56 protein-coding genes (2 of these 56 running past the window's edge) are annotated in these 55947 nt (G+C 63.5%); 25 read left to right on the top strand and 31 right to left on the bottom strand.

Annotation, left to right across the window (positions count from 1 at the left end):
- Positions 1-977, top strand: the end of a protein-coding gene (locus GH663_RS05150; RefSeq protein WP_153130607.1) for a bifunctional acetate--CoA ligase family protein/GNAT family N-acetyltransferase. It extends 1714 nt beyond the left edge of the window; only the last 977 of its 2691 coding nucleotides appear in the window; its start codon lies off the left edge, out of view; the stop codon is at positions 975-977.
- 95 nt (positions 978-1072) lie between these two features.
- Here the strand turns inward: GH663_RS05150 and GH663_RS05145 are convergent, their stop codons facing one another.
- Together GH663_RS05145 and GH663_RS05140 are read right to left on the bottom strand one after the other, a co-directional pair.
- Positions 1073-1282 (bottom strand): DUF3460 family protein, encoded by a 210-nt coding sequence (locus GH663_RS05145; RefSeq protein ID WP_153130606.1) that lies wholly within the window; start codon positions 1280-1282, stop codon positions 1073-1075.
- Between the two features lie 49 nt (positions 1283-1331).
- Positions 1332-1565 (bottom strand): DUF3567 family protein, encoded by a 234-nt coding sequence (locus GH663_RS05140; RefSeq protein ID WP_066879663.1) that lies wholly within the window; start codon positions 1563-1565, stop codon positions 1332-1334.
- 179 nt (positions 1566-1744) lie between these two features.
- Between GH663_RS05140 and rquA the strand changes: the two genes are divergently transcribed.
- The gene (rquA, locus tag GH663_RS05135; RefSeq protein WP_153130605.1) at positions 1745-2485 is read left to right on the top strand and encodes a rhodoquinone biosynthesis methyltransferase RquA; all 741 of its coding nucleotides are present in this window, start codon (positions 1745-1747) and stop codon (positions 2483-2485) included.
- A gap of 59 nt (positions 2486-2544) precedes the next feature.
- On the opposite strand, the gene GH663_RS05130 is transcribed toward rquA, so the two are convergent.
- From GH663_RS05130 to GH663_RS05105, 6 genes are all read right to left on the bottom strand, one after another.
- Positions 2545-4173: a methyl-accepting chemotaxis protein gene (locus GH663_RS05130; RefSeq protein WP_153130604.1), complete on the bottom strand. Its 1629-nt coding sequence runs from the start codon at positions 4171-4173 to the stop codon at positions 2545-2547.
- A 167-nt stretch (positions 4174-4340) separates the two neighbouring features.
- The gene (putA, locus tag GH663_RS05125; protein ID WP_153130603.1) at positions 4341-7961 is read right to left on the bottom strand and encodes a bifunctional proline dehydrogenase/L-glutamate gamma-semialdehyde dehydrogenase PutA; all 3621 of its coding nucleotides are present in this window, start codon (positions 7959-7961) and stop codon (positions 4341-4343) included.
- Positions 7958-8446 carry an Lrp/AsnC ligand binding domain-containing protein gene (locus GH663_RS05120; protein WP_153130602.1) on the bottom strand — a complete coding sequence of 163 codons (489 nt, stop codon included), beginning with the start codon at positions 8444-8446 and terminating at the stop codon, positions 7958-7960. Before GH663_RS05120 ends, putA begins: the two co-directional genes overlap by 4 nt.
- A gap of 19 nt (positions 8447-8465) precedes the next feature.
- Positions 8466-9281 (bottom strand): pyrroline-5-carboxylate reductase, encoded by an 816-nt coding sequence (proC, locus tag GH663_RS05115; protein WP_153130601.1) that lies wholly within the window; start codon positions 9279-9281, stop codon positions 8466-8468.
- A gap of 193 nt (positions 9282-9474) precedes the next feature.
- Complete coding sequence (locus GH663_RS05110; RefSeq protein WP_153130600.1) at positions 9475-9876, bottom strand: flagellar basal body-associated FliL family protein; 402 nt, start codon at positions 9874-9876, stop codon at positions 9475-9477.
- A gap of 103 nt (positions 9877-9979) precedes the next feature.
- The gene (locus tag GH663_RS05105) at positions 9980-10762 is read right to left on the bottom strand and encodes a DUF1684 domain-containing protein (RefSeq protein WP_246181500.1); all 783 of its coding nucleotides are present in this window, start codon (positions 10760-10762) and stop codon (positions 9980-9982) included.
- Between the two features lie 93 nt (positions 10763-10855).
- Between GH663_RS05105 and GH663_RS05100 the strand changes: the two genes are divergently transcribed.
- The gene (locus GH663_RS05100) at positions 10856-11140 is read left to right on the top strand and encodes a DUF2502 domain-containing protein (RefSeq protein WP_153130598.1); all 285 of its coding nucleotides are present in this window, start codon (positions 10856-10858) and stop codon (positions 11138-11140) included.
- Between the two features lie 68 nt (positions 11141-11208).
- Here the strand turns inward: GH663_RS05100 and clpB are convergent, their stop codons facing one another.
- A complete protein-coding gene (gene clpB, locus GH663_RS05095) occupies positions 11209-13791 on the bottom strand; it encodes an ATP-dependent chaperone ClpB (RefSeq protein WP_153130597.1) in 2583 nt (860 codons plus the stop codon).
- Between the two features lie 169 nt (positions 13792-13960).
- Here clpB and GH663_RS05090 point away from each other — a divergent pair, with 169 nt between their 5' ends.
- Complete coding sequence (locus tag GH663_RS05090; RefSeq protein ID WP_153130596.1) at positions 13961-15595, top strand: methyl-accepting chemotaxis protein; 1635 nt, start codon at positions 13961-13963, stop codon at positions 15593-15595.
- Positions 15596-15604: 9 nt separating this feature from the next.
- Here the strand turns inward: GH663_RS05090 and GH663_RS05085 are convergent, their stop codons facing one another.
- Positions 15605-16543, bottom strand: a complete 939-nt coding sequence (locus GH663_RS05085) for a LysR family transcriptional regulator (RefSeq protein WP_153130595.1) — start codon at positions 16541-16543, stop codon at positions 15605-15607.
- An 85-nt stretch (positions 16544-16628) separates the two neighbouring features.
- Here GH663_RS05085 and GH663_RS05080 point away from each other — a divergent pair, with 85 nt between their 5' ends.
- Positions 16629-18083, top strand: a complete 1455-nt coding sequence (locus GH663_RS05080; protein WP_170291340.1) for an MFS transporter — start codon at positions 16629-16631, stop codon at positions 18081-18083.
- Positions 18084-18218: 135 nt separating this feature from the next.
- Here the strand turns inward: GH663_RS05080 and moaE are convergent, their stop codons facing one another.
- The 3 genes from moaE to GH663_RS05065 all read right to left on the bottom strand — a co-directional run bounded on the left by moaE (position 18219) and on the right by GH663_RS05065 (position 21594).
- Positions 18219-18680: a molybdopterin synthase catalytic subunit MoaE gene (moaE, locus tag GH663_RS05075; protein WP_153130593.1), complete on the bottom strand. Its 462-nt coding sequence runs from the start codon at positions 18678-18680 to the stop codon at positions 18219-18221.
- Between the two features lies 1 nt (position 18681).
- Positions 18682-20256: a peptide chain release factor 3 gene (locus tag GH663_RS05070; RefSeq protein ID WP_153130592.1), complete on the bottom strand. Its 1575-nt coding sequence runs from the start codon at positions 20254-20256 to the stop codon at positions 18682-18684.
- Positions 20257-20421: 165 nt separating this feature from the next.
- The gene (locus GH663_RS05065) at positions 20422-21594 is read right to left on the bottom strand and encodes an MFS transporter (RefSeq protein ID WP_153130591.1); all 1173 of its coding nucleotides are present in this window, start codon (positions 21592-21594) and stop codon (positions 20422-20424) included.
- Between the two features lie 103 nt (positions 21595-21697).
- Here GH663_RS05065 and GH663_RS05060 point away from each other — a divergent pair, with 103 nt between their 5' ends.
- A complete protein-coding gene (locus GH663_RS05060; protein ID WP_153130590.1) occupies positions 21698-22591 on the top strand; it encodes a LysR family transcriptional regulator in 894 nt (297 codons plus the stop codon).
- 29 nt (positions 22592-22620) lie between these two features.
- On the opposite strand, the gene GH663_RS05055 is transcribed toward GH663_RS05060, so the two are convergent.
- Positions 22621-23349 carry a DUF2189 domain-containing protein gene (locus GH663_RS05055; protein ID WP_153130589.1) on the bottom strand — a complete coding sequence of 243 codons (729 nt, stop codon included), beginning with the start codon at positions 23347-23349 and terminating at the stop codon, positions 22621-22623.
- 162 nt (positions 23350-23511) lie between these two features.
- Here GH663_RS05055 and GH663_RS05050 point away from each other — a divergent pair, with 162 nt between their 5' ends.
- Entirely contained in the window at positions 23512-25269 is a 1758-nt protein-coding gene (locus GH663_RS05050; protein WP_153130588.1) for a sensor domain-containing diguanylate cyclase, read from the top strand.
- A 36-nt stretch (positions 25270-25305) separates the two neighbouring features.
- Here GH663_RS05050 and GH663_RS05045 read toward each other — a convergent pair whose 3' ends face one another.
- The 7 genes from GH663_RS05045 to GH663_RS05015 form a co-directional block, all read right to left on the bottom strand.
- Entirely contained in the window at positions 25306-25785 is a 480-nt protein-coding gene (locus tag GH663_RS05045; RefSeq protein WP_153130587.1) for a DUF411 domain-containing protein, read from the bottom strand.
- A gap of 18 nt (positions 25786-25803) precedes the next feature.
- Positions 25804-26175, bottom strand: coding sequence for a hypothetical protein (locus GH663_RS05040; protein WP_153130586.1), 372 nt, complete (start codon positions 26173-26175; stop codon positions 25804-25806).
- 25 nt (positions 26176-26200) lie between these two features.
- Positions 26201-29305 (bottom strand): efflux RND transporter permease subunit, encoded by a 3105-nt coding sequence (locus GH663_RS05035; protein WP_153130585.1) that lies wholly within the window; start codon positions 29303-29305, stop codon positions 26201-26203.
- A gap of 8 nt (positions 29306-29313) precedes the next feature.
- Complete coding sequence (locus GH663_RS05030; protein ID WP_153130584.1) at positions 29314-30426, bottom strand: efflux RND transporter periplasmic adaptor subunit; 1113 nt, start codon at positions 30424-30426, stop codon at positions 29314-29316.
- Positions 30423-30926, bottom strand: a complete 504-nt coding sequence (locus GH663_RS05025; RefSeq protein ID WP_153130583.1) for a hypothetical protein — start codon at positions 30924-30926, stop codon at positions 30423-30425. Before GH663_RS05025 ends, GH663_RS05030 begins: the two co-directional genes overlap by 4 nt.
- A gap of 14 nt (positions 30927-30940) precedes the next feature.
- Complete coding sequence (locus GH663_RS05020; RefSeq protein ID WP_153130582.1) at positions 30941-32158, bottom strand: TolC family protein; 1218 nt, start codon at positions 32156-32158, stop codon at positions 30941-30943.
- 101 nt (positions 32159-32259) lie between these two features.
- Complete coding sequence (locus GH663_RS05015; RefSeq protein ID WP_153130581.1) at positions 32260-32643, bottom strand: hypothetical protein; 384 nt, start codon at positions 32641-32643, stop codon at positions 32260-32262.
- A 145-nt stretch (positions 32644-32788) separates the two neighbouring features.
- Between GH663_RS05015 and GH663_RS05010 the strand changes: the two genes are divergently transcribed.
- The 6 genes from GH663_RS05010 to GH663_RS04985 all read left to right on the top strand — a co-directional run bounded on the left by GH663_RS05010 (position 32789) and on the right by GH663_RS04985 (position 36756).
- Positions 32789-33073, top strand: a complete 285-nt coding sequence (locus tag GH663_RS05010) for an integration host factor subunit beta (RefSeq protein ID WP_066880312.1) — start codon at positions 32789-32791, stop codon at positions 33071-33073.
- 48 nt (positions 33074-33121) lie between these two features.
- Positions 33122-33400: a DnaJ domain-containing protein gene (locus GH663_RS05005; RefSeq protein WP_153130580.1), complete on the top strand. Its 279-nt coding sequence runs from the start codon at positions 33122-33124 to the stop codon at positions 33398-33400.
- A complete protein-coding gene (locus GH663_RS05000) occupies positions 33397-33936 on the top strand; it encodes a hypothetical protein (protein WP_153130579.1) in 540 nt (179 codons plus the stop codon). Before GH663_RS05005 ends, GH663_RS05000 begins: the two co-directional genes overlap by 4 nt.
- A gap of 58 nt (positions 33937-33994) precedes the next feature.
- Positions 33995-34750, top strand: coding sequence for a hypothetical protein (locus GH663_RS04995; RefSeq protein WP_153130578.1), 756 nt, complete (start codon positions 33995-33997; stop codon positions 34748-34750).
- Positions 34751-34762: 12 nt separating this feature from the next.
- Entirely contained in the window at positions 34763-36004 is a 1242-nt protein-coding gene (locus tag GH663_RS04990; RefSeq protein WP_153130577.1) for a hypothetical protein, read from the top strand.
- Positions 36005-36108: 104 nt separating this feature from the next.
- Positions 36109-36756, top strand: a complete 648-nt coding sequence (locus GH663_RS04985) for a lipid-binding SYLF domain-containing protein (protein WP_153130576.1) — start codon at positions 36109-36111, stop codon at positions 36754-36756.
- A gap of 15 nt (positions 36757-36771) precedes the next feature.
- On the opposite strand, the gene cowN is transcribed toward GH663_RS04985, so the two are convergent.
- The 4 genes from cowN to GH663_RS04965 form a co-directional block, all read right to left on the bottom strand.
- Entirely contained in the window at positions 36772-37089 is a 318-nt protein-coding gene (gene cowN / locus GH663_RS04980) for a N(2)-fixation sustaining protein CowN (protein WP_153130575.1), read from the bottom strand.
- Between the two features lie 82 nt (positions 37090-37171).
- Positions 37172-37828, bottom strand: a complete 657-nt coding sequence (locus GH663_RS04975) for a Crp/Fnr family transcriptional regulator (protein ID WP_153130574.1) — start codon at positions 37826-37828, stop codon at positions 37172-37174.
- Positions 37829-37939: 111 nt separating this feature from the next.
- Positions 37940-38788 carry a D-hexose-6-phosphate mutarotase gene (locus GH663_RS04970; RefSeq protein ID WP_153130573.1) on the bottom strand — a complete coding sequence of 283 codons (849 nt, stop codon included), beginning with the start codon at positions 38786-38788 and terminating at the stop codon, positions 37940-37942.
- On the bottom strand, positions 38772-39131 hold the full coding sequence (locus tag GH663_RS04965; protein WP_153130572.1) for a DUF3301 domain-containing protein: 360 nt from the start codon (positions 39129-39131) through the stop codon (positions 38772-38774). The genes GH663_RS04970 and GH663_RS04965 overlap by 17 nt, the downstream gene beginning before the upstream one ends.
- Positions 39132-39286: 155 nt before the next feature.
- On the opposite strand from GH663_RS04965, the gene GH663_RS04960 reads away from it, so the two are divergent.
- Positions 39287-40132, top strand: a complete 846-nt coding sequence (locus GH663_RS04960) for a 23S rRNA (adenine(2030)-N(6))-methyltransferase RlmJ (RefSeq protein WP_153130571.1) — start codon at positions 39287-39289, stop codon at positions 40130-40132.
- Positions 40133-40167: 35 nt separating this feature from the next.
- Here GH663_RS04960 and GH663_RS04955 read toward each other — a convergent pair whose 3' ends face one another.
- Together GH663_RS04955 and GH663_RS04950 are read right to left on the bottom strand one after the other, a co-directional pair.
- Complete coding sequence (locus GH663_RS04955; RefSeq protein ID WP_153130570.1) at positions 40168-41910, bottom strand: sensor domain-containing diguanylate cyclase; 1743 nt, start codon at positions 41908-41910, stop codon at positions 40168-40170.
- Positions 41911-42132: 222 nt separating this feature from the next.
- On the bottom strand, positions 42133-42507 hold the full coding sequence (locus GH663_RS04950; protein ID WP_153130569.1) for a nucleotide pyrophosphohydrolase: 375 nt from the start codon (positions 42505-42507) through the stop codon (positions 42133-42135).
- Between the two features lie 107 nt (positions 42508-42614).
- On the opposite strand from GH663_RS04950, the gene GH663_RS04945 reads away from it, so the two are divergent.
- Complete coding sequence (locus GH663_RS04945; protein ID WP_153130568.1) at positions 42615-43859, top strand: dicarboxylate/amino acid:cation symporter; 1245 nt, start codon at positions 42615-42617, stop codon at positions 43857-43859.
- A gap of 4 nt (positions 43860-43863) precedes the next feature.
- On the opposite strand, the gene GH663_RS04940 is transcribed toward GH663_RS04945, so the two are convergent.
- From GH663_RS04940 to GH663_RS21055, 3 genes are all read right to left on the bottom strand, one after another.
- Positions 43864-44316: a phage tail protein gene (locus GH663_RS04940; RefSeq protein ID WP_170291339.1), complete on the bottom strand. Its 453-nt coding sequence runs from the start codon at positions 44314-44316 to the stop codon at positions 43864-43866.
- A gap of 95 nt (positions 44317-44411) precedes the next feature.
- The gene (locus GH663_RS04935) at positions 44412-45047 is read right to left on the bottom strand and encodes a glycoside hydrolase family 19 protein (protein WP_153130566.1); all 636 of its coding nucleotides are present in this window, start codon (positions 45045-45047) and stop codon (positions 44412-44414) included.
- Between the two features lie 26 nt (positions 45048-45073).
- A complete protein-coding gene (locus GH663_RS21055) occupies positions 45074-45472 on the bottom strand; it encodes a hypothetical protein (protein ID WP_066880343.1) in 399 nt (132 codons plus the stop codon).
- 219 nt (positions 45473-45691) lie between these two features.
- Here GH663_RS21055 and GH663_RS04925 point away from each other — a divergent pair, with 219 nt between their 5' ends.
- Positions 45692-46213: a gamma carbonic anhydrase family protein gene (locus GH663_RS04925; protein WP_153130565.1), complete on the top strand. Its 522-nt coding sequence runs from the start codon at positions 45692-45694 to the stop codon at positions 46211-46213.
- 47 nt (positions 46214-46260) lie between these two features.
- Here GH663_RS04925 and fliW read toward each other — a convergent pair whose 3' ends face one another.
- The gene (gene fliW, locus GH663_RS04920; RefSeq protein ID WP_066880347.1) at positions 46261-46704 is read right to left on the bottom strand and encodes a flagellar assembly protein FliW; all 444 of its coding nucleotides are present in this window, start codon (positions 46702-46704) and stop codon (positions 46261-46263) included.
- A gap of 120 nt (positions 46705-46824) precedes the next feature.
- On the opposite strand from fliW, the gene GH663_RS04915 reads away from it, so the two are divergent.
- The 9 genes from GH663_RS04915 to GH663_RS04875 all read left to right on the top strand — a co-directional run.
- Positions 46825-49143 carry a Tex family protein gene (locus GH663_RS04915; RefSeq protein ID WP_153130564.1) on the top strand — a complete coding sequence of 773 codons (2319 nt, stop codon included), beginning with the start codon at positions 46825-46827 and terminating at the stop codon, positions 49141-49143.
- Between the two features lie 810 nt (positions 49144-49953).
- On the top strand, positions 49954-50229 hold the full coding sequence (locus tag GH663_RS04910) for a hypothetical protein (protein ID WP_153130563.1): 276 nt from the start codon (positions 49954-49956) through the stop codon (positions 50227-50229).
- 498 nt (positions 50230-50727) lie between these two features.
- On the top strand, positions 50728-52050 hold the full coding sequence (locus GH663_RS04905; protein ID WP_170291338.1) for a ferredoxin reductase family protein: 1323 nt from the start codon (positions 50728-50730) through the stop codon (positions 52048-52050).
- A gap of 78 nt (positions 52051-52128) precedes the next feature.
- Complete coding sequence (locus GH663_RS04900; RefSeq protein WP_153130561.1) at positions 52129-52473, top strand: ArsC family reductase; 345 nt, start codon at positions 52129-52131, stop codon at positions 52471-52473.
- Positions 52470-53339 carry an Hsp33 family molecular chaperone HslO gene (hslO, locus tag GH663_RS04895; protein WP_153130560.1) on the top strand — a complete coding sequence of 290 codons (870 nt, stop codon included), beginning with the start codon at positions 52470-52472 and terminating at the stop codon, positions 53337-53339. Before GH663_RS04900 ends, hslO begins: the two co-directional genes overlap by 4 nt.
- Positions 53336-54685, top strand: coding sequence for a sensor histidine kinase (locus GH663_RS04890; protein WP_153130559.1), 1350 nt, complete (start codon positions 53336-53338; stop codon positions 54683-54685). Before hslO ends, GH663_RS04890 begins: the two co-directional genes overlap by 4 nt.
- A 45-nt stretch (positions 54686-54730) precedes the next feature.
- Positions 54731-55414 carry an alpha/beta hydrolase gene (locus GH663_RS04885; RefSeq protein WP_153130558.1) on the top strand — a complete coding sequence of 228 codons (684 nt, stop codon included), beginning with the start codon at positions 54731-54733 and terminating at the stop codon, positions 55412-55414.
- A gap of 124 nt (positions 55415-55538) precedes the next feature.
- Entirely contained in the window at positions 55539-55868 is a 330-nt protein-coding gene (locus GH663_RS04880; RefSeq protein ID WP_153130557.1) for a (2Fe-2S) ferredoxin domain-containing protein, read from the top strand.
- A gap of 4 nt (positions 55869-55872) precedes the next feature.
- On the top strand, positions 55873-55947 hold the start of the coding sequence (locus GH663_RS04875; protein ID WP_153130556.1) for a nitrogen fixation protein NifZ. Its footprint extends 195 nt past the window's final position; only the first 75 of its 270 coding nucleotides appear in the window; it begins with the start codon at positions 55873-55875; the stop codon falls past the right edge of the window.

Raw genomic sequence — 55947 nt, 5'->3', positions numbered from 1 at the left:
ACCCAACCGCCAAGATCAACGGGGTCTCGATCGAACCGTTCCTGTCGCGCCCGAATGGTCGGGAGCTGATGATCGGCGTCTTCCGCGACCCGATTTTCGGGCCGGTCATCACCTTCGGCGCCGGCGGTTTCGACGTCGAGATCTTCAGCGACCGCTCGGTCGCCCTGCCGCCGCTCAACAAGTTCCTGGCCAAGGATCTGATCGATTCGACGCGCGCCTCGAAGATTCTCGACCAGTTCCACAACATGCCGCCGGTCGACCGCGAAGCGATCAAGGAAGTGCTGCTCTGCATCTCCGAAATGGTCTGCGAACTGCCGTGGATCGTCGAACTCGACCTCAACCCGCTGATCGTCGATGAAGAAGGCGCCATCGCCGCCGATGCCCGCATCGTCATCGACCATGCGACCGGCGCCAGCGGCGACCGCTACGCCCACATGGCGATCTACCCCTACCCGGTGCATCTGGTGCAGGAATGGCAGATGAACGACGGCAAGGTCGTCACCATCCGCCCGATCCGCCCGGAAGATGCAGAGCTGGAGCAGGAGTTCGTCAAGAACATGTCGGACGAATCGCGCTACTACCGCTTCATGGACACCCTGCGCGAGCTGACCCAGACCATGCTGGTCCGTTTCACGCAAATCGACTACGACCGCGAAATGGCCCTGGTGGCAACGATCAACGACGACGAAGGCAAGGAATCGCAGATCGGTGTTTCGCGCTACGTGGTCAATCCGGATGGCGAATCGGTCGAGTTCGCGCTGGCCGTCGGCGACGGCTGGCAGAAATGCGGTGTCGGCCGCAAGCTGATGACGGCGCTGATCGACTGTGCCCGCTCCAAGGGCTACCGCGCGGTGGTCGGCGACGTGTTGTCGACCAATACCAAGATGTTCCGCCTGATGACCAGCCTCGGCTTCACCATCCATCCGCACCCGGACGACACCGCCGTCAAGCGCGTCGTCAAGCCGCTGACGGGCTAGGCGCCCAACGCTTGTCGCTCCTGCCCCGGCGGGAGCGACGGCAACAAAAAAGCCGGTCGAAAGACCGGCTTTTCATTTCGACGTCCGACGGCGAATTATTCGCCGAAGAAATTCACGTCGTAGGGGTAAGGCTTCTGCGCTACCTTGGAGGTCGCATTGCGCGTCGAGGTATCGACATCCTGCTTCTTGTCCCACCACAGGGCGCGGCCGGCCTTTTGGTCTTCGCCCCAGGCCGGGTTCTTTTCCAGCTGTTCGTTCATCCACTTCGTGTGATCAGACACGTAGCTCGTATTTACGTCACCCATTTGGCTGCTTTCCTCAAGCTAATCAAGACAATGCCGCGATTCTAGCACGTCAGTGGAAGACGATGGGACGAGCGCTACCGGCACAGTAGTCTTCGAGAAAGGCATCGATGGTTTCCTCGTCACGCTCGGCTTCCGGAATCTCTTCCATCGCGTGCTGGAAATGCCAGGCCGACGGCCCGCGCAGGAAAAGTGTGCTCAGCGCATCCTTGTCGAACAACTCCAGCCCCTGTTCGGCCGGGTAAGCCAGAATCCAGAAGTGCTCACTGCTGTAGATGACATTCATCGCACACCTCCAATCAACGAAGCCTCAAGTCTGTTAACGGCTGATCCGGCCATCCCTGTAGCCCAAGTTTAAGCGACGGCCAGAAATAGCAGGTGGAGGAATGGGAAAAATATGACACCCTAGCGTGCGTCGGCTTGCGTCTAGTTCGCTCTCCTGGCAGCCGCGCCCCAGAGATCTTCATGAAAAACAACGCCCAAGGCCTTCCTTCCCCCTTCGTTCCTGTCGCCAATTCAAAGGTGGCCCAGATCGCCCCGGACATCCCCGACTATCTGCAAAAAGTCTATTGGTGGGCCTACCTGCATCCAAATGCGGTCCGCTTCTTCGAGCGCGAATGGCTGGTCAACCTGATTCTATGGGGCAATTTCAGTCGCCTGCGCGATGCCGCACTGGGCGAACTCGGCGACACGATCGAGCATCGCCTGCTACAGGTGGCCTGTGTCTATGGCGACTTTAGCCAGCGTATCGCCGCCCGGCTCGGTACAGCCGGCCGGCTGGACGTCGTCGACGTCGCGCCCATCCAGCTCGCCAACCTGCGCCGCAAACTGGCTGACGACACGCGCATCCACCTGCACCGGCAGGATGCCAGCGCCCTGCATTTCGCCGATGCCAGCTTCGACGCCAGCCTGCTCTTCTTTCTGCTACACGAGCAGCCGGAGGCAGTCCGCCGGGCAACGCTGGCCGAAGCGCTGCGGGTGACCCGGCCGGGCGGCAAAGTCGTCATCGTCGATTATCACAAGCCGAAACGCAGCAATCCGCTGCGTTACGTGATGAAAGCCGTGCTCAGTATGCTCGAGCCTTTTGCCGACGACCTCTGGCGGCAGGAAATCACCAGTTACCTGCCGACCACATTCAGTTCAGCTGGCGTGAGCAAGAGCACCTGCTTCGGCGACCTTTACCAGAAGGTCGTGATTACCGTTTGAGCCAGCCGGCGCCGGAATTTACCCTTTTCCGGCGGTCGACCGCAGCCATCGATCGAAAATCAGATCTTGAAGCGCCCGACGATGGCCTGCATCTCGTGCGCCGTCCGGTCCATCGACTCGGCGGCCTGCGAGGTTTCGTGGGCGATGGCGCTGGCCTCCTCGGACTGCGTCGCGATCTGCTCGATGCGCACGGCAACATCGGTTGATGCCGCCGACTGTTCGCGCAGGCCATTATTGACCTCGCGCACGACATCGGCCACCTGCTGCGCCATTTCGCGCAGGTGGGCAATCGACTGCCCGGCCTGCTGCGCCAGCACGACACTGCTGTCGGCCAGTTCCACCCCTTGCGCGACACCGCTCACCACCTGTCCGGTCGATTGCTGGATAGCATTGACCATGCCGGTGATTTCGCCGGTCGACACAGCCGTCCGTTCGGCCAGCTTGCGTACTTCGTCGGCCACCACCGCAAAACCGCGCCCGGCTTCACCGGCCCGTGCCGCCTCGATCGCGGCATTGAGGGCAAGCAGGTTGGTCTGGTCGGCAATGTCGCGAATAACCGCGACGATGCTCGAAATCTTCTCGGACTCCTGCTTCAGTTCGTTGATCTGGCCGGCCGCGTTGCGCACCACATTGGCCACCTTGTTGATCTGGCCGACCAGTTCCTCGATCGCCAGATTGCCCTGATGCGCCTGCTCGTCGGAGGCATTGGCCAGCCGCGACGCTTCGTTGGTATTGTCCGAAACGTGGTTGATCGAGACAGTCAGTTCCTCGACATTGGCCGCGATGGCCGAGGCCGCACTACTCTGCACCGAGGACGACTGGTCGATCAGTTGCACCGCATGGTTCAGGGAATTGGACGCGGTCAGAATCTGTTCGGCGCTGGTCAAGGTTTCGCCCATCGCGCTGCGCAGCGATTGCTGCACGTCGCCGACGGCACCGACCAGTTTGCCGACCTCGTCGCTACTCGCCCGTGGCAGCTCGCCACGCAAGTCGCCCTGGGCGATCAGGCGAGCGGCAGCAACCGCGGCATCGAGCTGACTGCCCATGCGGCGGGCGATCAGGTAGGAGACCAGCAAGGCCAGCACGATACCGAGCGCCAGCGCGCTAAAGCCACCAACCAGGGCAGAATTGACGTGCGCCTCGGCACTGCTTGAGGCCGCTTCGGAACCGGTGCGGTTGAGCTTGACCAGTTCGTCGGTCTTGTCACGCATGCGATTGGCGGCCGCGACCCACTCCGCCTTGCGCAACTGCTGCGCCTGCTCTTCGTTGCCAGCCTTGGCCAGGGCAATGGCCTTGTCGACGACAATCCGATAATCGGTCGCCGCCTGGACGACCGATTGATAGATCAGCCGCTCCTGCTCGGAAGCGATCAACTTTTCATAGCCTTTCAGGGCTTCGCGCACCGACTCGTCGAGCTTGCCCAGGCTGCTTTCGATCTTCGCCTTCTCATCGGCACTGCCCGGCAGCATGTATTCCAGGCTGCGGACCCGATAGCGCAGGCGCAGCTGGCTGATTTCACCGACCGCCTGCATCGAGGGCAGCCAGTTCTTGGCAATTTCCTCGGTATCCTTGCCGACCGACCGGATCTGCATGACACAGAACACCACGGCGACGATCAGCACGCCGCCGCTCGCGAGAAAGTTGAGCAGCAGCTTGTAACGCAACGAAAGATTGTCGAACCAGGCCATTTTTTGTCCCTCCTTGAATGTTCTTATATTGGATATTCCGCGCCATCTTGTTGGGTGGCAGGTCATGCAACGATGCTAAACCCCGGTAGATTGCATTTCAAGTAAAAACAACAAATTCATCAATGATTAAAACCAAGCCGCCCGGCGCTCTGCCAGGCCACCCTGGCTCAGGCCCCGAGGGTCATCAGTGTCGTGTTGCCGCCTGCAGCGGTGGTATTCACCGTCAACACCCGCTCGACCAGCATCCGGTACAAAGGGTAGCGACCGCTACCCGTCGGCTGCAAAAGCTGGATCAACGCGCCCGGTTCGCAGGCCAGACGCAGACGCAAACGGGCCGCCTCCGCCGGCGGACCGACAAACAGCACGCCGGCCAGGCCGGCAAAGCCGGGCGCAGCCCGGATGGCGATCCCGGCCGCCAGATTCGTCGGCAGCTTGCCGAGCACGGCCCGGCTGAGCGGCGTATCCGGCAATGCCGCCTGATTGCCGGTGGCGAAAACCGCCGCCAACTGACGCAGCACGCCGTCTTCATCGGCAGCCAGGCAAAGCATCAAGCCGCGTGCAGCAAAGCGCAGGGTATTGCGCTCACCGGTCGGCCCCGGCAGATCGATGCGGGCGCGCCAGGGTGAAAGTTCGGCATATTCGGTACACAGCTGAGCCAGTTCGCGCCGGCCGGCAACAAAAGCCCATTCGGCCAGTTGCCGGAAAGCGGAGTCGACCGCCAGCGGCGCATCGCCCGGCAGGCAACCGATCGCGGCCGGCAGGACACGCTCGCTGTCGACCAGCCGATGCAGGTAGAGCGGCCCGCCCGCCTTCGGCCCGGTGCCGGACAAGCCTTCGCCGCCAAAGGGCTGGACCCCGACCACGGCGCCGACCATGTTGCGATTGACGTAGATGTTGCCGACATGGGCGCTGCTGCTGACCAACTGCACGGTCTCGTCGATCCGGCTGTGCAGGCCGAGCGTCAGCCCGTAGCCGGTGCCATTGATGGCGTCGAGCAGGCGCGGCAGTTTGTCGCCAGCGAAGCGCAGGACGTGGATGACCGGGCCGAAGACCTCGCGCTGCAGGTCGGCCAGCGAATCGATCTCGATCAGCGTCGGCGGCACGAAGCTGCCTTCGGCACACGCCGCCGGCAGCGGCAACTGGAAGACTGCCCTGCCCTTGGCCCGCATGCGTTCGATATGGGCGAGCAGGCCGGCCTGCGCCTCGCTGTCGATGACCGGGCCGATGTCGGTGGCCAGTTGCGCCGGGTTGCCGAGCTGCAGTTCCTGCATCGCCGCCTTCAGCATTTCCAGGACGTGATTGGCAATATCGGTTTGCAGGCAGAGCACGCGCAGGGCCGAACAACGCTGGCCGGCGCTGTCGAAACCGGATGCCAGAATGTCGAGCACGACCTGCTCGGGCAACGCCGAGGAATCGACGATCATCGCGTTCTGACCGCCGGTTTCGGCGATCAGCCGGACGCCGTCGCGGCCGGCGATGCTCTGGTTGATCAGTTGCGCCACCTCAGTCGAGCCGGTGAACACGACACCGCGTACCCGTGCATCGGCGGTCAGCGCGGAACCCACCGTCTCGCCCGGTCCGGGCAGGAACTGCAGGACCGCACGCGGAATGCCGGCGGCGTGCAGCAGTTCGACGGCGAACGCGGCGATCAGCGGCGTCTGCTCGGCCGGCTTGGCGATTATCGGGCTACCGGCAGCAAGTGCGGCGCTGACTTCGCCGATGAAGATGGCGAGCGGGAAATTCCACGGGCTGATGCAGACGACGACGCCGGGGGCCGCGGCGGCCGGTTGAAAATGGCCGTTTACAAGCTGTTGACCGTAGTAACGGCAGAAATCGACCGCCTCGCGCACTTCGGCCAGCGCGTTAGCCCAGGTTTTGCCGGCTTCGCGGATGCACAGGCTGAGCAGTTCCGGCCGCCGGGCTTCGAGCAGATCGGCCGCCCGCGACAGCGCCGCGGCGCGTTCGGCCGGCGGCGTCTGGTGCCAGGATTCGACGCAGGCCTGGGCACTGGCCAGCGCACTTTCGATCTGCGCCGGCCCGGCGTCGCGCACTGTCCCGACCTGCTCCAGCCGATTGGCCGGGTTGAGCACCGGACGCGGTGGCGCATCGGTATTGGCCGGCGCGCCAGCCGCCAGCAAGGGTCCGGCCTGCCAATGGCGATTGGCCAGACTCGCCAATTCATTTTCCAGCGAAGCCAGCGTCGGCTCATCCGTGAGGTCGAGGCCACTCGAATTGAGGCGTCCGCTGCCATACAGTTGGCGCGGCAAGTGGATCGCCGGGTGCCGCCCGCCGCCTTCGCGGCGGACCTGGGTCAGCGGCTCTTCGATCAGTTCGTCGATCGAGACCGCAGGATCGACAATGCGATTGACGAAAGAGCTGTTTGCCCCGTTTTCCAGCAGGCGGCGCACCAGGTAGGGCAGCAGCGTTTCATGGGTGCCGACCGGCGCGTAGATGCGGCAGGGCTTGCCGAGGTTCTCCGGACCGACGACATTGTCGTAGAGCGGCTCGCCCATGCCATGCAGGCACTGGAACTCGTAGTCGTCGATGCCGGCCGCCTTGGCCATCTGGAAGACCGCCGACAGCGTATGTGCGTTGTGCGTCGCGAACTGCGGGTAGATGGCGTCGGGCGCGGCGAGCAGGCGGCGGGCGCAGACCAGATAGGCGAGGTCGGAATGCGACTTGCGGGTATAGACCGGGTAATCTGCCAGGCCATCGACCTGGGCGCGCTTGATTTCGCTGTCCCAATAGGCCCCCTTGACCAGGCGGACCATCAGCCGGCGCTGGCTGCGCCGGGCTAGATCGACCAACAGGTCGATGACGAAGGGACAACGTTTCTGGTAGGCCTGGATGACGAAGCCGAGGCCATGCCAGCCGGCCAGGTCGGGGTCGCCGGCCAGCTCTTCGAGCAGGTCGAGCGACAGTTCGAGGCGATCCGCCTCCTCAGCATCGATATTGAGGCCGATGTCGTAGTGCCGGGCGAGTTGCAGCAGGCGCTTCAGGCGCGGCCCCAGCTCGGCCATCACCCGCGCCCGCTGGCTGCGGGCATAGCGCGGGTGCAGCGCCGACAGCTTGACCGAAATGCCCGGCCCGGCCTTGATGCCGCGCCCGGCACTGGCCTGGCCGATGGCGTGGATGGCCGCTTCGTAGGCCTGGAAATAGCGCTCGGCATCGGCCGCGGTCAGCGCCGCTTCGCCGAGCATGTCGAAGGAGTGCGTATAGCCGCGCGCCTCGTTGTGCTGGCTGCGACTGAGCGCCGCCGCGATGTTCTCGCCCATGACGAATTGCTGGCCGAGCAGGCGCATCGCAAAATCGACGCCCTTGCGGATCAACGGCTCGCCGCCCTTGCTCAGCAGCCGGCTCAGCGCATTGCCGAGTGCCCCATGGTTGTGGGTGGCGACCAGCTTGCCGGTCAGCATCAGGCCCCAGGTCGCGGCATTGACGAACAACGACGGGCTGCCGCCGAGGTGCGATTTCCAGTCGCCGTGGCTGATTTTGTCGCGAATCAGGCGGTCGACCGTAGCACTGTCCGGAATCCGCAGCAGGGCTTCGGCCAGGCACATCAGGGCAACGCCTTCCTGGCTGGACAGCGAGAATTCGTGCATCAGGTGATCGACGCCGCTGGCATGGCTGCGCTGCCGGCGCACCGCCTCGACCAGCCCCCGGGCACGCTGCCCGACCGCCGCCGGATCGCCGGGCCAGCCTTCCAGTTCAGTGACCAGCGCCCGCACGCAAGCCGCTTCGTCGCGCCGGCAGGCCTCGCGTATTGCATCGCGCAACAGGCGGCTCATCGGGCGACTCCCTGATCGAGATGACCGAGGGAGATGGCAGCCGAATCCTTGAGTTCTTCCATCACCGGATAGCTGTGCGTTTCACGAATGCCGGGAACACCCGACAGCACGACGCCGAGGAAATTGCGGTAGGCCAGCATGTCCGGCACCCGAACCTTGAGCAGATAATCGTAGCCGCCGGCCACCATGTGGCATTCCTGGATTTCCGGAATGGCCTGTACCGCGGTGCGAAAATCCGTGAACACTTGCTGTGAGGTGCGTTCGATGCTGATCTGGACGAATACGGTCAGCCCGAGACCGAGCGCCGCCGGCGCCAGGCGGGCCGAGTAGCCGGCGATGAAACCTTCCGCCTCGAGCGACTTGACGCGCTCCAGACAAGGCGTCGGACTCAGCCCGACCTGCTTGGCCAGCGCCACGTTGGTGGTCCGGCCGTCGGCCTGCAAGGCGGCCAGGATATCAAGATCGATTTGATCGAGTTTATGCATGTTGGTCTCCGAGATTTGATCAGGCACCGGCCAGTTCGACGGCGCGTTGGTGGGCGGCACGAACACTGGCTGCGACGGCCCGCGGCAGGGCATCTGGCTGTTCCAGTGCGCCCAGGCCGGCTTCGGTCGTGCCGCGCGGGCTGCAAACCGCTGCCTTCAGAGCAGCCGCCGGCCGACCATCCTGCTGCAACAGGCTGGCCGCGCCGATGAAAGTCTGGCTGGCCAGATGCAGCGCCAGTTCGGCCGGCAGCCCCTCGGCCTCGCCGGCCTTGGCCAGTTGCTCGACCAGCGCGAAAAAATAGGCCGGGCCGCTGCCGGCAATCGCCGTCGCCGCATCGATCAGCCCCTCGCTGGCGACCCAGGCGGCTTGGCCGACTGCATTGAAGACCGCCGCGCAGGCAGCGACATCGACTGCCGCAGGGGAATCGGCATAGAGCGTGGTCATGCCCTGGCCGACGACAACCGGTAAATTGGGCATGGCACGGACCAGGCGGCGATGCCCATCGAGCAGTTGGGACAAACGGGCCAGCCCGACACCGGCGGCTACCGAGATGACCAGCGCACTGCGCAGCAAGGGAATGAGTTCAGCGAGCGCCGAGCCGAGCACCTGCGGCTTCAGGGCGAGAATGACGAGATCCGGCTGCCAGCCGGCCAGTTCAGCCTGCGTCCGGCGGACCGCGACAGGACTGCCGGGCGGCAGCAAGGAGTGGGCGCGCTCCGGGTCGCGATCAAGGGCGAAAACTTCGGCCGCCGGATGAGCGGCCGCAAAACCCGCCGCCAGCGCCGCCCCCATGTTGCCGCAGCCGACGACCAGTAGTTTTTGAACTATCTCCACGCTTGCACTCCTTTAGTCAAATCGACGCCATAACAGCGCCATTGACAGAAGTCTATGCTGCGATTTTTTAAATTACAAGTTTTTTAAACTTAACTTAAACAATAATTCAGACAACAGAACTAAGCGATATTCACAGTCCAGCACAAAAAACTTTTTCCAGGATTCTTTTCAGTGAAATCGACTGAAAGGAGGCTTACTGGATAATAAAGCTGGTGAAAAAAACATCTTTCACCCCGGTCTTTTCAGTCTCGTGCAGCAAATGATTGACTGTGTCGATAATCTCGATCATCAGATCCTTCTTCCCCTTCAAGGTAAGCAAGACATCGGGATTCGCGCTGGACAGCAACAGGATCAGCGCATGCTGGATCTTCGGCTTGTTGATGGCGACATCGTGATCGACCTCGGGCTTGGCACCTTCGAAAACCATCTGGACCTGCAGATACTTGCCCCCATTCGAAGGATCGCCCAGATTGACCACAAATTTGTAAGGCTCGGGACCGGAGGGGCCGGCATCGCTGGCCAGTACGGCAGGCATCAGCCAGACGGACAACAAAAGGCAGGCAAGGGTCTTGAACAGGGCGGAAAAATGTTTCATCGGGAGGTCATCTGGTTGGCGGGTCGGCCTGCACTATCCAGCCCCCCGGGAGTCATCGAATCGTCGTACCCGGCGATGATACCCCGGTCCGATGACAAGCGGCTCAGCCCTGCGTCGCGGCAGGCTTCTTTTCACCGGCCGCCACGGCAAACGGCAACCAGTTTTCCGGCGGCGGCAGCGGGCAAGTCGCGAAAGGGGTGAAGGCGCACGGCGGATTGTAGGCCCGGTTGAAATCGAGGCTGATTTTGCCGTCGACCGGCGGATTCGCCTTCAGGAAGCGCCCGGCACCATAGGTCTGCCCGCCGCTGCTCCGGTCGCGAAAAACGAAGAAGACCTCATGCTCGCCTACCGCCATAGGCAACAACGCAACCTCCTGTCCGGCCACATCGAACACTGCCCGATGGGCGACTTCGACACTCTTCAGATCGCCGCTCGCATTGGGCACTTCCATCTGCAGCGGCGGCGAGATTGCCTGCCAGTCGGCGACGATGCGCCAGGCCGGATCATCGTCGAAATAGCTGAGGCCGGCGAAGGGCTTGTTCATTGCCCAGTCGCGGTCGCGCACACGCACGGCCAGGCGACCCTCGCGGTCGACAATGAAAAAGGACAGGTTTTCACAGTCCACCACCGATGGTCGGCCGAGGCGGTCGGTTTGCAACTCTCGCTCCTCACCTGCCGCCGGTTGCCAGAAAATGCGATCGCCCGCCCAGCGCAGATCGCCCAGATGCAGCGGCCCCGCCGGAAGGCAGACGACACAATCACCGCCATTGCCCACCCGGTTGATTCCCGGCTCCGGCCAGAACAGGCCAACCAGCCCCAACCAGCTATCCGGCGAACTCAACTCGGCATGGCGCCGGGCCTGCCAATGTTTCAGATCATCTTGCATTTCTTTACATTCCATTTGTTATCCAATCGGCCGATAATTCGTTAACTGCCTGAGCGGCTATCCGCCCCGAGTATCTTTTAGAGGAAATGGCATATGAAAAAATTCATTCTGGCCGCGGCCATCGCGGCAACACCCCTGCTGGCCGGCGCCACCGACGTAAATGTCAATCTCGGCAACGTCCGCATCCAGGCACCGGGCGTCACCGTGACCTTTGGCGCCCGCGACAACCGCGGCTACTACTGGGACGGCTACGAATACCGCGACCCGGGCTACTGGAAACAGCATAACGGCCCGCGCGGCGAAAAGTACTACACCGGCCACCCCGGCAAGGGCAATGGCGGCTGCCCGCCAGGACAGGCGAAGAAAGGCCGCTGTTAAATAATCACACGTCTCATAAAAAACAAGGGCGCCGCGCGGCGCCCTTGTTTTTTTGGCCAATTCAGCAATCAAGCTTTGGCGAAACGCATGATGCCGTTTTCGCAACTGACGCGAATCGTATCCTTGGCGGCGAACTTCCCTTCCAGGATGGCCCGCGCCAGCGGATTCTCGATCTGCTGCTGGATCGCCCGCTTGAGCGGCCGGGCGCCGAAGACCGGGTCGAAGCCGGCCTGCGCCAGTTCGGCCAAGGCGCTGTCGTCGACGACGATGGCCATTTCGAGCTGGGCCAGCCGCTTTTCGAGGTAGCCGAGCTGGATCTTGGCGATGCCGGCGATGTGCTTCTCGTCGAGCGCGTGGAAGACCACCACCTCGTCGATCCGGTTGATGAACTCCGGCCGGAAGTAGGTCTTGACCTCAGCCATCACCGCCATCTTGATCACCCCGTAGTCGTCACCGGCCATCTGCTGGATCATCTGGCTGCCTAGATTCGAGGTCATGACGATCACCGTGTTCTTGAAATCCACGGTACGTCCCTGGCCATCGGTCATCCGGCCGTCGTCCAGAACCTGTAGCAGCACGTTGAAGACATCCGGGTGCGCCTTCTCGACTTCGTCGAGCAGGATCACCGAATAAGGCTTGCGGCGCACCGCTTCGGTCAGGTAGCCGCCTTCCTCGTAACCGACGTAACCCGGGGGGGCGCCGATCAGGCGGGCGACCGAATGTTTCTCCATGAACTCGCTCATGTCGATGCGGATCAGGTGATCCTCGGCATCGAACATGAACTCGGCCAGCGCCTTGCACAGCTCGGTCTTGCCGACGCCGGTCGGGCCGAGGAAGAGGAAGGAACCATAGGGCCGGTTCGGATCGGAGAGGCCGGCCCGCGAGCGACGGATCGCATCGCCAACCAAGCGCACCGCCTCGTCCTGCCCGACGACGCGCTTGTGCAGCCGCTCTTCCATCTTGAGCAGCTTTTCGCGCTCGCCCTGCATCATCTTGCTGACCGGGATGCCGGTCGCCCGGCTGACCACTTCGGCGATTTCCTCGGCCCCAACCTGGGTGCGCAGCAATTTGTTTTTGGCCTGTTTTTCAGGGTCGACCGCATCGGCCGCCTTCAACTGGGCTTCCAGCGCCGGTAACTTGCCGTATTGCAGCTCGGCCACCTTGTCCAACTTGCCTTCGCGTTGCAGGCGGGCGATGTCGGCCCGCAGGTGGTCGATTTCTTCCTTGATCTGGGCCGAACCGAGCACCGCCGACTTCTCGGCCTTCCAGATTTCTTCCAGGTCGGAATATTCCTTGGTCAGCTTGGTGATTTCTTCCTCGATCAGGGCCAGGCGCTTCTTCGAGGCTTCGTCCTTCTCGCGCTTGACCGCCTCGCGCTCGATCTTCAACTGGATGATGCGGCGGTCGAGCTTGTCCATCACCTCCGGCTTGGAGTCGATTTCCATCTTGATGCGGGCCGCTGCTTCGTCGATCAGGTCGATCGCCTTGTCGGGCAGGAAGCGGTCGGTGATGTAACGGTGGCTCAACTCGGCGGCGGCGACGATGGCCGGGTCGGTGATATCGACGCCGTGGTGCAGCTCGTACTTTTCCTGCAGGCCGCGCAGGATGGCGATGGTCGATTCGACGCTCGGCTCCTCGACCAGCACTTTCTGGAAGCGGCGCTCCAGAGCGGCATCCTTCTCGATGTACTTGCGGTATTCGTTGAGCGTGGTGGCGCCGATGCAGTGCAGTTCGCCGCGCGCCAGCGCCGGCTTCAGCATGTTGCCGGCGTCGATGGCCCCTTCGGCCTTGCCGGCGCCGACCATGGTGTGCAGCTCGTCGATGAACAGGATGATCCGCCCTTCGTCCTGCGCCACTTCCTTCAACACCGCCTTCAGACGCTCCTCGAACTCGCCGCGATACTTGGCGCCGGCGAGCAGGCCGGCCATGTCGAGGACCAGGACCTTCTTGCCTTTCAGGGTTTCCGGCACCTCCTCATTGACGATGCGCTGGGCCAGGCCTTCGACGATAGCCGTCTTGCCGACGCCCGGCTCGCCGATCAACACCGGGTTATTCTTGGTCCGGCGCTGCAGGATCTGGATGGCGCGGCGGATTTCGTCGTCGCGGCCGATCACCGGGTCGAGCTTGCCCTGGGCGGCGCGTTCGGTGAGATCGATGCAGTACTTTTTCAGCGACTCACGCTGCCCTTCGGCCTCCTGCGAATCGACGCCCTGCCCGCCGCGCACGGCCATGATCGCGGCTTCGATCGACTTGCGGCTCAGGCCGTGTTGCTTGGCGATGCGGCCGGTTTCGTTCTTGTCGTCACAAAGGGCGAGCAGGAACATTTCGCTGGCGATGAACTGGTCGCCGCGCTTCTGCGCTTCCTTGTCGGTCAGGTTGAGCAGGTTGGTGAGGTCACGGCCGAGCGAAACGTCGCCGCCGTGCCCTTCCACCTGCGGCAGGCGGGTCAGCGCCTGTTCGAGATCGCGCTTCAGGCCCGGCACATTGACGCCGGCCCGCGACAGCAGCGAGGTCGTGCCACCGTCATCCTGCTGCAGCAAAGCGAGCAGCAGGTGCTGCGGTTCGATGAACTGCTGGTCGCCACCGATGGCCAGGCTTTGGGCATCGGCTAAAGCTTCCTGGAATTTGGTCGTAAACTTGTCGAGTCGCATGGCTATCCTCTGGCGGAAATATTTTGATATCCGGTAGATGAGGGCAAGGCTGGGGATTTCAACTGGCGTTCATGGACGCCATGAACAAGAGTATCCTTCGGCCCCACTGTGCAAAATTTGAACGAACATTTTCGGCATAGATAATTATTAATATCCTGGGAGGGAATCCATGACCGGACACGGCATGACCTTGCGCGGCAAACTGGCCGCAATGACCATCGGCACCATCGCGGCACTGATCGTGTTGTTTGCCTTCCTGCTGATCAACGGCAAAAGCCAGATGCTCGGCGACCGCCAGGCCAAGGTACGCAACCTGGTCGAGGTCGCCCACGCCACCGTCGCCCATTTCGAGAAGGCGGCCCGCGAGGGCAAGATGTCCGTCGAGGATGCCCAGAAGGCGGCCGCTGCCGCCGTGCGCGACCTGCGTTATGACAAGACCGAATATTTCTGGATCAACGACCTGAACGACCTGATGGTCATGCATCCGATCAAGCCGGCAATGGAAGGCAACAAACTCGACCAGCTCAAGGACACCAACGGCAAGCTGCTGTTCGCCGAGTTCAATCGGGTGGTCAAATCGCAGGGTTCCGGCTTCGTGGACTACGTCTGGCCGAAGCCCGGCTCCGAGTCGAGCGTCCCGAAAATCTCCTTTGTCATGGGCTTCCAGCCCTGGGGCTGGGTCATCGGCTCCGGCATCTACATCGACGACGTCGAAGCCAAGTTCCGTAGCAACGCCATCGAACTGCTGCTCTGGGGTCTCGGCATCGGCGGCTTTGTTGGCATCTCGCTGCTGCTGCTGTCGCGCAACATCATCGGCACGCTGGGCGGCGACCCGACCGTCGCCTCGGCCGTCACCCGCCGCATCGCCGCCGGCGACCTGGCGACGCCGGTCGACACCGCGCCCGGCGACAACGACAGCCTGCTGGCCAACATCCGGACCATGCAGGAAACGCTGCGCAGCATGATCAGCAGCATTCTCGGCAATGCCGAGCAGGTTTCCAGCGCCGCCGATCAATTGCTGCGCGCCTCGGAAGAAGTGGCCGACCGGGCCCGTCAGCAGAGCGATGCCGCCGCCTCGATGGCAGCCTCGGTCGAGGAAATGGCGGTCAGCATCGACCAGGTCAAGGAAAACGCCGCCGAAGCGCACGGCATTTCCCAGGAAGCCGGGAAGATTTCGGAAGAAGGTGCGGCGGTCATTCACAACGCGGCGACCGAAATGCGCAAGATTTCCGAAGCGGTGCAGTCGTCCTCGACCATCGTTGAAGATCTCGGCCGGCAGTCCGACCAGATCACCTCGATCGTCAACACCATCAAGGAAATCGCCGACCAGACCAACCTGCTGGCGCTGAACGCCGCCATCGAAGCGGCACGGGCCGGCGAACAGGGCCGCGGCTTCGCCGTCGTCGCCGACGAAGTGCGCAAGCTGGCCGAACGGACCAGCCTGTCGACCACCGAAATCGGTGGCATGGTCGCCAAAATCCAGAACGGCACGCGCAGCGCGGTCAGCAGCATGCAGGCCGGCGTCGTCCAGGTCAGCAATGGCGTCGAACTGGCCAACCAGGCCGGCGACTCGATCAACCGCATTCGCGATGGCGCCGAGCGCGTCACCCATGTGGTCAACGGCATTTCCGACTCGATTTCCGAACAGAGCTCAGCCGGCAACCAGATTGCCCACCAGCTCGAAACCATCGCCCAGATGTCGGAAGAAAGCGCCATCGCCGTCGGCCACACGGCCACTGCGGCACGCCATCTGCACTCGCTGTCCGCCTCGCTGCACAAGACGGTGGCGCAGTTCAAGACCTGATACGGTCGTTCAGGCCGCGCTGGCAAACAAGGCCAGCGCGGCACTTTCGACCTGCTCGGCAACAAAGCGGGTCAAGGGGTCCGACCGGTCCCGCCGGTGCATGACCCGGGAAATCGGCAAATCCAGCCCGTCCACCGCCAGTGTCTTGATCGCCAGATCGGCATGGGCGGCAAACAGGCGGGCGACCAGATCAGGCACCACGGCAAGCAGCGGGCTTTGCTTGACGACAAACGGAATCGCCAGCGGCGAGGCAGCCTGCGCCACGACATGCCGCTTCAGGCCGGCCTTGTGCAGCACCTGATCGATCAGCCCCGGCTCATCGCCCGTATAACTGGTATGGATGTGCGGGTAGCGCATCAGGTCGGCCAGCCGGATCGGTGACGGCATGGCCAGCAAGGCCGGGTTATAGACGCAGCAAAATCCCGAGCGATAGAGCAATTGCGCCTCATGCACGTCACGCACGCTCGGAAAATGGCCGACCGCCAGCCGGATATTGCCCTGATCGAGATGCTCCAGCTGGCGCGAGGCGGGAATCGGCCGCACCGACAAGCTAAGGCCCGGCGCCTTGGCGCGCAGACGGGCAACCAGACCGGGCAGCAGCAAGGCTTCGAGCGGGTCGTTCAAGGCAAGGCGGAAATTGCCCTGCACCGTCGCCGGATCGAATTCGGCATCGGCCAGCGCCACCGCCTGCACCTCGCCCAGCAACTGGCGAATGCGCGGCGCCAGGGCCAGGGCGCGGGCGGTTGGCTGCATCGCACCGCCCTCGCGGTAGAGGATGTCATCCTTGAACAGTTCGCGCAGGCGGCTCAGCGCATGGCTCATCGCCGGCTGGCCGATGCACAGCCGGGCCGCCGCCCGGCTGACGCCGCCCTCGCTGAGCAGGGCATCGAAGGCGACCAGCAGGTTGAGGTCGAGGCGACGGAAGGCAAGGTAATCAATATCACTCATATCGATAGTCTAGATCAGATCAATCGATTTAATGCATCCACCAACAAGCCTTACACTGACCAGTCTTCCCGCCCCCTTGCTGCCGATGCCAAGCCCCCCTGCTCTCAACGCCCGCGCCCTGCTGCGCAGCATTGCCGCCATCACCTGTGTCGAGTTCTTCGAAACCGGCCTGGTCATGTTCGCGGCCAGCGGCATCATGGCCGGGCTCGGCCTCAGTCCGGGCGAGTTCGCGCTGGCCTACACGCTGTACGGGGTGGCCTCGATCTTCATGCTCTACAAGCATCAGTGGGTGGTCGAGCGGCTGGGCTACCGGACCTTCATCCTCGGCTCGCTGGCGATTTTCGCGCTCGGCGGCATCCTGTCGGCGACCGCCGACGGCTTCGCCCAGTTCGCCGTCGGCCGGCTGCTGCAGGGCGCCAGCGGCGCCACCTTCTTTACCGCCGGCCGCATGGAGATCAACCGGCTGCCGGCCGAAGCGCGCTTTCACGGCCTGCTCTGCTTCATCGGCAGCCTGCTCGGCGCCTCGGCCCTGGCCCCGCTCGCCGCCGCACTCCTGCTCGGCCTGTTCGGCTGGCAGGCGATCTTCTGGTGCATGCTGCCCTTGAGCCTGCTCATCGCCTGGCTCGCCGGTCCGCATCTGTCGCGCGCCACCGTTCCCCCGGCCGAACGCAGCGAGGAACACTGGGGCTGGCTGCTCTGGCTGGTGCTCGGCATCTTCGGCCTGCAATACGCGATCCAGGCCATTCCCGGCGACGGCGCTTCCTCGCATGGCCAGGTCTTCGCCATCGGCCTCGCCTCGATCGTCGCGCTGACCGTCTTCGCCGCACGGCAATGGAAGAAGGACAAGCCCTTGATCGACTATCGCGGCCTGCTCCAGTGGCGCTACCTGCTCGGCATCGGTCTTTATTTCTCAGGTTATTTCATGATCGGCGCCAGCGGCTTCCTGCTGCCGATCTTCTTCAAGGAAGGCCTCGGCCTGTCGCTGACGACGACCGCCCTGGTCCTCAGCTTCAGCATGGCCGGCAGTGTCGCCACCGCCCTGCTGCATGCCATGGCAGCGCGCCATCGGCCACGCTTGCGCACCTACATGCTCAGCGGCCTGGCCCTGTTCGCGATCGGCAGCCTCGCCTTCAGCCAGGCCAGCCGCTTGGACGACTGGCACCTGCTGCTGCTCCCGGCCCTGCTCTGCGGCATCGGCATTCCGCTCTATATCGGTCCGATCGCCTTCGGCACCTTCGTCGAACTGCCGGCCCGCGTTTTCTCGCACGGCTACCAGGTCAAGAACATCGTCCGTCAACTGGGCATTTCTTCGAGTGTGGCGCTGTCGACCGCCGGACTGCAGTTTTTCTATGCCCGCCAGCTAACCCTGCAACCGGAAGGCATGCATCCGGGCTGGGCGCAGGCCCTGCATGGCTTGTCCGGCGCCAGCGCCGGTTTGGTCAGCCCGCTGACGCTGGCCAGCAGCGAACTGTTTTTCTGGCTGGCGGTCGGCATGCTGCCGGTGGTGGCGCTCGTCCTCATGCAACGGACTTTCCGCTAAGGAAGAACTGATTAAATCCGATTCGTCATTCCCGCGCAGGCGGGAATCCAGAAAAATCAACGAACTGGATCCCCGCCTGCGCGGGGATGACGAATATTTCAGCGTTTCCCTAAAGGGCAGAAAGCGAAGGCGCCGTCAGCCGGCGTGCTTTTCCCAGCGGGCAGCGGCGTTGTCATCGGTTTCGCGGGCATCAACCCAGCGCCCGCCGTCCGGCGTCGCTTCGCGCTTCCAGAATGGAGCGCGGGTCTTCAGGTAATCCATGATGAATTCGCAGGCGGCAAAGGCTTCGCCGCGATGGGCACTGGTCACCGCGACTAGCACGATCTGGTCGCAGGGCTTAAGCGGCCCGACGCGATGGATGACCAGCGCATCGTAAATCTCCCAGCGGCCCTTGGCCTGGGCGACGATCTCCTCAAGCGCCTTCTCGGTCATGCCCGGGTAGTGCTCCAGCGTCATTTCCGACACCGTCGCGCCATCGTTCAGGTCGCGCACCAGACCGAGGAAACTGGCCAAGGCGCCGACGCGGGCGTCGCCGGCACGCAACGCGGCCAGCTCTGCACCAACATCGAAATCCGCTTCCTGAACCCGGACACTCATCTCAGATCACCTCGCGCGCTTCGAGGAAGCGCAGATTGGGGTACTTTTCTTTGACCATGTTCAGGTAAACATTGTTCGGCGCCAGGTAGACCGGGTCATCGGCGCCATCCAGCGCAACGTTGGCGCTGTAGCGGTCGGAAAGCTGGCGCAGTTCGTTGGCGTCACCGTGAATCCAGCGTGCCGTCGAGCAGTTGTAGCTTTCGAAGATGACCTTGACGCCGTACTCGTTCTCCAGGCGGCTGGCGACGACGTCGAACTGCAGGATGCCGACCGCGCCGAGAATCATGTCGTTGCCGGAGAGCGGCCGGAACAACTGGGTGGCGCCCTCTTCCGCCAGCTGCTGCAGGCCCTTCTGCAACTGCTTGATCTTCAGCGGGTTGGCGATCCGGGCCAGACGGAAATGCTCCGGCGCGAAGGACGGAATGCCGGTGAAGCGCAGGTCCTCGCCCTCGGTGAAGGTTTCGCCGAGGCGGATGGTGCCGTGGTTCGGAATGCCGATGATGTCGCCCGGATAGGCTTCGTCGGTCGTGCTACGGTCGCGCGCCATGAAGGTGATGGCGTTATTGACTGCCAGCGACTTGCCGCCCGCGCCCTGCTTGACCTTCATGCCGCGTTCGAACTTGCCCGAGCAGACGCGCAGGAAGGCGATCCGGTCACGGTGCTTGGGGTCCATGTTGGCCTGGATCTTGAACACGAAGCCGGAGAACTTCGGCTCGTTCGGCTCGACCCGGCGCGACACGGCCGGCCGGGCAATCGGCGCCGGCGACAGGTCAACCACGGCATCGAGCAGGCTCTGCACGCCGAAGTTGTTGACCGCCGAACCGAAGAAGACCGGCGACTGCTTGCCGGCCAGGTAGGCCTCGGCATCGAAGGCATGCGAAGCACCGCGGACCAGTTCGATATCAACCCGCAACTCGTCGGCCTGCGAGCCGATCAGCTCGTCGAGACGCGGGTTATCGAGGCCCTGGATGATCTCGGCGGTACCCTTCTCGGCCTGCGGATCGAAGAAGGCGATGGCGTCGTCGTACAGGTGGTAAACGCCGCGAAAGCGCTTGCCCATGCCGATCGGCCAGGTCATCGGCGCGCACTGGATGCCGAGCACCGACTCGATTTCATCGAGCAGGTCGATCGGCTCCTTGCCCTCGCGGTCAAGCTTGTTGATGAAGGTCAGGATCGGCGTGTCGCGCATGCGGCAGACGTTCAACAGCTTGATGGTCTGCGCTTCAACGCCATTCACCGAGTCGATCACCATGACCGCCGAGTCGACGGCGGTCAGCGTGCGATAGGTGTCTTCCGAAAAGTCTTCGTGGCCCGGCGTGTCGAGCAGGTTGATCATGCATTCGCGGTAGGGGAACTGCATCACCGACGAGGTCACCGAAATGCCGCGCTGCTTCTCCAGCTCCATCCAGTCCGAGGTCGCATGGCGCGACGCCTTGCGGGCGCGCACTTCGCCGGCCACCTGAATGGCGCCGCCGAACCACAGCAGCTTTTCGGTCAGCGTCGTCTTACCGGCGTCAGGGTGGGAAATGATGGCGAAAGTACGCCGGCGGGCGATTTCAGTGTCGAGAGCAGTCACGGCAGGCTTCAAAAAGCGGAAAGTCGGCGATTATACCTTTGCGACCAGCCCCCTTGCCGGCCAACTCGCGCCGGCCGCCCTTGCCGCGACACTTCCCGCGCTCGTGGCAAGCCCCGCCGGGCGCCGCAATCCTGATCCCGGTGCGGCGCCAAATCCGGAACAACGTCAGGCGACAGCCAGGGTCCGGCGATCCAGACGGCCGCTCCAGGTCGTGATCGCCAGGGCAGCCAGCACCACCAGCGCGCCGACCCAGGGCGTATTCATCAAGCCGGCATCGGCGACGATACGACCGCCCAGCCAAGCACCGCCGGCGATGCCGATGTTGAAAGCAGCAATATTCAGGCCGGAAGCGACGTCCACCGCGTGCGGCGCGTAGCGCTCGGCCTGTTGCACGACATAGACCTGCAGGCCGGGAACGTTACCGAAGGCGACCGCGCCCCAGACCATCACCGTCGCCAGCGCCAGCCACGGGTGCGAAGCGGTGAAGGTCAGCGTGAAGAGCACCAGCGCCAGGAGCAGGAAGATCACCTGCAGCGCACGGATCGGGCCATGCCGGTCGGCCAGCTTGCCACCCCAAATATTGCCGGCCGCCACCGAGACGCCGTAGACCAGCAACACCAGGCTGACTGCGTTGGCACTGAAGCCGCTGACATCCTGCAGGATCGGCACCAGGAAAGTGAAGGCGATGAAGGAGCCGCCGTAGCCGAGTGCCGTCTTGGCGTAAACCAGCAGTAGGCGCGGTTTGGTCAGCACCTCAAGCTGACGCAGCAGGGAAGCTGGTGCCTGGTGCCGGATGTTGCCGGGAATGAACAACAGACTGCTCAGGAAAGCCAGCACGCCGAGCAGTGACACGGCCAGGAAGGTGGCGCGCCAGCCGAAATGCTGACCAACGAAGGTACCGAGGGGCACACCGGTGACCAGGGCGACAGTCAGGCCGGTGAACATGATGGCAATGGCGCTCGCCGCCTTTTCCCTGGCCACCAGGCTGGTGGCGATGGTCGAGCCGATCGAGAAAAAGACACCGTGCGCCAGGCCGGTCAGGATGCGCGCCGCGATCAGCGTCTCGTAGCCGGGCGCCTGCCAGGCCAGCAGGTTGCCGACGGTAAACAAGGCCATCAGGGCCAGCAGCAGGAACTTGCGCGGTAGGCGGCCGCTCAGCGCGGTCAATACCGGGGCACCGACAGCGACGCCGAGGGCGTAGAGGCTGACCAGCAGGCCGGCCGACGGCAGGCTGACGCCGAGGTCACCGGCGATGGTCGGAAGCAGGCCGACGATGACGAACTCGGTCGTTCCGATGGCAAAAGCGCTGACAGTCAGCGCCAGGAGAGCGATAGGCATGGAGAAGGCTCCGGTCAAGATGGCGAAGGGCGCAGTCTCCTCGCTTTACTCTTGCCGAAAAAGCGGGTTATATGCCAAACATACTTGATTAAAAATCAACAATATGAAAATCAGCACGGAAGAACTGCAAGCCTTTACCAGCGTCATCGACTGCGGTTCGATCACCGCCGCCGCCGAGCAACTGGGCCAGACCACTTCCGGCATCAGCCGCGCTCTCGCTCGCCTGGAACAAAAACTCGCCACCACGCTGGTCAACCGCACGACTCGACGCATCGAACTGACCGAGGAAGGCAAACTGTTTCTCGGCCGTGCCCGGCAAATCATCGACGCCATCGATGAAGCGGAAGAGTTGCTGCTCGTCCGCAGCCAGGCGCCAGCCGGCCGGCTGCGGGTCGATGCCGCCTCACCGTTCATGCTGCACGTCATTGCGCCGCTGATCGGTGACTTCCGGCGGGCCTATCCGGCCATCGAACTGGAATTGACCAGCAACGACCAGTTCATCGACCTGCTCGAACGACGCACCGATGTCGCCATCCGCATCGGCAGTCTGCAGGACTCGACCCTGCATGCCCGCCCGCTCGGTCAAAGCCGCCTGCGCATTCTCGCCACCCCGGCCTATCTGGCGCGCTGCGGCCGGCCGGAAACGCCGGCTGAACTGGCACGGCACAGTTGCCTCGGCTTCATTCCGCCAACCTCGTTGAATAGCTGGCCGCTACGTCAGGACGAGGCGAGCGATTGGCCGATCACCCCTGCCATCGCCGCCTCCAGCGGCGAAACCTTGCGCCAGTTGGCGCTGGCCGGTGAAGGCATAGTCTGCCTGGCCGATTTCATGAGCCGTGCTGACCGTGAGGTGGGCCGCCTGGTCGAGCTATTGAGCAGCGCCACAGTCGCCACCCATCAACCCATCCACGCCGTCTATTACCGCAATACCGCCCTCTCGGCCCGCATCAGCTGCCTGCTCGACTTCCTGGCCAGCCGCCTGCCCACCCTGCTGTAAAGGTTTGCCGCCAGGCAACAAGCCCGGCCTCAGGCGAGCGGCACCACCTGCCGGTACAGCGCGCGGCTGGCGTAGGCCAGCCAGGGCAAGGTCAGCGGCAGCACGGGCAGGAGCAGCACGCTCCCGATGGTCAGGCTGGCCAGTACGGCCGCCCACAGCATGGCGGCCGGAAAGCTGCCGAAGACGATACGGACGCTGAGCACGACCGCCTCGACCAGCCCGGCCCGCCGCTCGCAGAGCAGCGGCACGGAAAACGCCGAGACGCCGAACAGCAGCAAGGCCACCACCAGGCCGGAGACGGAGGCCCAGCGAAAGAACTTGAAGACCCCGGCCGCCGTCGTCAGATCAGTCACCCAGACGGGGGTCTGGCCGAGCATGTAGGCATAGAGAATGGCGGCGTCGGTGACGAAGATCATGAACAGCAGGCCGCAGACCAAGGCCAGCGCCCAGAGCGCCCGCGAAGCCGCACCAAAGCCGGTCAGCACGTTGCCGAACGCAACCCGCTCGCCCCGCTCGTAGGCGCCGGCGATGCCATAAAAGCCGGCCAGGATGACCGGCCCGATCAGCATGAAGGCGCCGGCCGCGGCGATCACGAACGGTGTCCAGCCCTGGAGCAGCAAGCCGCCGAGAATCAGCCCGCCGGCCAGTACGAAGATCAGCGAATAGGCGATGCTGACGCCGCGTGTAGCGTTGGCCAGCCGCCAGCCATCGGCCAATGCCCACCAGATTGTCGCGCTGCTGAAGGATTGGATAGGCATGATGACAGGCAGAAAAAGGATGGGGGAGCGCCCAGCCTAGTCGATCAGCGCCGCCAGGTCATCAATGCAGATCAAACATTCTGCGGCTCGCAGCATGACCAATGCGTGAATTTCGGTAAAAGTTCATGCAAACAGGCGGCTTGTGCCGTTATCCTAACAGCCATGCCCAGCCTGCTCCGCCCCCTGTCGCATGCTCGCCCTGCCGGTTGCCTGCCAGAACGCTCCTGCTGGATCTGGCTCGCGCTGCTCTGGCTCGCGCTGGCATCGACAAGTCGTGCCGAAGCCCCCGCCCTGAGCGCGCTGCCCGATCAGGCGCTGGGCCGCTATCTCGGCATCCTGCCGGAAACGGAGCAAGCGCTGACGCTGGAGGAAGTCATTGCCCAACAGCAGCAGGGAAAATTCACCTCTACCGAGCAGACTGCGCCGAAATTCGGCATCGGTTCGCCGCCGGTCTGGCTGTACCTGGCCGTTCGCAATGACAGCGATCAGGACGTACGGCGCCAGTTGCAACTCGAAATCTCCTGGCTGGACCGGATCGAGGTCTATCACACCCAGGGCACGGCGCTCATCGGCCAATGGCTGGCCGGCGACGGCGACGCCGCCTTCCAGCACCCGCTGCCCGGCCTTGGCTACGTGTTCGACCTGCAGTTGCCGCCCGGCCGCAACGACATCTACCTGCGCCTGGCCACCACCGACCCGCTGCTCACCCCGCTACGCCTGCTCGACACAGCGCAGGCGGCGGCCCTCAAAGAGCAGCACGATTACGGCTACGGCCTGCTCTACGGTTTCCTGCTGGCGCTGATCGCCTATAACGCAATGCTCTTCATCGGCCTGCGCGAACGCGGCTATCTCGACTACACCCTTTATCTCGGCAGCTTCGTCATTCTCCACCTGGCCTACACAGGTCACGCCTATGCCTGGCTGTGGCCCGGCCAAGCCATTTTTCAGCAATACGCCATTCCGCTGCTGATGGTCACTTTCAGTTGCCTCGGCCTGCGTTTCGCCAGCGGCTTCCTGAATCTGCGCCAGCATGCACCGCTCGCCCATCGCCTGGTCTATTGGCTGATTGTCGCCATCCTCGGCCTGATCTTCGGCGCCGTCCTGCTGCGCAGCCCGCAAGCCGCGGTGACGATCGCCTTCCTGTTCGTGCTGATCTTCTCGGTGACCATGGTCTGGCTCGGCATCATCACCATTCGCCACGGGCGGGTCGCCGGCCGCTATTTCATCGCCGCCGCATTGACCACGCTGCTCGGCAGTACGACGACTGCCCTCGCCGTCTGGCAAGGGCTGCCCTACAGCACGCTCGCCTTCCATGCCGCCGGCTGGGGTGTGGTCTTCGAGGGCATCCTGCTCGCCCTGGCCCTCGCCTACCGGATGCGCCAGCACCAGCAGGCCCGGCTGCAGGCCGAACAGTTGGCGCGGACCGACCCGCTGACCAGCCTGCTCAACCGGCGCGCCTTTTTCGAACATGCCGGGCCGCTGTGGAGCGCCGCCTTGCGCAACCAGCGTCCGCTATCAGTGATCATGGCCGACATCGACCATTTCAAGAGCATCAACGACAACCATGGCCATGCCACCGGCGACAAGGTGCTGGCCGCCGTTTCCCGGCGCCTGGCAGAGGCCTGCCGCAACAGCGACATCGCCGCCCGCTGGGGTGGTGAGGAGTTCGTCATGCTGCTGCAGGACACCGATGCCCGCCAGGCCGCCCAGCTCGCCGAACGGCTGCGGGCCGAAATCGAGGGCCTGAAGCTCGGCCCGACCGGCTATCCGATGAAGCTCTCAGCCAGCTTCGGCATCGCCCAGCTTGGCGAACATGAATCGCTCGACCAGTTGATTCGCGAAGCTGACCAGTGGCTCTATCAGGCCAAGCAAAATGGCCGGAACCGGGTTGCCGGCGACCTGCAGGCTGAAAACACCTGAGTCCGCCGGAGCGGCGCCCGGCAGGACAGCGCCGGCTCAGCGATAGCTGGCAAAAACCCGGGAACTGCCGTCGCGCAGCACCAGCAGCACGTCGTGGGCATCGCGCCGACCGCCGTAGACCGGCCCGTCCATGCCCGGCGAGCCGACCGGCATGCCCGGCGCGGCAATGCCGAGCGCGGCCGGCTTTTCGGCCAGCAGGCGGCGGATGTCGCTGGCCGGTACATGGCCCTCGACGACATAGCCGCCAACCCGCGCCGTATGGCAGGAGCCGTAGCGCTCGGGCAGGCCGAAGCGTTGCCGGGCCGCCTGGTTGCCGGTATCGAAGACACGCACCGCGAAGCCGCTGTCCTCGATATGCTTGATCCAGTCGCCGCAGCAACCGCAGTTCGGGTCTTTCCAGACCTCGACCAGCGGACCGCGCGGCGCTGCCCCGACGACTTGCGGCAGGGCGAGACTCGCCCCCAGGCCCAGACCGGCGAATAACAGACGACGGCGGGCAATACCTGATGCATTCATGGTTGTTTCCTCCAACAATTAGCGGGCGACGGCGCGGGCTTGCAGGGCTTTCTGCCCCGGCCACTGGGCATTGACCAGCAGCTTGGCGCCGCTGGCCAGGCTGCCCGTCCCTTGCAGGCGGTTGTCGCCGGCCGGCTTGAGGTCGATTTCGGACTTGGCGCTACCGGCCAGCACGGTCAGCTTGCCGCTGGCGCCGGCGGTATCGACCGGTGCACCATGGTTGGTGACATAGACCGTCAGTTTTCCATCCTTGGCGACGATCTCGAACTGGGCCATGCCGGCTTCGGCAACGACGCCGCCGTATTGCGGCTGACCGTGGGTTTCATGGGCCGAGGCGACTCCGGCGGTGAACAGCGAAAAAAGGCAAAAAACGGCAAGCAGCTTTTTCATGGTGGTTTCTCCTAAGGTTGATTGATCAGAGTGCTTCGTTGAACTGTTCGCGCTGCAGGCGCTCGGCCGCGGCGCGACCGAATAGCCAGAACAGCGCCGGGGTGACAAAGGTGTCGAGCAGCGTGGCGCCGACCAGGCCGGAAAAGATGACGACGGCGACCGGATGCAGAATCTCGGTGCCCGGCTGTTCGGCTTCGAAGAGCAGCGGCGCCAGCGCGAAGGCGGCGACCAGCGCGGTCATCAGCACCGGCGTCAGGCGTTCCAGCGAACCGCGGACGATCATCGGGATCGAGAAGCTTTCGCCCTCGAAGCGCATCAGGTTCAGGTAGTGGCTGACTTTCAGGATGCCGTTGCGGGTCGAGATGCCGGCCAGCGTGATGAAGCCGATCAGCGCCGCGACCGACAGCGGCTGCCCGGACAGCCACAGGCCGAAGACGGCGCCGATCAGCGCCAGCGGCACGTTGGCCATGATCAGCCCGGCCAGCAGCGCCGACCGGTACCGGCTGTAGAGCACCATGAAGATCAGCGCCGTCGAGCCGAGGGCGAGCAGCGCGATCAGCCGCGCCGCCTCTTCCTGCGCCTGGAACTGGCCGCCGAGGGTGATGAAATAGCCTTCGGGCAGCGCAAACTCGGCGGTCACGGCGCGAATGTCGGCGACCACTTCGGACAGCGCCCGGCCCTGCGCATTGAGCGCGATGACGATGCGCCGGCGGCCGTCGTCGCGGGCGATCTGGTTCGGGCCGTCGGCATCCTCGATGCTGGCCAGCCGGAACAGCGGCACCGGCCCGGCCGGCGTCTCGACCAGCAGGTTGCGCAGGCCGTCGAGCGAACGTCCGCTTTCCGGCAAGCGGACGACGAGATCGAAGCGGCGGTTGGATTCGACGATCTGCGCCACCTTTTCGCCGCCGACCAGGGTCTGCAAGGTGCGCAGCAACTGCGCCGACGACAGCCCGTACTGGGCGGCGGCGGCCAAATCGGCCCGCACCTTGATCTGCGGCGCCAGCACCTGCTTTTCGACTTCCAGATCGGCCACCCCGGGAATCTGCTGCAGACGCTTGCCGAGCAGGGTCGCCTGAGCGCGCAGGGTGTCGAGATCCTCGCCGAAAATCTTGATGGCGATCTGCGCCCGGACGCCGGACAGCATGTGGTCGATGCGGTGCGAAATCGGCTGGCCGAGATTAAGGCTGGCCGGCAGATCCTTCAGGCGCTGCCGGATGTCGGCATAGATCGCCTCCTTGTTGCGGTCGCTCGGCTTCAGGCGGATTTCCAGCTCCGAGACATGGACGCCTTCGGCATGCTCGTCCAGCTCGGCCCGCCCGGAACGGCGGCCGATGTGCTCGATCTCAGACACCGTCAGCAGCAGCCGCTCGGCCTGGCTGGCAACGCGCACCGACTCGGCCAGCGTGACGCCGGGGTTGAGGCGCAGGCTGACCGTCATCGAACCTTCGTTGAACGGCGGCAGGAAAGTGGTCGGGAAAAACGGCACCGCGCTGCCGGCCAGCACGACGGCGACGGCGGCCACAGCCACCGGCCGCCGTGGCGCCGCCAGCACGCGTTCGAGCAAGGGCTGATAGTTACTTTTCAGCCAGCCGACCAGCCGGGTGTCGCCATGCGCCCCGGCCGCCAGCTTGGGCAGCAGGTAGTACGACAAGACCGGTGTCACCGTTACCGAAACGAGCAGCGAGGCGAGGATGGAGACGATGTAGGCGATGCCGAGCGGGACGAACAGCCGCCCTTCGATGCCGGGCAGCGCGAACAGCGGGACGAAGACCAGCGCGATGATCAGCGTCGCATAGACGATGGCCGAGCGCACTTCGAGCGAAGCCTTGACCACCAACTCGCGCACCCGGAACGGCTCGCCGCGGGCCGAGGCTTCGCGCAGACGGCGCAGGATATTCTCGACATCGACCACCGCGTCATCAACCAGTTCGCCGATGGCGATCGCCAGCCCGCCCAGCGTCATCGTGTTGATCGACAGCCCGAACCAGCGAAAGACCAGCACCGCGATCAGGATCGACAGCGGAATGGCGGTCAGCGAGATCAGCATGGTGCGCAGATTGCCGAGGAAGAAGAAGAGTACGGCGGCAACCAGGCAGGCAGCAAGCAGCAGCTTGGCCTGCAGGTTGCCGAGCGAAGCCTCGATGAAATCGGCCTGGCGGAAAATCACCCTTGGCGCCAGCACGCCGGCAGGTAGGCTCTGCTTCATGCTGGCCAGGGCGCTTTCCAGGCGCCGGGTCAGGTCGACCGTATCGGCCGTCGGCTGTTTCTGGATGCTCAGGATGACGGCCGGCGCACCGTTGAAACCGGCATCGCCGCGCTTGATGGCCGGCGCGAAGGCGACGCCGGCAACCTGGCGGAGCAGGATGGACTGGCCGTTGCGGGCGGTCAGCGCCAGGTTCTGCAGGTCGTCCAGGCGCGAGGTCCGGCCGAGATGGCGAATCAGGTATTCGCGGCCGTTCAGTTCGAGAAAGCCGCCCGAGGTATTGGCCGAGAAACCGCGCAAGGCGCTCTCCAGCTGGTCGAGCGAAATGCCAAGGTCGGCCATGCGCCGGGTATCCGGCTGCACCTGAAACTGCCGCACCTCGCCGCCGATCGGGATGACCTGGGCCACCCCGGTCACCGCCATCAGGCGCGGGCGGAGCACCCAGTCGGCGTACTCGCGGGCGCGCATCGGGTCGCCGTTGGCCGCATCGAGCGGAATGGCAAGCATCATCACTTCGCCCATGATCGACGAGATCGGCCCCATCAGCGGCACGACCGTCGACGGCAGGACGCCCTGCAGCGCGCTCAGCCGTTCGCTGACCATCTGCCGGGCGCGATAGAGGTCGATGCCCCAGTCGAAGGCGACATAAACGAAGGAAAGGCCGGGGCTCGACACCGAGCGCACCGAGGCGACGCCGGGCAGGCCGTTCAAGGCCGTTTCGAGCGGAAAGCTGACCAGCTGCTCGACCTCCTCCGGCGCCATGCCGCCGGCTTCGGTCATCAGCGTCACCGTCGGCTTGTTCAGATCGGGAAAGACATCGACCGGTAGCCGGCCGGCCTGGAAGGCGCCGTAGCCCATCAGCACCAGGCTGACGACCAGCACCAGCAAGCGACTGGCCAGGCTCTTTTGCAATAACCACTGGAACATGGCCGCTCCTAGCGAATCTGGTTGATCAGCCCGGCGCCGTCGATGACGACACGGTCACCCGGCTTCAAGCCGTCCGCCGCCATCACCTGCACGCCGTCGAACGGCTGGGTGCGTACCGGGCGCGGCACGAAGCGTTCGGGAGACTCCTTGACCCAGACCATCAACTCGTTGGCCTGACTGCGGACCAGCGCCTTCTGCGGAATCGGCAGCCCCTTGACGGTCGACCGCAGCAAAACCTGGATTTTCACCGGTTGGCCGAGCGGCAGCGCCAAGCCGGCGCCGACTGCGTGGTTTTCGAAGAGCAGCGGCAAGGCCTGTTCGCGCAGCCGGCGGCTGGCGCCGATGAAGCTCAGCGGCACCGCCCGCCCACCGAGCGCAATGCTGGCCGAAGCCACCTCGCCCAATTCGAGCGGCTCGTAGGCCAGTGCCTCGATGTGCAGGCTGTCCGGATCGACGATCTCGAAAACCAGCTCCTTCGACTCGACAACCTGGCCGACCACCGCATTGCTGGCGGCGATGATGCCGGCCACCGGCGCGACCAGCGCCTCGCGCCCCGACAGGCCGCTGCCGACGGCGGCGATCCGTCCGTTCAGGCTGAGGATTTCGCTTTCCGCCGCCTCGATCTCCTTGCGCGGCACCGTATCGGCCAGCTCGTTCAGGCGATGCAGGCGCTTTTCGGCCAGCTGGCGACTGGCCTTCAGTTCGGCCAACAAGGCCGACTGGTTGGAACGTTCGATCTGCCCGGCCGCCGGCACCACCCAGGCCAGCACGTCGCCCTTCTTGACCCGGCTGCCGGCGCTCGGCAGACCGTGCTCGCCGGCCGGCTCGATGCGGCCGGTGATCATCGCCTGGACGCGACCGCCGAGGTGCGGGTCCATGATCACCTTGCCCGGCAACTCGATGCTACGCGGCAGATCCTGCTCCACCACTTTCAGCGTCAGCACGCCCATCTGGCGTTGCGCCGGCTTGGGCAGGAAAACCACGCCATCGGGCAGGCGTTGCGGCGTATCGCCGAGGTTCGGCAGGACCTTCTTCGCGTCGCCATGCTCGTGGCCTTCATGGGCCAGCAGCGGCTGGGCGACCAGCAGCGCAGCGGCGATCAACAAGCTCAGTCGTTTCATGCCAGATCTCCTTTACGCTGCCGGCTGAAGCGCCAGCCCAGTACGGCCAGGACCAGTAGGGCGGCGACCGCCAGCGGAACGGTCAGACCCGAAACAGCGCCGGTTCCTGCGGTCGACGCCGGTAAAACGGCAAAATCGGCGCTCAGCAAATCGCTCTCCTCGCCAGCCAGCAGGGTGAAGGCCAGGACATGCTCGCCCGGCGTCCGCAAGGGCGTCAGCCAGGCCGCATCGTCGATCAGGTAATCGCCGCTCTCCGGGCGAAAACGGGCCAGTGCCGGGCGACCATCCGCCTCGACCTCGAGCTTGGCGTCAAGGACCGGAGCGTTGCTGGCGCTGCGGTCGATATGGAAAACGAAGCCTTTTTCATCGAGCCGGCCGACGATCTCGAAGACCTCGCTCTCGGCCACGACGACCGGGATCGGTGTCGGCAGCTCGGCCGCCTGCACCGACCCGAACCCGACGATGGCTGCGGTGAACAGCCCGAAAATCAGTTTTTTCATTGCATTTTTCTCCCTTATTCGGGCAGCAGGCCAAGCGCCTGCCGGTAAGCGGAAAAGCTCTGCGCCTGGTTGATCCGGGCGCGGCTGGCTTGGCGTTCGGCCTCGAAGGCCTCCTGCTCGATGCGCAGCCGGGTCGGCAGATCGGTTTCGCCGAGGCGGAAGGATTTTTCGAAGAAGCTCCGGCTTTCCCGGGCCAGCCGGGCCCGCTCGTCGCTGGCCGCCAGTTGGGCGTGCGCCGCGCCGAGCCGGCTGCGCGCTGCGGCCACTTCCTGCGCCAGCCGCTCGCGTTCGCGCTCGGCACCAAGGCTGGCTTCGATCAGGTCGGCATTGGCCTCGGCCAGCCGGGCATCCTGCCGAGGCGCCGAGGAAAACGGAATGCGCAGGGCGAGCGCCCAGGTCTGCTCCATCGCCTCGCCGGCCAGGCTGCGCTCGCGCCGCGTCGACACGGCAATTTCCGGCGTCGCCCGGCTGCGCGTGCGGGCCAGTTCCAGGCTGCGTCGCGAAACATCGCCCAGGTTCTCCAGGTTCTTCAGCCGGGGATGCGTGGCCAGCAGGTTTTCGGTCTGCGTTTCGGCCACCGCGCTCTCGCTGGCGAAAACCGGTTCGCCGGGCAATTGACCGGTCAACGTCTGCAATTGCAGGCGCGCCGCATCGGCAGCCGCCAGCCCTTCGGCCTGAACGGCCAGGGCCGCGGCCAGGGCGCCATCCGCCTGATGCTGGTCGGACCGCGCCAGGTCGCCGGCCGCCACCCGCCGCGCCACGTCGTCGCGCAGGCGGCGGGCCGCCGTCACCCGCTCGTCGGCCAGCGCCTGTTCGTTGCGCGCCTGCTGCCACGCCCACCAGGCCTGGCGAACTTCGCCGGCCAGTTGCAGGCGCAGTGCGGCTGCGCGGCCGGCCACCGCCGTCATTTCGGCATCGGCCACGGCCTGGCTGCCGCCGCGCTCGCCGGGCAGCCACAGCGGCAAGGCGAGGCCGACTTCATATTCGGCGTTGCCGCGGTCGCGGTTGAAACGGTCGCTCCGGCCGCCGAGTTCGAGACTCGGCGGTTCGGGCGTCAAGGCATCGGCGGCCGAGCGGCGGGCTTGCGCCGCCCGTTCGCGTTCGGCCAGCGCCTGAGCGACAGGCTGGCGCCCCCAGGCGGCGGCAAAGGCCCCGGCCAGTGTGGGATTGGGTTCGGCGTGGGCAGGTAGCGCCACGACGAGGCAAAGGGCGATCCAGGAATGGATACGCATGGCAATTCTCCGGCTGATGGAAACACAACCGGCGGCTGACCAGAACAGCCCGAAAAGGCTGTCAAAAACTCAAGGGAAAATGACTGGCGAACCGCCGACGATCAGGCGGCGGAGGCTCTGGGAGGGCGTTCGAGCCCTTCGGGGATGCGCGTCGAAAAACGGTTTTTTTCCGCGTCGACCGCAGCACTGCCATCGGCCGGCACAGCCAGACTCAGGCCATCGGCGATATGGCCCGGCAAATGACCGAGCACATGGCCGGGGCAGCAGTGATGCAGGGTATCCGGGCAGCTATCGTGTTCGTGGCCCGGACAATCGCTGCACGCCTCGTCGGCCGCCAGCGCACCGGTATCGTGTGCCTGCATGGCCGCCATGTCGTCGTGCGCCTCCATGCCCTGCACCGCCTCCCAGCCGAAACTCGGCGAGAAGACCGTGGCCAGCATGACCAACAGCAGATAACGGGAAAGGAGACGAAGCAGCGCGTGCATGAAGCGGACTATAGCCGACGGCTAGCGATTTCGAAAGTAAGGCAGATCAAAAAACCGGGCCGTGGCCCGCTGCCCGGAACGCGGTTTTACACGGAAATATGTATTGTTTGAGCGAGCTTACCGCCGGCTATCGTAAAATTGCGCCATGACTCGATCTGAACTCATTGCCACTTTGGCGCAGCGCTTTCCCCAACTGGTTCGTCCGGATGCCGAATTGGCAGTCGGCGAAATTCTCGATTCGATCACCCGCACGCTGGCCAACGGCGGCCGGGTCGAGATTCGCGGTTTCGGTTCGTTTGCGCTGAACTACCGGCCGCCCCGTATCGGCCGCAACCCGAAAACCGGCGAAAAGGTCGCGGTGCCCGGCAAATACGCGCCCCACTTCAAGCCCGGCAAGGAATTGCGGGCGCTGATCGCGCGCCCGGAATGAGCCCGCGCGGGTCGATGCGTCGGCCAGCAAAATACTGACAAAGGCACTATGAAAGATTATTACGGACTACTGGGTGTCGCGCCGGACGCGAGCGTGGAGCACATCAAGACCGCCTACCGCAGGAAAGCGGCGCAGTTTCACCCCGACCGCAATCCGGAGCCGGATGCGGCGGCCAAATTCAGGGCCGTGCAGGAAGCCTACGAAGTCCTGACCGATGCCGATCGGCGCAAGGTTTACGACGAAACCCGGCGCACGAGCTTGATTGATCAGCCCCTGGTGGTGGCGCGTGAAATCTGGACAAACTACTTGGGAAACCTACAAAAATGAAAAAATCCTATTATTTTTCCGAACTGGCGTTCTCCTACGACGCCGAGATTCAGGACCTGCTGACCGACTCGGAAGGCAGCCCGGCGCTGAAAACCCGCTTGAAGGAAAAGCGCCAGGAATTGCAGTCGCTGTTGCCGATGATCGAGTTCTGCCCGGAAATGGTGGTGCCCGTTTTCTACAACGCCTTCTCCTTCGCCAACACCAAGGCGATGGCCGCTGCCGTGAACTGCGAGCCGGACGATGACGACTTCCCGACCTGGGACGCTCTCTCGGCCAGCCTGACGCTGGAAGCCTGGGCCGCCCCCTACCTCGCCGCCGTGTTGAGCGAAGGCGCCGGCGAATCCTTCATGGTGACCGCCGCCTGCCTGGAATACATTCGCCAGTTCGATACCGCCGCCCCCGTCGCCACGGCTGAAGAGGATGAGTCCGGTCGCGAGAAAGGCGACGACGAGGATGGCGACGACGAAGATCGGGATCTCGGCGAGGCCGGCAACGACTGGCTGGCCGAACAGGGCTTCGATTCGCGCAATTCCTGAGCCGGCGCCAAGCCGCAGCAGCAGTACACAAAAATTCGAATTATTGACAGGGCATTTCATGACACATCCAGTTGTAACCAAGGCCTCCCAACTGATTCTGGCCGGCGATCTGAGCGGCGCGGAAACCGCGCTGGCCACCCTGGCCGACACCGAGGGCGACGACGCCCTGGTCACCGTCTTGAACGATGTGCCGCCGAAAGACCTGCTGGCGATCATGCGCGGCTTCGATGGCTCGAAGCAGTCGGTCGTCAACATGCTGGTCACCCCGGAGCAGTTCGCCCGCGCCGTCGTGCTCGAAGCGCGCTATCGCGACCAGACCCACGCCGCCCTGCACGGCATGATGAATGCCGTGATCTACCGCGACGAGGACATGACTGCCGAATACCTCGAAGCAATCGGCGAGATCGATGGCGGCTACGAGGCACTGACCAATTACTTCGCCGAACGCGACGAGGAACTGCTCGACTTTGCGATGAGCGGCCAGTTTTCCGAAGACTTCAACAGCGAACGCGGCCTCGAATCGCGATCGATCTCCTGGCTGAACGAGAAGATCGAGGAGATCGACGAAGCCCTGCATGAGGGCAATTCGCTGACCAGCTCCCGCCCGAAAGTGCCGCGTGCCGAAATCGCCGACCACGACTGGATGGAAACGGCGTGGGTACTGCGCTACGAATTGCCGGACATCTTCGAACAGATCGTCATCGCCCTGCGCGACCGCCTGACTCGCCACGTCGAGGATCTCGAAGAAGGCGTCGCGGCCGACAAGCAGCCGAGCCCGAATGCGGCCGCCGAGGAAGAAGAATCGGCACTGTAAGGGAGTGATGACGTGAAAAATTCAGTTGCCATTGTCGACAACCGTCCCTTCTTCGAGAAAGCCATCCGCTACGGGCTGGAACACGGGCTGCTCAGCCGGGACAACCTGCAGAAGATCGAGGCCGATGCGCCCAAAGGGATCGTCCAGATTGCCGACCATTTCGGGACCGCCTACCTGCGCACCGATCTGGAAACGGCGGTGGCGCGGATGGCCAACCTGATCAGCCTGTATCTCGAAGACAGCACCAACGGCGACCTGCGCGCCGCCGCCCTCTCGCTGCGCGACAACACCCTGCTCTCGCATTCGCGTGGTGGCTCCGAGATGCTGAAACGCCTGCACGCCATGCCCGGCGACACCAGCCTGCACGCCCGGCAGACCGACCCGGCGGCCCAGAAGCTTTTCGTCAACGAACGCAGCTTCGCCTTCCCGCTCAGCCTGACCACCTACCGGGCGCAGGTCAGCCAGTGCCAGGCCAACCAGATGCGCATCGATTTCGCGCGCTGGCTGGCACGGCGCCTCAACACGCAGCCGGACGAGTACGAGAATTTCAGCGCCGAGGAAGTCATCCGCTCCGCCATGCTGGTGCTTTACGTCGGCCCGAAAACCCTGGAAATGCCGTCGAAGACGCAGTTCGTCAAACTGGTCGAAGCGCTGCGCAAGAAGTCGTTCAAGTACAAGACGAGCAGCCTCGACGCCTTTCTGCGCGAAGCGCCGGAAGCGTTTGCCGCACTGACCCGGCAGTCGCTGCAGGAATTCATCGACAGCACCCTGCCCCGCCTCAAGGCGGCGGACAAGTCAGTCGATGAAATCCTGCACGCCGAAGCGCAGGGGGCATTTTTCGTCCGCGAAGTGCCGGAAGAGGATGTCGTCGCCTACGACAAGCTGGTCGCCCGCGAATGGGTCCGCATCACCAAAGGCGATGCCGACGACCCGGCCGTACTCGCCACCATCTTCCTGAACGTCGCCACCGGCCACCCGCCGAAAGCGGCCGCCCTGCTCAAGGAAGCAAAGGCGATCATCCAGTCCTTCCGGGCGAATGGCTTCGACTCGAACGCCGTGCTCGCCTTCATCGACGCCTACGCCCCCTTCGAGCAACGGGAAGACCTGAAGGCGATGTGGGCGCAGGACCTGAAGCCGGATGCCGAAATCCACCTCGCCGACAACGATCCGCAAATGCCCGACGCCTACATGGAGCGGGCCCTGAAATACTTCAAACAGAACTGCGTCGGCAGCTGGAAGGGAAGCAGCCGCTAAGCCGCTGAATTTATCGGGCATTCGGCATGGATGGATGCCGGCTGTGTAAGATGGCAGCATCCCTGCCAGTCCTGGCCGGCCGACATCCCGAGAGGTAATCGCCCATGAAAGTTCAAGCATCCCTGTTGCTCAGCATGGCTTTTCTGTTCGCCAACCAGCCCGCCCTGGCCGAGGAAAACCCGAAGGAAACCAGCACCGAGCAGTCGCCGACCAGTTCGCTCAGCGCCGAGGAGCAGCAAAAAAGGCGGGACGGCATCCGCCAGATGCGCGACGAGACACTGGAACGACTGTTCAAGGCACATCCCAAAGCGCGCGAAGAAATCCGGAAAGCCGTCGGCTATGCGGTGTTCGACGCCTCGCAGTCGAACATCATCCTGCTGGTCACCGGCCATGGCATCGGCGTCGCGGTCGACAATGGCAGCAAGCAGGAAACCTTTATGAAAATGGCCCGCCTCGGCACCGGCCCGGGCATCGGCTACAAGAGCTACAAACAGGTCCTGATCTTCAAGGACAAGACGCTGTTCAACACCTTCGGCACGGTCGGCGCCGACGTTTCAGCCAGCGGCGATGCGACGCTCAAGCTGAAGGACAAGGGCGACAACCTGGTCCTCGATGGCACCGTGTCCTTCAACCCACTGCTCTCGGTGTACCAGATGACCGACCGCGGCGCCCTGTTGCAGGCGAACTGGGGCGGCGTCGGTTACCTGCCCGATGGCGACCTCAACAAACCGGTCAAGGACGCCGTCAAGTAAGGCCTTGCGCCGCCGTCAGCAACACTCCTCCTCGACCTGCATCAGCAAGCGCAGCGCTTCGCCGTCGGCACAGCTTTCAAACAGTTCCCGGATCTGGTTGATATATGAGTGGACCAGAAACAGGTCGTCCGGCACCGGGCCGCTGCGCGGCTGGCGCTTGGCCATGAAATATTCCCAGAACGAGCGCTCCGGCCCGGCCCCGGGCAGGTTCCGCTCGATCAAGGCCATCACCCGTCGGGCATTGCCGGCGCAATCGATTCCGTCGAAAGTCGTGTAGCGGTCGGTCTTACTGCGACAAGCGCAGGCGGCAGGTGTCCCTCGAATCTCTTCCATGCTGCACTCCCTTTGAACTAAGTGAAGCGCACTGTAGCGGTTTGCCGCCCGGCTTTCCGTCGGCTGGCCGACAGTTTTCCGTTCAGGCTGCGGGGTCGGGACAGCGCTCGGCGAGGGCCGCCAGCGAGCGGACCAGCAGGCGCCGGCGGCCCTGCCGTTGCAGTACGCCTTCGCGGGTCCATTGGTTGATCAGCAGTGAGACGGTTTGCCGCGTCGTGCCGAGCAGGCTGGCGATGTCTTCCATGCCGAGATCGAGCGGAATCAGCCACCCCTCGTCGGTGACGATGCCTCGCCGGTCGGCCAACCCGAGCAGAAAGCGGGCGAGGCGGGCCGGCACTTCGCGGAAAGCGAGGTCCTCGACCAGGTTGACCGCATTGGCCAGCAAGCGGCCGAGCACCCGCATCATCACCGGCGTGATCGACGGATCGCTGGCCAGTTTGCGGGCAAAGGCCGCCGTCTCCATCAAGAGCAGCGTGCTGGGCGCCACCGCTTCGACATAGGTCGGTGTGTGCGTGGTGTAGATATCGCCAGGCTCAAGAAAACTGAGGCTCAGTTCGCGGTTCTCACCGGCCAGATAGACGCGCAAACGGCCGCTGTGCACGATGAAAACCTGATCCCGGCGTACGGTCGGCGTCGACAACAGGCAGCCCTTGGCCAACTCCCGACGCTCAAAGCCGAGTTGCGAGAATTGCGCCAGCGCATTGCGCGAATGATGAGGGGAGTGAGGGGCGGCATCCATACTTCAGCGCAAGCAAAAGCAGGACCACGCCCCCGGCCAGCAGAATCAGGGACTTGGCTGCGCCAGCCCGGTCAGCTTTGCGACAAAGTTGCCCCGCCCGCTGCGCCCGGGTTAGACGGCGACCAGCGTCTGCCGGCCGTACCACTCCTCGCCGGCCGGCAACTGCACCGGCTCGCGCACGGCCGCCGCCTCGACGCACAGCATGTGCCGCCAGCCATCCACCGGCATGTCCTTGAGTTCGGCGCAGCGCTCGACCCAGGGATTCCAGACCACGACATCGGGAAAGCCCTGGCTCTGGATACCCAGGCTGAGATTGCCGGCCTTCAGCAACTGCGGGCGCTTGACGTCGAAATAGACGCGGTCGACCTCGCTTTCGACGACCAATTCGGTACCGGTTTCGCGCCGCTCCGCATCATCATTGACCGCATCGCGGTAGTCGTAGCCGTACAGTCCCTCGATTGCGGCATCCTCGACCTGGGTCACCCGCAGGTACGAATGCAAGGCCCCGGTGAACGCAAAGGGCGCCCCCCCGGTGTTGGTGATGCTCAATTCGATGTCGATGCGGTCGGCTTCCAGCATCAGCGTCAGTTCGGCGAGAAAGCTGTGTGGCCAGAGGGCGCGTGTCGCCTCGTCATCGGCCAATTCCAGCGTGACCAGCGCGTAATCGTCACCGCAACGTTCGGCATTGACCGTCCATTCGCGGTTGCGCACGAAGCCGTGCTTGGGCAGGTCGCCGGTATTGGCAAACTGCGGAAAGCAGACCGGAATGCCGCCGCGAATCGCAACACTGCCATCGAAGACGGCCCGCTCGGAAAGAAACAGGCGCTCGCGGCCATCCGGCGTTTTCCAGGAAAGCACCTGGGCGCCCAACTTGCTGATAATGGCGACCGAGCCCTTCGGCCCGTTCAAACGCAGGGCGGCGATGCCGTGAAATTCGATTGCTTCAATGGAAGGTGTCATGAGAATTCGGTGATTGGGTGGCCGACGGGACCACGTAAAGGTTGGGGCGAACGTGCAGCATCTCGACGCGGTGACCGAGCATGCTGACGCTGCCGGAACGCCGGTTGTCGCCGGTGTCGCTATATTCGAAGCTGTAGATGCGGCGCAATTGAAGACGGCCCTCGTCATCGCGGGCCGGCCGGAAGCTGCTGATGACGACGGTTTCATCGAGAAACTGCAGACCCTCCTCGGCGCAGGCCTGCTGCGCTGCCTGCATGCCGATTTCGCGCGTTTTCAGGCTGTCGAGCCACAGCCAGACGCCCCCCAGCAGCAGAATGAGGGCGAGTAATTCGTAGAGGTCCATCGGCCAAGTATACGCAAGCTCGGCCAAAGCTCACAGAAATTGCCGGCAAATCGGTTGGCCGCGCCTCGCCCCGGCCAATCGAAAAATGCATTGAAGCCGGCGAAGGGCTAAAATTCTTCGCTCTGGATCCATTTCCCCTCTAAGTTCCCCGCCCAATGCTCAGTTATCGTCATGCCTTTCACGCCGGCAACCATGCCGACGTGCTGAAACACCTCATCCTGATCCAGATCGCCGAATACATGGGCGAGAAACCGGCGCCATTCTGGATCATCGACACCCACGCCGGTGCCGGCCGCTATGCGCTGGAATCTGCGCACGCCAGCAAGCTCGGCGAATATCGCGACGGCGTCGGCCGTCTGTGGGAGGCCAAGGGCCTGCCGCCGGCGGCGCAAAACTATCTGGATTTCGTCAAGATGCTCAACCCGGATGGCCAGTTGCGCCACTATCCGGGCTCGCCGTGGCTGGCCAGCCAGTTGCTGCGCGAAAGCGATCGCCTGCGCCTCTACGAACTGCACAGCACCGATCTCAAGCTGCTGCAGGAATGCTTCAAGACGGCCGGGCGCCAGGTCACCGTCAATGCCAGCGACGGCTTCGTCGGCCTGAAAGCCATCCTGCCGCCGCCGCCGCGCCGCGCGCTGGTCCTCATCGACCCCTCCTACGAGACGAAGAGCGATTACAGCAACGTGGTCAAGGGCTTGCAGGAAGCCCTGAAGCGCTTTGCCACCGGCACCTACGCGCTGTGGTATCCGATGTTGTCCAAGCTGGAATCGCGGCAGTTGCCGGGCAAGCTGAAAGGCCTGGGCGCCACCAACTGGCTGCATGCGACGCTGGAAGTCTGCGCCCCGTCGAAAGACGGCTTCGGCATGAACGGTAGCGGCATGTTCATCATCAACCCGCCGTGGACGCTGGAAAAGAAACTGCACGAAACGCTGCCCCAACTGGCCAAACTGCTGGCCCAGGGCGACGGTGCGAAATACACGCTGGAAAGCCAGTCAGCCTGATCGTACGGCCGGGCTGACTACCCGGCCCGCTTTGCTCAGGCGCTCACTGTCTCCAGCCGGCCGCCCTTGCGCGCGTACATGTCGCGGTCGCCGTACTTGATCAACTGCTCGGCAGTATCGCCATCCTCCGGGTAGAAGGCCATCCCCACCGCACCGCCGGTTGGCATGCCGGCCGGCAGCAACGACAGATCGACCGTCTGCAGCGGCTGGCTGAGCGCCACCTCGACTTGCCGACGGACCTGCTCGGCAATTTCCCTTGACGGAATATCGTTGATCATCAGCACGAACTCGTCGCCGGCATAACGGGCGACGCGGTCGTCGGACCGGGTCGCATCGCGCAGGCGCTGGCTGATTTCGAGCAGCGTCCGGTCACCGGCATCGTGACCGAAATGGTCATTGATCAGCTTGAAGTTGTTGAGATCGACGAAAAGGACGGCAAAGGATTTGGCATCCCCGGCCCGGCGCCCGTACTGGATGCGCCGTCTGATCTGGCGCAGCATGACATCCCGGTTGTCGAGGCCAGTCAGCGCATCGGTACTCAGGCGGTGCTGCATCTGGCGGAAGGTATTGGCCAGAACGCCGATTTCATCGTTGCGCTGGACGTCGAGCGCGACTTCCAGACGCCCTTCGCCGACTTCCTCTGCCGCCCGCGTCAGGCGCCGCAAATCGCGGCCGACCCATTCAAGCACGCCCAAGCCGAGCATCACGGCGGCAACGGCCGCCAGCAGGCCGATCAGCGCGGCGCGCTGGACATTGGCGGTCACCCCCTGCATGAAATCGCTGCGCGGCACCGCCACGGCAATGATCCAGTCCAACCCGGCATCGTCGCGGACACGATCGAAAGCCAGTTCGACCGCTTCGTTGTCCGGGCCGTCGAAACGCCGGTTGATCGGGCTATCGATCCGCGGCGCCGTCGCCAGGTGTTGCTGCACCTCGGCATAGGCCGCCCGCTGCAGCGCGCTGTCGCTCTCCGCCGCATTGATCCGGGCACTGGTGCCATCCGGCTGGATGGCGATATTCGGGCTGCGCGACGAGGCGATCAGCTTGCCGTCCGGCTCGATGATGAAAGCCACCGCATTGGCGCTGACGCTGAGCCGGCGGACAAACTCGTTGAGCCGCTTGAGCGACAGGTCGGTGGCGACGACCCCCTGAAAGCCGCCCTGCCCGTCGAGGACACGGCGAGCCCGGGTCGCGACCAGTTCGGCGTTGCGAAAATCGATGTAGATCGATGTCCAGGTGTGGGAATTGTTGCTTTCGCCGGCCTTGTACCAGGGACGGGCGCGCGGTTCGAACATCTTCTCTTCGCTGTCCGGTGCCGACAGCGCTCCGTTGATCCCCGAAAAACGGTAAATCTGGCGCGGCTTTTCGGCCTGGCGCTTGATCCGCAACTCGGCGTCCTGCACGTTGAAGCGCCATAGACCGAAAAACTCGCCGCGCAGGTTGCCGTAATAAACATAGTTGTTCGGGTCCAGGTGCAAGGAAGTGGCGATCCAGAAGCGCGTCCGCAAGGTGTCCAATTCGCCGACGATCGAGTCGGGCGCCGCCATGCCGTTCGGGAAGGCCGCTTCGAGTACGGCGCCCGAGCCCACCACATGCCGGTCGATGGCCTGCCCGATGCGGGCGACGGTTTCGAGCAGCAGGTGATTGGCCACGGTATCGACCGTCTGGCTACCGGTCCGGTAGGACAGGCCGCCAATCAGCAGGGCGACACTGAAGACCAGCGCGATATAAGGCAGCGTCAGCCACTGGCGTAGGGATAGATAATTGAACAGGCTCATCGCAACAGGAACAGTCAGGGCGGGGAGAATCGATACTTGCCGTCGATGGCAAGCCGTTGGCGGCGTTATCCTGGCCGGGCGGAAAATCCCATTTCGGGCGCACGCCCCGCCAAGCGACCGGCATTATCGCAGTTAAATGGCATAGATGACGAATGAAAATTCGATCTAGCCAATTCGAGCTACCCACGTCAGCAGGGTAGCTCGCCACCTCCGCCGCCGAACTCAGCGGCTTTTGGTTGCCGTGCCCAGCTCCGTATATTTCGCCCGTGAGCCGTAGGCCTGGTCCACCGGGTATTTGGCGGCATTCTTGAGTAGTTTGGCGCGGGCCGCTTCGGCCAGATCGATGCCGGCCGTATCGGCGATCAGCAGCAGATAAAGCAGGATATCGGCGCATTCGTCGCGCAGCGCTTCAGCGGTTTTCGCCTCGGCCGGCAAGGCGTCGATTTCGGCATCGCTCTTCCACTGCGTCAATTCGAGCAATTCGGCGGCTTCGAGATTGAGCGAGGTGATCAGGTTGCGCAGCGAATGAAACTGCCGCCAATCGCGGGCGTCGCGGAATTCCAGCAATGCTGCGGTCAACCCGGCAAAATCGTTCAATTTCAGCTCCCTGTCGAATGGCCGGTCATGATGCCAGCCTGCGCCCTGCGCGGCAACGCAGCAGCGGGCGGATAGAATACGGCCGACTTGTTCATAGAAAAACAACCATGCCCCGCCTCTCACTGAATAGCCAGATCCTGATCGGTTGCCTGCTCGGCATTGCCGGTGGCCTCTGGCTGAATATTGCTGGATCGGCAGCGCTGCGTCAGGACACCCTGTATGGCGCCAAGCTGCTCGGCACGCTGTTTCTCGACCTGCTGCGCATGGTGCTGGTGCCGCTGATCTTCGCCTCGATTGTCGTCGGTGTCGCCAATCTGCGCGCCAACCAGAAGATGCACCGGGTCTGGATCACGACCCTCGCCTTCTTCAGCCTGTCGATGGCGCTGGCCATCCTGATCGGCTTCGGCGCGGCGCACCTGTTCGAACCGGGCAAGGGCATGCAACTGGAGATGTTTGCCGAGGCCACCAGGAATTTTCAGGCACGACAGATGCCGCTGCCTGAATACATCGCCCAGTTCCTCCATGGCCTGTTCCAGAATCCGTTCAAGGCACTGGCCCAGGGCGATATGCTGGCCATTGTCATCATCGCCCTCTTCCTCGGCATTGCGCTGGTCGTCGGCGGCGAGCGCTATCGCAACCTGCGCCTGCTGATCCAGGAATTGCAGGAGCTTTGCCTAATGATCGTCGGCTGGATCATGCGCCTGGCGCCGCTCGGTATCGCCGCCCTGCTGCTGCAACTGGTCGCCAGCCAGAACGCCGCCCTGCTCGGCAGCCTGCTCCACTTCATCGGCGTTGTCATCGGCAGCACGCTGTTCCACGGCGTCATCGTCCTGCCGCTGCTGCTCTACATCGTGACCCGCATGTCGCCGTTACACTTCTGGCGCGGCGCCCGTGAAGCGCTGATCACCGCCTTTGCCACCAGTTCAAGTTCGGCCACGCTACCCATCACGTTGCGCTGCACCGAGCAGCATCTACACGTCAAAAAGGATATCGCCAACTTCGTCGTGCCGCTCGGCGCCACTGTCAACATGGATGGCACGGCCTTGTACGAAGCGGCGGCCGCCCTCTTCGTCGCCCGCCTGGCCGGCATCGAACTCGACATCGCCAGTCAGGCGATCATCTTCTTCGTTGCCATGCTCGGCGCCATCGGCGCCCCCGGCATCCCGAGCGTCGGCATGCTGAGCATGGTGCTGGTTCTCGAGTCGGTCGGCCTGCCCAGTGCCGCCATCGCCATCCTGCTGCCGATTGACCGCATCCTCGACACTGTCCGCACAGCCGTCAATGTCGAGGGCGACATGGTCGGCAGCCTGATCGTCCAGCGCCTGAGCGGGAGCGATACGGTCGCCGCCTGAGACTTCATTCCATTTCGAAGCGGTCGAAGGCAACTTCCAGGGATTCGATCAGCGGCTCCAAGCCCAGCGCATTCAGGGGCGAGACCTGATAATTGACCGGTCTCGCCTGCAAGAACTTCCAGATCAGTACGACCTCGCTACGATCTTCGTTGAGCAGTTTGACAGTGATGGTGCGGGTCGCCTTGATGTCCTGGTTACGCAAGGCATTCCACCATTGATACCAAAGCAGGGAACCGATCACGCCGCGGCGCAGCAACAGGTTGCCGTAACGGGTCAGCGTCTGCAGCTTGCGCGGTTGCGACTCCTTGTCGTTGCCGTTACGGTAATCGAGCATCTGCACACGGGCTTCGGGAAAAACCACCTCGCACAACCCGCTTTCCGGCCCGAACTCATCGCCATTGCCCAGATCGACGACAAAATTGATGCCCGTATAGGGCTTTTCCCGGAAGATCGCCATTTGTTTTTCCTCTTTACTAGGATTAGTCACAACCGACGGGCGACGCCCCGCCGCCGAGGCGGATAAAGCAGCTGGTTTTTTCATGGCCCGGGCCATCAGGCGAGCTGACGCTCAAGTGCATTGAGCAGCGCCAGCCGTTCTTTCAAGCCCTGCGTACCACCGTTGATGGAGCGGGTAATGACTGTGAAATCCTCGAGATCGTCATCGCCGGTCCGGTCGTCGGCCAGCGCATTCAAGCCCCGTGAGTTCCAGAACCAGGCGGCGCTGAGGGCGGCATACTGCGGCTGGATGAGCAGCCCCGGATCATTCAGCAGATCGAGGTCGAGCGCCTTGGCGCAGGCGGCGTAATTGCTCCGTCCGGTGACCTGAATCAGGCCGCGACCGCGGTACTTGTAGCCGTCGCCGGAGCGCGCGTCGCCGTTGCCGAGACGATTGGCATAGACATAATTTGCCAGGCGTTCCTCGTTCTTGACGTAAGGCGCGGCAATTGCCTCACTCGGAAAGCGCTTCGGCCAGACCTTCATCAGGCGTTGCGGGGTCGTGTAATAGAGGCTTTCGACCAGGCGGTTGAACTGCCCCGACTCGTGCCCCGTCTGCGCCAGAAAGCTGGCGATGCGAGCCGGCGTGTTGATCTCGTAACGCTGCATGGCCGCCGATAGCACCGGCGCCCAGCCGGCCGGGTCGCGACAGAGTGGCAGTGCATTGCGGATGACTTGCTCGCTGATCTGCATGGTTTTCTCCTCCGGTCGACTGATAATCAACGGCCGAGACGTTGCATCAGCAAGGCGTACTCGGCCGGACTTTGCTCCTTCAGGCGTTCGATATCGTCGGCGATGCTGCGCGCCGTGGCGGCGAACTCCTTTTTCTTCAGCGTCTCGATATCGTCATGAATCTGGCGCAGATCTTTAAGCGACTTCGTCACCTTGGCCGAGTCGATCTTGCCCTTCGCGCTCAACTCAAGCAGGACTTCGGTAATCAGCCCGAGCTGCTTGCCGTAGGAGGCGCGCTCGAAAGCTTTTTTCTCGATCCGGGCAACACCAGAGGTTGGCAATATCGCGTCGAAAAACCAGTTGGTATTCGGCTCGATCTGCTGGGCAACGCTGCCGCTCCACGGGTAATGCAACTGCGGAGACCAAATCCAGAACCAGGGAATCATCGTGTTCTCCTCTTCGGCAGAGCGACTTGAATCAGGCACACCGAGCCGGCGGCCCCGTCGTTTGAGCTTAGGAAACGAAGGCGAAAATGTCCAAGGAATAAAATGACCGGGGCGACTGAAAGCTCATCCGCTTGGGTCCGCATCAGCCGCCGCCGTAGAATCGGGCCATGCCTGCGGTCGACACCGCAAAATGGCCAATTTTCAGAAAATGGAGACGACATGCCCCTGTTCCGCCTCGGCGACAAACAGCCCCAACTCGGTGAAAACGCCTGGGTTGCCCCCAATGCCACAGTGATCGGCGACATCCGGCTCGGCGCCAACGCTTCGATCTGGTTCAACGCCACGCTGCGCGGCGACAACGACCCGATTCACATCGGCGACAACACCAATATCCAGGATGGCTCCGTGCTGCATACCGACGAAGGGGTGCCGATGCACATCGGCAACAACGTCACCGTCGGCCATCTCGTCATGCTGCACGGCTGCACGGTCGGCGACGGCAGCCTGATCGGGATCGGCTCGGTGATCCTCAACCGGGCGGTGATCGGCAAAGGTTGCATCGTTGGCGCCAACACGCTGATTCCGGAAGGCAAGGTCTTTCCCGACCGCGTGCTGATCGTCGGCTCGCCGGGCAAGGTGGTGCGCGAACTGAGCGACGCCGAGGTCGCCAATCTGCAAAAGTCAGCCGAACACTACGTCGATAACGCCGGCCGTTACCGCTCGACGCTGAGCCCGCTGTAAACGACAACGCGGGGCCGCAGCCCCACATTTTCAAGCGCGGTCGAGGTTCAGACGGCGCTCGACAGATTGGACAGTGTGATGTTCGGGCGCAGCGATTCCATCACCTTCTGCAGGCCGACCCGGGCCCGCGTGTTGATGACCAGCGGTGCCCGCAAATTGGGGCTGATCACCGCCTTGCCATCGACTTCCTTCTTGAACAGCAACTGCATCACCGCGATGTCCTCGGTCGCCGGCGACTGCAGCAGCGCATTCTCGGCATCGCTCAACAGCAGTTCATAATTGAAGCCCAGCGTTGCCGGATCGACGATCTGGAAGGCCAGGTTGGGATCGTCCAGCGACTGCAGCGTGAAGCTGGCCGCCTCGGCCTTGTCGTCTTCGTGGACCAGCGTGTAGCGCTTGCTTTCCTCGAAGCCGACCAGGCCGCTCGGGAAGTTGATGACTTTTTCCGGGCTGATTTCGACGGCGCCGAACAAATAGGTTTCAACTTTCATCTTGTTCCTCCTTGTCATTGAAATACTTCTGCTCAGCATGCTACACCAATGAAACGCTGTTGTATTTTCGGCCCGGATTGCGCATAGTTCACCCCCCTTTTTTGCTGCACTGCCGCACCCATGCTGCCACCGATAGAACATCGCATCGCCATCGAGCTGGGCGTCCGCCCGGCCCAGGTCAACGCCGCCATCGCCCTGCTCGACGAAGGCGCCACCGTGCCCTTCATCTCGCGCTACCGCAAGGAGGCCACCGATGGCCTGGACGACACCCAGTTGCGCAACCTCGAAGAGCGCCTGACCTACCTGCGCGACCTGGAAGATCGCCGTAGCGCCATCCTGGCCAGCATCGAGGAACAGGGCAAGCTGACGCCGGAACTGAAAGCCGAGATCAGCGATGCCGAAACCAAGCAGCGCCTGGAAGATTTGTACCTGCCATACAAGCAGAAGCGCCGGACCAAGGCGCAGATCGCCCGCGAAGCCGGCATCGAGCCGCTCGCCCTCGGCCTGCTCGACGACCCGAACCTGACGCCGGATGACGAAGCCGAGAAGTTCATCAACGCCGAGGCCGGCTTTGCCGACGCCCGCGCGGTGCTCGACGGCGCCCGCCAGATCCTGATGGAAAAGTTCGCCGAAGATGCTCTGCTGTTGCAAACCCTGCGCGAATACCTGAATGAACACGGCCACGTCCGGTCGACCGTCGTCGAAGGCAAGGAAACCGAAGGCGCCAAGTTCCGCGACTGGTTCGACTTCGCCGAGCCGATTGCCAGCATGCCGTCGCACCGCGCGCTCGCCCTGCTCCGCGGTCGCAACGAAGGCATGCTGCAGGTCGCCCTGGTGCTCGATTCGGAACTCGACGAAGAAAACATCAAGCCCGGCCCCAATCCGTGCGAACAGCGTATCGCCGCCCGCTTCGGCATCAAGGCACAGGGCCGCCCGGCCGACAAGTGGCTGGCCGATACGGTGCGCTGGACCTGGAAGGTCAAGGTTTATACCCACCTCGAACTCGAACTGATGAACGAGCTGCGTGAGCGCGCCGAGGAAGAAGCAATCCGCGTCTTCGGCCGCAACCTGAAAGACCTGCTGCTCGCTGCCCCGGCCGGCCAGCACGTGACGATGGGCATCGACCCGGGCATCCGCACCGGCTGCAAGATCGCCGTCGTCGACGCCACCGGCAAGCTGCTCGACACCGCCACCATCTACCCGCACGAACCGCGCTGCGACTGGGCCGGGTCAATCTCGACCATCGCCCGCCTGGCCTCGGCACACGGCGTGTCGCTGGTTGCCATCGGCAACGGCACGGCCAGCCGCGAAACCGACAAGCTGGTGCAGGACGTCATGAAGAAGTATCCGGAAGCCCGGCTGCAAAAGATCGTCGTCTCCGAAGCCGGCGCCTCGGTCTACTCCGCCTCCGAATTCGCCGCCAAGGAATTCCCCGATCTCGACGTCTCAATTCGTGGTGCAGTGTCGATTGCCCGTCGCCTGCAGGACCCGCTGGCAGAACTGGTCAAGATCGAACCGAAGTCGATCGGTGTCGGCCAGTACCAGCACGACGTCTCGCAGACCAAGCTGGCGCGCAACCTCGACGCCGTCGTCGAAGACTGCGTCAATGCCGTTGGCGTAGACGTCAACACCGCGTCAATTCCGCTGCTCACCCGCATCTCCGGGCTGAACGCCGGGCTGGCCGCCAATATCGTCAGCTATCGCGACAGCAACGGCGCCTTCAAGAGCCGCAACGAGCTGAAGAAAGTCCCGCGCCTCGGCGACAAGACTTTCGAACAGGCCGCCGGCTTCCTGCGCGTGCCGAACGGCGACAACCCGCTCGACAGTTCTTCGGTGCACCCGGAAGCCTACCCGGTCGTCGAAAAGATCATTGTCGACCTGAAGAAGTCGATTAAGGAAATCCTCGGCGACAGCCGCGCCCTGAAAGGCCTCAATCCGGCCAAATACACCGACGAGCGCTTCGGTCTGCCGACCGTGCAGGACATTTTCAAGGAACTGGAAAAACCGGGCCGCGACCCGCGCCCCGAGTTCAAGACGGCGACTTTCGCCGACGGCGTCGAAAAGGTCGGCGACCTGCGGCCGGGCATGATCCTCGAAGGCGTTGTCACCAACGTCGCCGCCTTCGGTGCCTTCGTCGATATCGGCGTCCATCAGGACGGCCTGGTGCACGTCTCGGCGCTCTCCAACACCTTCGTCAAGGACCCGCACGAAGTGGTCAAGGCCGGCCAGATCGTCAAGGTCAAGGTGCTCGAAGTCGACCTGCAACGCCAGCGCATCGCGCTGACCATGCGCATGGGCGACGAACCGACCCAGGCCAAACGCCACGACAACGCCCCGACCAGCCGCGGCGCCGCGAACCCTCGCCAACAACAAAGGAGCAGCGGCCCGGCCCCGTCCGGCAACGCGATGGCCGCCGCCTTCGCCAAGCTGAAGAAGTAATCGCTACGCCCCGGGGCGCCAAGGCCGCCCCTGCGGTCGACCGGTAAAATCGGCAAAAAAAGGCGGCTGCAAAGCCGCCTTTTTGCTTGCTGGTACTCGTTGGTAAGTTGCAGTAACTACCGCTTCGTGCCTTCAGCGGCCTGATGACGATTGCAACGCTGATGTCCGGAATGGTCAAATTCTGGACATTGCCATGTTCATCTCTGGCGATTAAGAGGGGGGTAATTTTCGCAGGCGCTGGAATTTAGTCCTCTGCGTTCGAAGCTACGCTCAATCTCGGAAAGTATCACTTCACGCCGAATCCGCCCTTTTTCAGCGCCGCTTTCGTAATATGAAGACCAGCAAAGTTCAGTGACAGGTATCCGGTCAAAATACGCCTCAACGTCCTGCCGAGGCGCACCTTCAATCCATGCCGGACTACCCCTGAAGCCAAGAGTAACCGAGGCATCGGAATTGAAAGCGCACCCTGCTAATAAGGCACAGAGCGGCATTAGTGGGCTTAACAAATTCACGAAATTCCCAACCCTGTATGGCTCAAAACATACTAGCCTCAGTTAATCACACTACCGACTGAAGATTAGCCAACACCGCCTTGGCCTGATAAAACAAGGACTAGATTCGGCCGCTAAAGCCTCATGACCAAAAAGAACCTCGTGTCCGCTCTTGGGCCGAAAGTTGGAACGATACCGCTATGCGTTTCGGGTGGCGACAGGCAGCAACTTGCCGATTTCTGCCCGATAAAAGCCGCTTAAGATGCAGTCAGGTAAACTGAGCTTTCAAGAGATGCCATCAGGCGAAAGGATGTTCATCATGGCAAAGAAAACTCAGGTGACTGTTTCCAATGACGCTGAAGACTATAGAGACGTGGTCATACGCATCAACTTGGACGGAAAAACCGACTGGCTGTTTACGGTAAGTCTGGATAAAGAATTCGATCTGGTCCTCGAGGATGCCGCGCCACGTTCTTCGGCGACCGACACCGAGAAGTTCATTGAAAACGACAAGGTGCCGCCAGAGGTACTCGCCGAGCTTGAGCGTGTTCAGCCGGAAGTGATGGCACTGCTGCAGCCTGAGGCGCAATCATGACCGCCGAAGCCTGGGCATTATCAAATTTTTTGTGCTGACACCGGGCATAGCCAAATTGTACCGAACACATTAAGGACCGCTTGAGGCAGCTTCGTTGAAGATGCCACCAAGGGCAATGACAACGCTCAGGCTCAGGGGCGACGGTTAAACGTGAAGTAAATAAAAAAATACCGGAACTCCACCCGGTTTCTCCAGCCTAATAATTACCAGCAAGATGAATCGCATCAGTTCATGCTCTTGGCTGAAACGCTCTACGGAGTGAGAGCGTGGAGGGTGATTTGAAGTAACTGCTGGCAAGGCCCTTGGTTTGGCGTATAGCCCCGAGGGCCTTCTCTTTTGTTGCCAATGGCTTTGGCCATCTGGAAATAACCCATGTTGTTTGCTCGCCGCAACGGCGGGCGGGTTGCATTTGCTTACATCTGGCGACAGCCAACCAACATCTTTTTACATGCTGGCGGCGTACAGTTCACCCTTCAAAAAACTGTACGAAATCCCATCATGAAACGCCCGCTGTTACTGCTCGCCCTGCTCCCGCTCGGACTCTGGGCCATTTTCGTTTTGCCCGACCTGCTCGCCGCCAATCTCGGTTTCTGGGACTGGCGCCGGGCCGTCGTCATCCTCTCCGGCGTCCTTGCTTTGTGGTGGATGAGCGCCGGCATGCTGCTCGCCACCCGCCCGGGCTGGCTGGAACAGCGCTTCGGCGGCCTCGACAAGCTTTATCGCCTGCACAAATACATCGGCATCGGCAGCGGCGTTCTCGTTTTCAGCCACTGGATGAGCGAATGGCTGCCCAAGAAACTGGCCAAGGCCGGCCTGCTGGCGCCGCGGGGGCGCGGCCCGAAAGGCCCGCCCGACGTCTGGATCGACCTGGCCAAGGACGTCGGCGATTGGGCCGGCTACATTCTGCTCGGCATGGTCGTCATCGCCCTCATCCGGCGCATTCCCTACCGCTGGTTCAGGCTGGTGCACAAGGCTTTCGGCCTGGTTTTCCTGGCCGGCGTCTTCCATGGCCTGATGCTGATGCCCGCCACCTTCTGGCGCCAGCCGCTCGGCTGGCTGACGGTGGCCCTAGCCGCAACCGGCGTCATCGCCGCCCTGCTCTCGCTGAGCGGGCGGATCGGCCGCCGGCGCCAATACCCGGCCCGAATCGAAGCGCTGCACCGCCATCAAGGGCAGTTGCTGGAAATCGTCTGCCGGCCGCTGGCGCCCTGGCCGGGGCATCGCGCCGGCCAGTTCCTGTTCGCCGACTTCGGCGAATCCGGCGAAGGCGCCCATCCTTTCACCATCGCCTCGGCCTGGCAGGCAGCCGACGGTACGCTGACGCTGGCCGTCAAGGCGCTCGGTGACTTCACGGCGCAACTGCCCAACCTGCTGCGCAGCGGCCAGATGCTGACCCTGGAAGGGCCTTACGGGCAATTCGATTTTGCCGCCCAGGAGCACGTCGACCGCAGCACTCAGCCGGCGCCGCAAATCTGGGTCGCCGGTGGCATCGGCATCACCCCTTTCCTCGCCCGGCTCGATGAACGGGCGGCCAACCCGCCGGCCGCAGCCGATACCGACTTCTTCTACTGCACCGCCCACGCCACGACCTTTCCCGATCAACTGGAAGCACTGTGCCGCAAGGCCGGCGTTCGCCTGCACCGGCGCCTGACCGAACATGACGGCCCGCTCGACCCGGCCGAGATCGAGGCCTGCCTCAAGCCCGGCAGCAGCGTCTGGTTCTGCGGCCCGGCCGCCTGGGGACGCGCCCTCGGCCGCCAGTTGATCGGCAGCGGCCTGCCCCACAGCGCCTTCCACCGCGAAGCCTTCGAGTTCCGCTAGCCCGAGGTATTTTCCGCCGCCGCGGTGGGCGGCGGACAGGCTGCTATCATTCGTTTTTTCGAACGAACACTGGCAGCGATGATCAAGGTTTTTGGCATCAAGAATTGCGACACCATGAAGAAGGCCTTCACCTGGCTGGAAGAAAATGGCGTCGCCTATGAATTTCACGACTACAAGAAGGCCGGCGTCGCCGCGGCGCATCTGGCCGACTGGAATGCGCGGGCCGGCTGGGAAAAGCTGCTCAACCGGCGCGGCCTGATGTGGAAGAAGCTGACCGACGAAGAGCGGGCCGACGTCGATGCCGCCAAGGCGTTGCAGTTGATGGCGCAATACCCGAGCCTGATCAAGCGCCCGGTGCTCGACAGCGGCGAGCAGTTGCTGGTCGGCTTCAGCCCGGAAACCTATGCGGAGGAACTGAAATGAGCGCCAGCACCGTCCGTCGCTTCCTGTTCGAAGGCCTCGACATCCGGGGGGCCGTCGTCCATCTCGGCGACGCCTGGCAACAGATGCAGGTCGACCGCAACTACCAGCCAACAGTCGCCCAACTACTCGGCGAAACCGCCGCCGTCACCGCGCTAATTGCCGGCCAGCTCAAGCAGCCTGGCCGCCTGACGCTGCAACTGCGCGGCAACGGCCCGATCCAGTTGCTGGTCATGGACTGCAACGAACAACTGCAGATGCGCGGCATGGCGCGCAGCAACCCGGTCGTGCTGCCGGCGCCGGTACCGGAACTGCTTGGCGCCCAGCAGGGCGGCCAGTTGATGATGAGCCTTGACCTGCCGGATGCCCGCCAGCCTTACCAGAGCTACGTCCCGATGGTCGGCGACAGCATCGCCGCCATTTTCGAACACTACCTCGAACAGTCCGAGCAACAGCCCTCGCGCCTGTTCGCTTCAGCCAGTCCGCAAGCCGCTGCCTGCCTGTTCCTGCAGAAGATGCCGGAGGCCGATCAGCACGACCCGGACGGCTGGCAACGGATCAGCCACCTGGCGAGCACCGTCAAGCCGGCGGAACTGCTCGAACTGGACGCCGAAGCCCTGCTCGGCCGCCTGTTCCACGAAGAAATCGCCAGCCGGGGTATCCGCCTTTACGACCCGAGCCCGATCGTCTATCACTGTCCGGAAGACTGGACCAAGGTCCGTGACATGATCCGCAGCCTGGGCCGGGCCGATGCCGAAACGATCCTGGCCCAGCACGGCGAAATCCTGATACGCGACGACATCTGCAATCACGACTACCGCTTCTCGGCCGAAGACGTCGCCCGCCTGTTCGACGAAACCATCCATTGAGCCGGGCAGCCGACCCTTTCGTCCTGCATCGCCAGGTTGAACTGCTCTACCGCAATGTGCGGCTCGGGCAGATCATCTCCATTCTCAATGCCGGTTTTTTCGTCTGGATCGGCTATCAGCTTTATAGCGGCCATGCCTTGGCACTATGGGGCGGCCTGGCAGTGCTCGTTGCCGGCCTGCGCATCGCACTTGGCGAACGCTACCGCCAAGCCAGCCCGGCCGAACGACTGGCCGAAGTCGGCTTCTGGCAACAACGCGCCCGGCTCGGGGCGGCCGCCGGCGGCCTGGTCTGGGCGGCCGGCGCACTGCTGCTGATGCTGGCCGGCAATATCGCGTTGGAACTGTTTACCGCCTTCGTCATGGCCGGCATGGTAGCCGGCGCCATCCCGGTGCTCGCCGCCGACCGCCTGGCCTTTCGCCTCTACACCTGGCCGGTCAATATCGCCGTCATCATCGGTCTCCTGGGCAACGACCCGATGCACATCGCCGCCAGCATCATGGCGCTGATCTTTCTGCTTGGCGCCACGCGCAGCGCCGACCACTTCAACGATACGCTGCAAACCAGCTTCCGGCTGGAGCACGAAAAGGACGGCCTGGTCGCCAACCTGCAACAGGCGAAGGCTGTCGCCGAGAGTTCGAATCGCGCCAAGACCGAGTTTCTGGCCAATATCAGCCACGAGTTGCGAACACCGATGAACGGCATCATCGGCATGGCCGAACTGCTCTCGCACGAGCCGCTGAGCGAAAGCCAGCGCGAACTGCTTGCCCCGCTGCGCCAGTCGGCCGACGACATGCTGCGCCAGATCAGCCACCTGATCGAACTGTCCGCCCTCGAAGCCGGCCACTTCAGCACGAAGGCCGAACTCTTCGCCAGCGGTGAAATACTCGCCAGCCTGCTGCGTGACGAACAGGCCGCCGCCGAGGCCAAGGGGCTGACCCTGCTTGAGGAAACCGACCCGCTGCTGCCGCCGCTGCTGCTCGGCGACATTGAAAACCTGCGCAAAATCCTCGGCCACCTGGCCGGCAACGCCGTCAAATTTACCGAGCGCGGCGCGATCCGGACTTCGGCTCGACTGATCCGCAGCGAGGCTGAGCAAGCCGAAGTCGAGTTTTGTATCGCCGACACCGGCCCCGGCATTCCGACCGACAAGCTGGCGCTGCTCAACGGCCTGCTGATCCAGGCCGACGGCAGCAGCATCCGCCGGCATGGCGGCATCGGCGTCGGCCTGCCGATTGCCCGCAAGCTGATCGAGCTGCTCGGTGGCACCCTGCGGATCGAGAGTCAGCCCGGCCAGGGCAGCCGCTTCTCTTTCGTACTGCCCTTCGCCCTGCCGACCGCCCACTAGCCGCGCCCTGCCGCCCCGGCCGACGCGCTCACCGGAATTCCCGCCATGTCCAAACTGCTCCCCGCCATCGAACTCGAAACCACCGCCCAGCCGCGCTTCGCCGTCATCTGGCTGCACGGCCTCGGGGCCGACGGCAGCGATTTCGCCCCCATCGTGCCTTACCTCGGCCTGCCGGAAGATCTCGGCATCCGCTTCGTCTTCCCGCATGCGCCGGCCATGCCGGTGACCTGCAACGGTGGCTACGTGATGCCGGCCTGGTACGACATCACCTACATCGACGGCATCAACCGCGGCGTCGACGAAGCCGGCATCCGCGCCAGTTGCGAGGCCATCCGGCACTTGATCGAGCGCGAAAACGAACGCGGCATTCCGAGCCGCAACATCGTCCTCGCCGGCTTTTCGCAAGGGGGCGCCATGGCCTATACGCTGGGCCTGACCTACCCGGAAAAGCTGGCCGGCATCATCGCGCTCTCCGGCTACCTGCCGGCCCCGGCCCTGCTCGAACCGGCGCTCTGCCAGGCCAACCGGCAGACGCCGATCTTCGCCGGCCACGGCAGCGAGGACGACGTCGTGCCGCTCGCCCTCGGCCAGCAGGCTTGCCAATACCTGGCCGAGCAGGGTTACCCGATCACCTGGTTCGATTACCCGATGGCGCACTCGGTCTGCCCGGAAGAAATCGCCAATATCGGCCAGTGGCTGACGGAACGCTTCGCCACCGCAGCCGCCTGAACAGCCTTGCCGGCATCTTTTGTCGCAAACCCGACACGACGCCTTGACGCCAAGGCACTGATTTAACGTGATTTAAACCTGGCATCACCCTTGCAATGGCTTAGTCATTGACAAGGAGATCAAGATGCCCAAACCGAAGAAACACGTACTCGTCTGCGTCCAGGGCCGCCCGGCCGGCCATCCGCGCGGCTCCTGCCAGGAGAAAGCCTGCGCCCAGACCTGGCAGGCCTTCTCGGACGAATTCACGACCCGCAACCTGTGGGCCTCCGGCTTCCAGTTGACCAACACCGGCTGCCTCGGCCCCTGCCATCTCGGGCCGAGCGTGCTGGTGTACCCGGATGCCGTCATGTACACCGGTGTCAAGCCGGAAGACGTCGGCACCATCATCGACGAGCACCTGATGTTCGACCAACCGGTTGCCCGCCTGCTGGCGCCAGCCGATGTCTGGGCCTGAGATCATGGACAAGGTTCAATACGAGATTGGCGACATGGTCTTCGCCGCCGAAGACATCTTCAACGACGGCGGCATGCCG

It is taken from the genome of Dechloromonas hortensis (assembly GCF_009469765.1).
Classification (GTDB): domain Bacteria; phylum Pseudomonadota; class Gammaproteobacteria; order Burkholderiales; family Rhodocyclaceae; genus Azonexus; species Azonexus hortensis.
Note: the sequence above shows the minus strand (reverse complement) of the source record. Positions and strands in the feature narration are given on the sequence as shown.

Excerpts from the sequence above, each read along its gene's own strand:
- GH663_RS05020 (WP_153130582.1), bottom strand. The coding sequence starts at position 32,158 with ATGCGTATCCATTCCTGGATCGCCCTTTGCCTCGTCGTGGCGCTACCT.
- GH663_RS04945 (WP_153130568.1), top strand. The coding sequence starts at position 42,615 with ATGCCCCGCCTCTCACTGAATAGCCAGATCCTGATCGGTTGCCTGCTC.
- GH663_RS05100 (WP_153130598.1), top strand. The coding sequence starts at position 10,856 with ATGAAAAAATTCATTCTGGCCGCGGCCATCGCGGCAACACCCCTGCTG.
- GH663_RS05010 (WP_066880312.1), top strand. The coding sequence starts at position 32,789 with ATGACTCGATCTGAACTCATTGCCACTTTGGCGCAGCGCTTTCCCCAA.
- GH663_RS04970 (WP_153130573.1), bottom strand. The coding sequence starts at position 38,788 with ATGACACCTTCCATTGAAGCAATCGAATTTCACGGCATCGCCGCCCTG.
- GH663_RS05030 (WP_153130584.1), bottom strand. The coding sequence starts at position 30,426 with ATGAAACGACTGAGCTTGTTGATCGCCGCTGCGCTGCTGGTCGCCCAG.
- GH663_RS05120 (WP_153130602.1), bottom strand. The coding sequence starts at position 8,446 with ATGCATAAACTCGATCAAATCGATCTTGATATCCTGGCCGCCTTGCAG.
- GH663_RS04975 (WP_153130574.1), bottom strand. The coding sequence starts at position 37,828 with ATGGATGCCGCCCCTCACTCCCCTCATCATTCGCGCAATGCGCTGGCG.
- GH663_RS04995 (WP_153130578.1), top strand. The coding sequence starts at position 33,995 with ATGACACATCCAGTTGTAACCAAGGCCTCCCAACTGATTCTGGCCGGC.
- GH663_RS05045 (WP_153130587.1), bottom strand. The coding sequence starts at position 25,785 with ATGAATGCATCAGGTATTGCCCGCCGTCGTCTGTTATTCGCCGGTCTG.
- GH663_RS04925 (WP_153130565.1), top strand. The coding sequence starts at position 45,692 with ATGCCCCTGTTCCGCCTCGGCGACAAACAGCCCCAACTCGGTGAAAAC.
- GH663_RS04905 (WP_170291338.1), top strand. The coding sequence starts at position 50,728 with ATGAAACGCCCGCTGTTACTGCTCGCCCTGCTCCCGCTCGGACTCTGG.
- GH663_RS04880 (WP_153130557.1), top strand. The coding sequence starts at position 55,539 with ATGCCCAAACCGAAGAAACACGTACTCGTCTGCGTCCAGGGCCGCCCG.
- GH663_RS04955 (WP_153130570.1), bottom strand. The coding sequence starts at position 41,910 with ATGAGCCTGTTCAATTATCTATCCCTACGCCAGTGGCTGACGCTGCCT.
- GH663_RS04900 (WP_153130561.1), top strand. The coding sequence starts at position 52,129 with ATGATCAAGGTTTTTGGCATCAAGAATTGCGACACCATGAAGAAGGCC.
- GH663_RS05005 (WP_153130580.1), top strand. The coding sequence starts at position 33,122 with ATGAAAGATTATTACGGACTACTGGGTGTCGCGCCGGACGCGAGCGTG.
- GH663_RS04915 (WP_153130564.1), top strand. The coding sequence starts at position 46,825 with ATGCTGCCACCGATAGAACATCGCATCGCCATCGAGCTGGGCGTCCGC.
- GH663_RS05130 (WP_153130604.1), bottom strand. The coding sequence starts at position 4,173 with ATGGCCTGGTTCGACAATCTTTCGTTGCGTTACAAGCTGCTGCTCAAC.
- fliW (WP_066880347.1), bottom strand. The coding sequence starts at position 46,704 with ATGAAAGTTGAAACCTATTTGTTCGGCGCCGTCGAAATCAGCCCGGAA.
- cowN (WP_153130575.1), bottom strand. The coding sequence starts at position 37,089 with ATGGAAGAGATTCGAGGGACACCTGCCGCCTGCGCTTGTCGCAGTAAG.
- GH663_RS05065 (WP_153130591.1), bottom strand. The coding sequence starts at position 21,594 with ATGCCTATCGCTCTCCTGGCGCTGACTGTCAGCGCTTTTGCCATCGGA.
- GH663_RS04960 (WP_153130571.1), top strand. The coding sequence starts at position 39,287 with ATGCTCAGTTATCGTCATGCCTTTCACGCCGGCAACCATGCCGACGTG.
- GH663_RS05145 (WP_153130606.1), bottom strand. The coding sequence starts at position 1,282 with ATGGGTGACGTAAATACGAGCTACGTGTCTGATCACACGAAGTGGATG.
- GH663_RS05085 (WP_153130595.1), bottom strand. The coding sequence starts at position 16,543 with ATGAGTGATATTGATTACCTTGCCTTCCGTCGCCTCGACCTCAACCTG.
- hslO (WP_153130560.1), top strand. The coding sequence starts at position 52,470 with ATGAGCGCCAGCACCGTCCGTCGCTTCCTGTTCGAAGGCCTCGACATC.
- GH663_RS04935 (WP_153130566.1), bottom strand. The coding sequence starts at position 45,047 with ATGCAGATCAGCGAGCAAGTCATCCGCAATGCACTGCCACTCTGTCGC.
- GH663_RS04965 (WP_153130572.1), bottom strand. The coding sequence starts at position 39,131 with ATGGACCTCTACGAATTACTCGCCCTCATTCTGCTGCTGGGGGGCGTC.
- GH663_RS05025 (WP_153130583.1), bottom strand. The coding sequence starts at position 30,926 with ATGAAAAAACTGATTTTCGGGCTGTTCACCGCAGCCATCGTCGGGTTC.
- GH663_RS05000 (WP_153130579.1), top strand. The coding sequence starts at position 33,397 with ATGAAAAAATCCTATTATTTTTCCGAACTGGCGTTCTCCTACGACGCC.
- GH663_RS05090 (WP_153130596.1), top strand. The coding sequence starts at position 13,961 with ATGACCGGACACGGCATGACCTTGCGCGGCAAACTGGCCGCAATGACC.
- GH663_RS04940 (WP_170291339.1), bottom strand. The coding sequence starts at position 44,316 with ATGGCGATCTTCCGGGAAAAGCCCTATACGGGCATCAATTTTGTCGTC.
- GH663_RS04885 (WP_153130558.1), top strand. The coding sequence starts at position 54,731 with ATGTCCAAACTGCTCCCCGCCATCGAACTCGAAACCACCGCCCAGCCG.
- GH663_RS05035 (WP_153130585.1), bottom strand. The coding sequence starts at position 29,305 with ATGTTCCAGTGGTTATTGCAAAAGAGCCTGGCCAGTCGCTTGCTGGTG.
- GH663_RS05060 (WP_153130590.1), top strand. The coding sequence starts at position 21,698 with ATGAAAATCAGCACGGAAGAACTGCAAGCCTTTACCAGCGTCATCGAC.
- GH663_RS05110 (WP_153130600.1), bottom strand. The coding sequence starts at position 9,876 with ATGAAACATTTTTCCGCCCTGTTCAAGACCCTTGCCTGCCTTTTGTTG.
- GH663_RS05040 (WP_153130586.1), bottom strand. The coding sequence starts at position 26,175 with ATGAAAAAGCTGCTTGCCGTTTTTTGCCTTTTTTCGCTGTTCACCGCC.
- GH663_RS05140 (WP_066879663.1), bottom strand. The coding sequence starts at position 1,565 with ATGAATGTCATCTACAGCAGTGAGCACTTCTGGATTCTGGCTTACCCG.
- GH663_RS05015 (WP_153130581.1), bottom strand. The coding sequence starts at position 32,643 with ATGCACGCGCTGCTTCGTCTCCTTTCCCGTTATCTGCTGTTGGTCATG.
- GH663_RS05080 (WP_170291340.1), top strand. The coding sequence starts at position 16,629 with ATGCCAAGCCCCCCTGCTCTCAACGCCCGCGCCCTGCTGCGCAGCATT.
- GH663_RS05055 (WP_153130589.1), bottom strand. The coding sequence starts at position 23,349 with ATGCCTATCCAATCCTTCAGCAGCGCGACAATCTGGTGGGCATTGGCC.
- GH663_RS04910 (WP_153130563.1), top strand. The coding sequence starts at position 49,954 with ATGGCAAAGAAAACTCAGGTGACTGTTTCCAATGACGCTGAAGACTAT.
- moaE (WP_153130593.1), bottom strand. The coding sequence starts at position 18,680 with ATGAGTGTCCGGGTTCAGGAAGCGGATTTCGATGTTGGTGCAGAGCTG.
- GH663_RS05050 (WP_153130588.1), top strand. The coding sequence starts at position 23,512 with ATGCCCAGCCTGCTCCGCCCCCTGTCGCATGCTCGCCCTGCCGGTTGC.
- clpB (WP_153130597.1), bottom strand. The coding sequence starts at position 13,791 with ATGCGACTCGACAAGTTTACGACCAAATTCCAGGAAGCTTTAGCCGAT.
- rquA (WP_153130605.1), top strand. The coding sequence starts at position 1,745 with ATGAAAAACAACGCCCAAGGCCTTCCTTCCCCCTTCGTTCCTGTCGCC.
- GH663_RS04985 (WP_153130576.1), top strand. The coding sequence starts at position 36,109 with ATGAAAGTTCAAGCATCCCTGTTGCTCAGCATGGCTTTTCTGTTCGCC.
- GH663_RS05105 (WP_246181500.1), bottom strand. The coding sequence starts at position 10,762 with ATGCAAGATGATCTGAAACATTGGCAGGCCCGGCGCCATGCCGAGTTG.
- GH663_RS21055 (WP_066880343.1), bottom strand. The coding sequence starts at position 45,472 with ATGATTCCCTGGTTCTGGATTTGGTCTCCGCAGTTGCATTACCCGTGG.
- putA (WP_153130603.1), bottom strand. The coding sequence starts at position 7,961 with ATGAGCCGCCTGTTGCGCGATGCAATACGCGAGGCCTGCCGGCGCGAC.